The 55,335-nt window shown below is 70.5% G+C and carries 43 protein-coding genes (1 of these 43 cut by a window edge); 35 read left to right on the plus strand and 8 right to left on the minus strand.

Annotated features, from left to right (window positions below):
- Positions 1 to 235 carry the 5' end (the start) of an LmeA family phospholipid-binding protein gene (locus IEW13_RS14640; RefSeq protein ID WP_188551667.1) on the minus strand. Its footprint begins 506 nt before the window's first position, so 235 of the gene's 741 nt are visible here — the first part of the coding sequence; it begins with the start codon at positions 233 to 235; its stop codon lies off the left edge, out of view.
- A 155-nt stretch (positions 236 to 390) separates the two neighbouring features.
- A complete protein-coding gene (locus IEW13_RS14645) occupies positions 391 to 1,317 on the minus strand; it encodes a bifunctional helix-turn-helix transcriptional regulator/GNAT family N-acetyltransferase (protein WP_188551668.1) in 927 nt (308 codons plus the stop codon).
- A 278-nt stretch (positions 1,318 to 1,595) separates the two neighbouring features.
- Between IEW13_RS14645 and IEW13_RS14650 the strand changes: the two genes are divergently transcribed.
- The 13 genes from IEW13_RS14650 (at position 1,596) to IEW13_RS14710 (ending at position 23,432) form a co-directional block, all read left to right on the plus strand.
- A complete protein-coding gene (locus IEW13_RS14650) occupies positions 1,596 to 2,435 on the plus strand; it encodes an aldo/keto reductase (protein WP_188551669.1) in 840 nt (279 codons plus the stop codon).
- Between the two features lie 278 nt (positions 2,436 to 2,713).
- Complete coding sequence (locus IEW13_RS14655) at positions 2,714 to 3,754, plus strand: 2-keto-3-deoxygluconate permease (RefSeq protein ID WP_188551670.1); 1,041 nt, start codon at positions 2,714 to 2,716, stop codon at positions 3,752 to 3,754.
- A complete protein-coding gene (locus IEW13_RS14660; RefSeq protein WP_188551671.1) occupies positions 3,751 to 5,160 on the plus strand; it encodes a four-carbon acid sugar kinase family protein in 1,410 nt (469 codons plus the stop codon). The genes IEW13_RS14655 and IEW13_RS14660 overlap by 4 nt, the downstream gene beginning before the upstream one ends.
- Entirely contained in the window at positions 5,157 to 6,197 is a 1,041-nt protein-coding gene (gene pdxA / locus IEW13_RS14665) for a 4-hydroxythreonine-4-phosphate dehydrogenase PdxA (protein WP_188551672.1), read from the plus strand. The genes IEW13_RS14660 and pdxA overlap by 4 nt, the downstream gene beginning before the upstream one ends.
- 21 nt (positions 6,198 to 6,218) lie before the next feature.
- On the plus strand, positions 6,219 to 7,337 hold the full coding sequence (locus IEW13_RS14670; RefSeq protein ID WP_188551673.1) for a GntR family transcriptional regulator: 1,119 nt from the start codon (positions 6,219 to 6,221) through the stop codon (positions 7,335 to 7,337).
- A 388-nt stretch (positions 7,338 to 7,725) separates the two neighbouring features.
- Positions 7,726 to 9,720: a GAF domain-containing protein gene (locus IEW13_RS14675; protein WP_188551674.1), complete on the plus strand. Its 1,995-nt coding sequence runs from the start codon at positions 7,726 to 7,728 to the stop codon at positions 9,718 to 9,720.
- Positions 9,721 to 10,212: 492 nt separating this feature from the next.
- Positions 10,213 to 11,496, plus strand: a complete 1,284-nt coding sequence (locus IEW13_RS14680; protein ID WP_188551675.1) for a hydroxymethylglutaryl-CoA reductase, degradative — start codon at positions 10,213 to 10,215, stop codon at positions 11,494 to 11,496.
- Positions 11,493 to 12,446 carry a hydroxymethylglutaryl-CoA lyase gene (locus IEW13_RS14685; protein ID WP_188551676.1) on the plus strand — a complete coding sequence of 318 codons (954 nt, stop codon included), beginning with the start codon at positions 11,493 to 11,495 and terminating at the stop codon, positions 12,444 to 12,446. The genes IEW13_RS14680 and IEW13_RS14685 overlap by 4 nt, the downstream gene beginning before the upstream one ends.
- A gap of 70 nt (positions 12,447 to 12,516) precedes the next feature.
- The gene (locus IEW13_RS14690; RefSeq protein ID WP_188551677.1) at positions 12,517 to 13,011 is read left to right on the plus strand and encodes a hypothetical protein; all 495 of its coding nucleotides are present in this window, start codon (positions 12,517 to 12,519) and stop codon (positions 13,009 to 13,011) included.
- Positions 13,011 to 14,402, plus strand: coding sequence for a tripartite tricarboxylate transporter permease (locus tag IEW13_RS14695; protein WP_188551678.1), 1,392 nt, complete (start codon positions 13,011 to 13,013; stop codon positions 14,400 to 14,402). Before IEW13_RS14690 ends, IEW13_RS14695 begins: the two co-directional genes overlap by 1 nt.
- A gap of 131 nt (positions 14,403 to 14,533) precedes the next feature.
- The gene (locus tag IEW13_RS14700; protein ID WP_229745207.1) at positions 14,534 to 15,640 is read left to right on the plus strand and encodes a pirin family protein; all 1,107 of its coding nucleotides are present in this window, start codon (positions 14,534 to 14,536) and stop codon (positions 15,638 to 15,640) included.
- 353 nt (positions 15,641 to 15,993) lie between these two features.
- A complete protein-coding gene (gene rpoB, locus IEW13_RS14705; RefSeq protein WP_188551679.1) occupies positions 15,994 to 19,473 on the plus strand; it encodes a DNA-directed RNA polymerase subunit beta in 3,480 nt (1,159 codons plus the stop codon).
- A gap of 83 nt (positions 19,474 to 19,556) precedes the next feature.
- Positions 19,557 to 23,432 carry a DNA-directed RNA polymerase subunit beta' gene (locus IEW13_RS14710; RefSeq protein WP_188551680.1) on the plus strand — a complete coding sequence of 1,292 codons (3,876 nt, stop codon included), beginning with the start codon at positions 19,557 to 19,559 and terminating at the stop codon, positions 23,430 to 23,432.
- Positions 23,433 to 23,921: 489 nt separating this feature from the next.
- On the opposite strand, the gene IEW13_RS14715 is transcribed toward IEW13_RS14710, so the two are convergent.
- The 4 genes from IEW13_RS14715 to IEW13_RS14730 form a co-directional block, all read right to left on the minus strand.
- Positions 23,922 to 24,947: a 6-phosphofructokinase gene (locus tag IEW13_RS14715; RefSeq protein WP_188551681.1), complete on the minus strand. Its 1,026-nt coding sequence runs from the start codon at positions 24,945 to 24,947 to the stop codon at positions 23,922 to 23,924.
- An 89-nt stretch (positions 24,948 to 25,036) separates the two neighbouring features.
- A complete protein-coding gene (locus IEW13_RS14720) occupies positions 25,037 to 25,792 on the minus strand; it encodes a DUF1707 SHOCT-like domain-containing protein (RefSeq protein ID WP_188551682.1) in 756 nt (251 codons plus the stop codon).
- Between the two features lie 120 nt (positions 25,793 to 25,912).
- Entirely contained in the window at positions 25,913 to 27,379 is a 1,467-nt protein-coding gene (locus IEW13_RS14725; protein ID WP_188551683.1) for a catalase, read from the minus strand.
- Positions 27,380 to 27,436: 57 nt separating this feature from the next.
- Positions 27,437 to 27,898 carry a Fur family transcriptional regulator gene (locus tag IEW13_RS14730; protein WP_188551684.1) on the minus strand — a complete coding sequence of 154 codons (462 nt, stop codon included), beginning with the start codon at positions 27,896 to 27,898 and terminating at the stop codon, positions 27,437 to 27,439.
- Positions 27,899 to 28,241: 343 nt separating this feature from the next.
- Between IEW13_RS14730 and IEW13_RS14735 the strand changes: the two genes are divergently transcribed.
- Positions 28,242 to 29,501, plus strand: a complete 1,260-nt coding sequence (locus IEW13_RS14735; RefSeq protein ID WP_188551716.1) for a M20 family metallopeptidase — start codon at positions 28,242 to 28,244, stop codon at positions 29,499 to 29,501.
- A 79-nt stretch (positions 29,502 to 29,580) separates the two neighbouring features.
- A complete protein-coding gene (locus IEW13_RS14740; RefSeq protein WP_188551685.1) occupies positions 29,581 to 31,188 on the plus strand; it encodes an AbgT family transporter in 1,608 nt (535 codons plus the stop codon).
- 85 nt (positions 31,189 to 31,273) lie between these two features.
- Here IEW13_RS14740 and IEW13_RS14745 read toward each other — a convergent pair whose 3' ends face one another.
- Entirely contained in the window at positions 31,274 to 31,732 is a 459-nt protein-coding gene (locus IEW13_RS14745) for a DUF1844 domain-containing protein (RefSeq protein ID WP_229745209.1), read from the minus strand.
- 338 nt (positions 31,733 to 32,070) lie between these two features.
- On the opposite strand from IEW13_RS14745, the gene infC reads away from it, so the two are divergent.
- The 11 genes from infC to IEW13_RS14800 all read left to right on the plus strand — a co-directional run bounded on the left by infC (position 32,071) and on the right by IEW13_RS14800 (position 43,266).
- Positions 32,071 to 32,595: a translation initiation factor IF-3 gene (gene infC / locus IEW13_RS14750; protein WP_229745210.1), complete on the plus strand. Its 525-nt coding sequence runs from the start codon at positions 32,071 to 32,073 to the stop codon at positions 32,593 to 32,595.
- 113 nt (positions 32,596 to 32,708) lie between these two features.
- On the plus strand, positions 32,709 to 32,906 hold the full coding sequence (rpmI, locus tag IEW13_RS14755) for a 50S ribosomal protein L35 (protein ID WP_188551686.1): 198 nt from the start codon (positions 32,709 to 32,711) through the stop codon (positions 32,904 to 32,906).
- Between the two features lie 134 nt (positions 32,907 to 33,040).
- Positions 33,041 to 33,430 carry a 50S ribosomal protein L20 gene (rplT, locus tag IEW13_RS14760; protein ID WP_188551687.1) on the plus strand — a complete coding sequence of 130 codons (390 nt, stop codon included), beginning with the start codon at positions 33,041 to 33,043 and terminating at the stop codon, positions 33,428 to 33,430.
- Positions 33,431 to 33,437: 7 nt separating this feature from the next.
- On the plus strand, positions 33,438 to 34,295 hold the full coding sequence (locus tag IEW13_RS14765) for a TrmH family RNA methyltransferase (RefSeq protein WP_229745211.1): 858 nt from the start codon (positions 33,438 to 33,440) through the stop codon (positions 34,293 to 34,295).
- Between the two features lie 91 nt (positions 34,296 to 34,386).
- Entirely contained in the window at positions 34,387 to 35,451 is a 1,065-nt protein-coding gene (gene pheS / locus IEW13_RS14770) for a phenylalanine--tRNA ligase subunit alpha (RefSeq protein ID WP_188551688.1), read from the plus strand.
- A gap of 6 nt (positions 35,452 to 35,457) precedes the next feature.
- On the plus strand, positions 35,458 to 38,001 hold the full coding sequence (gene pheT, locus IEW13_RS14775; RefSeq protein ID WP_188551689.1) for a phenylalanine--tRNA ligase subunit beta: 2,544 nt from the start codon (positions 35,458 to 35,460) through the stop codon (positions 37,999 to 38,001).
- A 5-nt stretch (positions 38,002 to 38,006) separates the two neighbouring features.
- Positions 38,007 to 38,915: an SDR family NAD(P)-dependent oxidoreductase gene (locus tag IEW13_RS14780; protein ID WP_188551690.1), complete on the plus strand. Its 909-nt coding sequence runs from the start codon at positions 38,007 to 38,009 to the stop codon at positions 38,913 to 38,915.
- A gap of 563 nt (positions 38,916 to 39,478) precedes the next feature.
- On the plus strand, positions 39,479 to 40,417 hold the full coding sequence (locus tag IEW13_RS14785) for an ATP-grasp domain-containing protein (RefSeq protein WP_188551691.1): 939 nt from the start codon (positions 39,479 to 39,481) through the stop codon (positions 40,415 to 40,417).
- The gene (locus IEW13_RS14790) at positions 40,414 to 41,481 is read left to right on the plus strand and encodes an LLM class flavin-dependent oxidoreductase (RefSeq protein ID WP_188551692.1); all 1,068 of its coding nucleotides are present in this window, start codon (positions 40,414 to 40,416) and stop codon (positions 41,479 to 41,481) included. The genes IEW13_RS14785 and IEW13_RS14790 overlap by 4 nt, the downstream gene beginning before the upstream one ends.
- Before the next feature lie 37 nt (positions 41,482 to 41,518).
- Positions 41,519 to 41,863 (plus strand): carboxymuconolactone decarboxylase family protein, encoded by a 345-nt coding sequence (locus IEW13_RS14795; protein ID WP_188551693.1) that lies wholly within the window; start codon positions 41,519 to 41,521, stop codon positions 41,861 to 41,863.
- 8 nt (positions 41,864 to 41,871) lie between these two features.
- Entirely contained in the window at positions 41,872 to 43,266 is a 1,395-nt protein-coding gene (locus IEW13_RS14800; protein WP_229745212.1) for an O-acetylhomoserine aminocarboxypropyltransferase/cysteine synthase family protein, read from the plus strand.
- Positions 43,267 to 43,510: 244 nt separating this feature from the next.
- Here the strand turns inward: IEW13_RS14800 and IEW13_RS14805 are convergent, their stop codons facing one another.
- Entirely contained in the window at positions 43,511 to 44,485 is a 975-nt protein-coding gene (locus IEW13_RS14805; protein WP_188551694.1) for a quinone oxidoreductase family protein, read from the minus strand.
- 47 nt (positions 44,486 to 44,532) lie between these two features.
- Here IEW13_RS14805 and argC point away from each other — a divergent pair, with 47 nt between their 5' ends.
- The 9 genes from argC to tyrS all read left to right on the plus strand — a co-directional run bounded on the left by argC (position 44,533) and on the right by tyrS (position 54,747).
- Positions 44,533 to 45,618 carry an N-acetyl-gamma-glutamyl-phosphate reductase gene (gene argC, locus IEW13_RS14810; protein WP_188551695.1) on the plus strand — a complete coding sequence of 362 codons (1,086 nt, stop codon included), beginning with the start codon at positions 44,533 to 44,535 and terminating at the stop codon, positions 45,616 to 45,618.
- Positions 45,615 to 46,775, plus strand: coding sequence for a bifunctional glutamate N-acetyltransferase/amino-acid acetyltransferase ArgJ (gene argJ, locus IEW13_RS14815; RefSeq protein WP_188551696.1), 1,161 nt, complete (start codon positions 45,615 to 45,617; stop codon positions 46,773 to 46,775). Before argC ends, argJ begins: the two co-directional genes overlap by 4 nt.
- A complete protein-coding gene (argB, locus tag IEW13_RS14820; RefSeq protein ID WP_188551697.1) occupies positions 46,772 to 47,800 on the plus strand; it encodes an acetylglutamate kinase in 1,029 nt (342 codons plus the stop codon). Before argJ ends, argB begins: the two co-directional genes overlap by 4 nt.
- Positions 47,797 to 49,071 carry an acetylornithine transaminase gene (locus IEW13_RS14825; RefSeq protein ID WP_188551698.1) on the plus strand — a complete coding sequence of 425 codons (1,275 nt, stop codon included), beginning with the start codon at positions 47,797 to 47,799 and terminating at the stop codon, positions 49,069 to 49,071. Before argB ends, IEW13_RS14825 begins: the two co-directional genes overlap by 4 nt.
- Positions 49,068 to 50,036 (plus strand): ornithine carbamoyltransferase, encoded by a 969-nt coding sequence (argF, locus tag IEW13_RS14830; protein ID WP_188551699.1) that lies wholly within the window; start codon positions 49,068 to 49,070, stop codon positions 50,034 to 50,036. Before IEW13_RS14825 ends, argF begins: the two co-directional genes overlap by 4 nt.
- Entirely contained in the window at positions 50,029 to 50,586 is a 558-nt protein-coding gene (locus tag IEW13_RS14835) for an arginine repressor (protein ID WP_188551700.1), read from the plus strand. The genes argF and IEW13_RS14835 overlap by 8 nt, the downstream gene beginning before the upstream one ends.
- 96 nt (positions 50,587 to 50,682) lie before the next feature.
- Positions 50,683 to 51,888, plus strand: a complete 1,206-nt coding sequence (locus IEW13_RS14840; protein ID WP_188551701.1) for an argininosuccinate synthase — start codon at positions 50,683 to 50,685, stop codon at positions 51,886 to 51,888.
- A 4-nt stretch (positions 51,889 to 51,892) separates the two neighbouring features.
- Positions 51,893 to 53,332, plus strand: a complete 1,440-nt coding sequence (argH, locus tag IEW13_RS14845) for an argininosuccinate lyase (protein WP_188551702.1) — start codon at positions 51,893 to 51,895, stop codon at positions 53,330 to 53,332.
- Positions 53,333 to 53,469: 137 nt separating this feature from the next.
- Positions 53,470 to 54,747 carry a tyrosine--tRNA ligase gene (tyrS, locus tag IEW13_RS14850; RefSeq protein WP_188551703.1) on the plus strand — a complete coding sequence of 426 codons (1,278 nt, stop codon included), beginning with the start codon at positions 53,470 to 53,472 and terminating at the stop codon, positions 54,745 to 54,747.
- Positions 54,748 to 55,335 lie beyond the last annotated feature (588 nt).

Raw genomic sequence — 55,335 nt, forward strand, 5'->3', positions numbered from 1 at the left:
CGTACTGCAGCAGGAAAGGGAAGCCGGCGACGTCGACGCTCAGGCCGGAGACATCGTCGGCCGCGTCGATCAGGGCGCCGCCGATCCGGCGCTCGGCTTCCGCGTGCGCCCAGCGATCCGCCGCCAGCGCGGCACCCAGGAGAACGGCGACGACGAGCACCGCCGAGAGCGCCAGGCCGATGCGCCGGGCGGGGGAGCGGTAGGGAGCGTCGAGGCGGCGAGTGGGGGCGCTCATCACCCTCACTCTATCGACTCCCGGCCCAGGGCGGGACGGCGCGGTTCCCGCTGAAGGCGACCCGATTGCTCCAGTGGTCGCGGGGCGTGCGCAGAACTTCGCGGCGCCCTGTCTCAGGTGCGCCCTGTCAGGTGCGCCCTGTCAGGGGCGCGCTGTCAGGCCAGGGGCTTCTCGTAGAAGTGAGTGGCGTGAGGGTTGTCGTTGTAGCGCTCGATCCTCCGGTAGCCGGCCCGCTCGTACAGGGCGATGGCCTCGGTGAGCGCGGCGTTCGTATCGAGCCGGGCGAGCCGGTATCCCTGTGCGCGGGCGAGTCCCTCCAGGTGCTCCAGGAGCCTGCGGCCCATGCCTGCGCCGCGCCAGCCGGCGTCCACCCACATGCGCTTGATCTCTGCGGCCCCGTCGTGGTCCCGCCATCCTCCGCCGGCGACGGCGCTGCCGTCGCTGATCGCGAGGACGAAAGCCCCGGCTGGCGGGCGGAAGGCGTTCTCGTCCTGGGGCGTCGGCATCGGGGGAGCGTCGTGCTCGGGGAAGCGCGCATCGAGTTCGTCGAGGTACGTCCGCACCGCCGCTCGGGCCGCCGGTGAGGCCGGATCGACGGTCTCCAGGCGTACCGTGGCGGCGCGGATCAACAGCTCGGCAGTGTCCAGGGCCTCTGCCAGCCTGGTGCGCTGACGGCCGGTCAGGGGCTCCAGGAGAACGCCGGCGCGCTCTTCGGAGCGGTTCTCCAGATCCTGCCAGGCGCGACGGCCGGCCGCGGTCAGGCGGATGCGTCGCCGTCGCCGGTCCTCAGAATCCGGTGCGAGGTCCAGCAGCCCGTCGGCCGTGAGCGCGCGGAGCAGCCGGCTCAGATACCCGGAGTCCAGGCCGAGGCGCTCACGGAGGTCCTGGGCCAGGACCCCGTCTACGCCCGCCTCATCCTGTGCGGCTCCCTTCCCGCCCCGCTCCCGGCTGCCGATCTCGTGCAGGAGCCGGGCCTGCCCCAGCGGGCGGCCCGTCCCCAGGAAGGACTCGTCCAGGGCGCCGATGCGCTGGGTGTAGCTGAGATTGAACCGCCGCACGGCCGCGACGTGGGTATCTGTCATATATCTGACTTTAGTCAGGTATATGGGTTTCGGCAATGCCTGGGCCTGCTGGGACCGCTGCGGCCGGAGTCCATGTTCTCCCTCGCGCGCCCGGGCCTGAACTGAACGTCCGCTGCCCGCCAGCTCCGGCGCCCATCCGCCGCCGGGCCCGGGCGACGGATGTATACGATTGCAGTGTCACGCGACCGTGAGGAATAACCCGGCGCGGTCCCGAGTTGGGGGACGGATGCCGGGGCATCTCCGCCTACGGCGCTACACCCTGAACGAAGGAGTCCTACGTGACTGCAGTTCCCAGCATCACCCTCAACAACGGTGTGACCATCCCCCAGCTCGGCTTCGGCGTCTACCAGGTGCCGCCCGAGCAGACCAAGGACGCCGTGCTCACCGCCTTCGAGGTCGGCTACCGCCACATCGACACCGCCGAGATGTACCGCAACGAGGCTGGCGTCGGCGAGGCCCTCAAGGAATCCGGGCTCTCGCGTGAGGACGTGTTCATCACCAGCAAGCTCAACAACGGCTATCACCGTCGTGACGACGCGCTTCGCGCCGCCGACGAGAGCCTGGCCGCGCTGGGCGTCGAGCAGATGGACCTGTTCCTGATCCACTGGCCGCTGCCGACCATCGACGTGGACTACGTCGAGACCTGGAAGGCCATGATCGAGATCCATCGTGCCGGCAAGGCGCGCGCCATCGGCGTCTCCAACTTCCAGGTGCCGCATCTGCGGCGGCTGCTGGACGAGACCGAGGTGGTGCCGGCGGTGAACCAGATCGAGGTGCATCCCTACCTGACCAACGAGCAGGTCCGCGCCTTCGGCGCCGAGCACGGCATCGCCACCGAGGCGTGGTCTCCCATCGCCCAGGGCGCCGTCCTCGGCGATCCCGTCCTGCAGCGAATCGCCGAGCGTCTTGGCCGCACCACCGCCCAGGTGACCCTGCGCTGGCACATCCAGCGCGGCGACATCGTGTTCCCGAAGTCCGTCACCCGCTCGCGCGTGGAGGAGAACTTCGCGCTGTTCGACTTCGAGCTCAGCGATGAGGACATGGACGCCATTACCGGGCTCAACCGCGATCAGCGCACCGGCCCGGACCCGGACGTGTTCGACTACATCCCGTCCTGAGCGAACCTGCGCCCGCGCGCTGACGCGGGCGTGCCCCGCGAGGCCCCGGCAGGCCCACCTGAGTCGGTGATTCCCGGCCCGTGCACTAATTCCGCGTGAGCTCACCGGGAAATAGTGCACCACCCCGGACGCAAGACTCATGCCCTGCCGGGGCCTCGTTGTGCCCGGCTTGGTGTCCGGCTGGCTTGCGCCGGGGCGGACGCTCTGCAAAAGTACTGCCATGTTGTCCGTACCATTACGGGCGCGCTGATCCGGCTTCAACGAAGAAGGGCACCACCATGGCCACCGACGTCCACGGCACATCCCGCCGTTTCCAAGTCCCGCTGTTCGACGGCATGAATCGCATTCCCGGCGGGCTCATGCTCATCCCCCTGATCCTCGGCTCCATCGTCGGGACGTTCTTCGGTCCCGCCCTCGAGGTCGGCAGCTTCACCACCGCGCTGTTCAAGGACAGCGCCATGCCCCTCATCGCGCTCCTGATCTTCGCCACCGGCACCCAGGTCAGCGCCAAGGCCACCGGCCCGGTCCTGGCGCACGCCGGCACCGTGCTGCTCACCAAGTCCCTCATCCCGGCCAGCCTGGTGATCCTGCTGGGCCTGTGGGTCGGCCTCGACGGCATCCTCGGCGTCTCCATCCTGGCGCTGCTGGTGATCGTGGACAACAGCAACGGCGGTCTGTGGCTGGCCTTCACCGGCAAGTACGGCGACTACCGCGACCGCGGCGCCTATATGGCCTCCGCCGTCAACGACGGTCCCTTCCTGAGCATGCTCTTCCTGGGCGTCTCCGGGCTGGCCGAGATTCCCGTGCTCGCCCTCGTCGGCGCCATCATCCCCTTCCTGCTCGGCATGCTCGTGGGCAATCTGGACGAGAAGTGGAAGAACATCCTCATCCCGGTGCCCAATATCGTCATCCCGTTCTTCGCCTTCGCCCTGGGCACCGGCATCGACCTCGGCGCCGTCGTCTCCGGCGGCGCGCAGGGTCTCGTGGTCGGTCTCATCGCGGCACCGGTGACCGGTTTCCTGGTCTACCTCGGCTACCGCTTCATGCTGCGCCGCGGGAAGAAGAGCGGCATCGGCTTCGCGGCCGGCACCACCGCCGGCAATGCCATCGCGACTCCGGCCATCATCGGCGGCATCGATCCCGCCTTCGAGCCGTATGTCGAAGCCGCCACGGCACAGGTCGCAGCGTCAGCGCTCATCACCGCGATCCTCGCGCCGCTCATCGCCTCGCTCGTCCTCAAGCGTGCCGGGGCGCTGGATTCGCCCGATGACCAGGTGCTCCACGAAGCCGCGACCGCCCACGAGGGGCCGCGGCTATGAGCCAGCCCGCGAGCCCCGGCGGCGCAGGACCCTCCGGGCAGCCGGTCGCCCCCGTCGTCGCCCTGGTCGCCGATGACCTCACCGGCTCCACCGACACAGCAGTCCAGTTCGCCGCTGCCGGCTGGGACGCGCGGCTGCTGCTGGACCCCGCCGCCAGCTCAGATGCCGGACCCGGCGTGCGCACGCAGAGCTCCGGCGTGCTGTTCGCGGCCACCACGGACGCCCGCGCGCTCGGGCACGATGAGGCCCGGCTGGCGACCGGCCAGATGGTGCAGCGCCTGAACGCCCTCGGCGCCGACCGTCTCTATCTGAAGATCGACTCCACCGTCCGTGGCAGCGTCGCCGGTCAGATCGACGGCGCCCTCGAAGCACTGGGCTCGGGACACCTGGCACTGCTGTGCCCGGCCTATCCGCTGATGGGACGCACGGTCGACGGCGCCGCCCTCCTGGTGGACGGGGTACCGGTGGCCGAGACCGGGCTGCGCGACGATCCAGCGACCCCCGTCACGCAGAGCGACCTCCGCGCGCTCGTCCCCGGCTCGGTGCCGCTCGATGCGGTTCCCGGCGACATGGCCGCGCTCACCGCGGCGCTGGAGCGAGCGCTCCAGGCCGCCCGGTCCGGCGGCCCGAGAGTCGTGATCGCCGATGCCACCGCTGAACATGACCTGGACGATCTCGCCCGCGCGGTGGCGCACCTCGGTCGGACCGCACCCGCCGGCACCGGGATCGTCCCGGTCGGCTCCGCCGGGCTGGCCGCCGCGCTCGCCCGCGCCTGGGCTGCGGGGGACCATGGCGGGGGAGAGCCAGACGCGAGGGCGGATGGCACGGTCATGGGAAGCACCGTCCCGGCCGGCCCGGATAGGCTCCTCGTCCAGGTCAGCTCTCTCAACGCCGTCTCACGCCGGCAGCTCGCCGTGCTGCAGGACGCCTGGTCCGGCCGGGCGCTGGTCCTGACGCCCGAGGCGGAAACCCTGATCCGCGGAGAGGCGGAGGCCGCCGCCTGGCTGGAGGACCAGCTGAGCCGGTGGACCCGGGACGGCGACGGCTGGCACACTCTGCCCGAGCTCGTGCTGCTCAGCGCCCCGGAAGAGCGGGCCGCCACCGCCGATGCCGCCCGCACCGTCGCCGCAGGCTTGGGCGGCCTTACCGCCCGGCTGCTGAGTTCCGGCGTATTCGGGGGCGCGGGCCTCGTCGGCGGGGACGGGGCACGGGCCGCTCTGGCCGCGCTGGGCACCAGCACCGTCCGCGTGCTCGACCAGCTGGAGGAGGGCACGCCGCTGAGCGTGACCCTGGACGGGAAAGCCCGCCACCTGCCGCTCTTCACGAAGGCCGGCGGCTTCGGGAAGCCCGAATCGCTCACGACCACCGTCGCGCGGATGCGCGCGCTGTTGCAGGAGGATGCATGACCAAGCCGACACTCGCCGTGACCCTCGGCGACGCCGCCGGGATCGGACCGGAGATCGCCGCGAAGACCCTGCTGCGCCACCCTGGCCTCCGGGAACGAGCCGTGCCCGTCGTCATCGGCGACGCCGATGCGATGCGCCGCGGCGCCCGGTTCGCCGGCCTGGACCCGGAGGCGGTGCGGGTGATCGAATCCCCGCGGCAGGCCAGCAACGACCCGGAACTGATCGAACTCGTCCAGACCGGCCCCTCCCTGGGCGACGTCCCGGTCGGGGAACTCTCCGCCGCCGCCGGCGACGGCGCCTACCGGTTCGTGGTCGAGTCCTGCCGCCTGGCCCGGGAAGGCGAGGTGGACGGCATCGTCACACCGCCGCTGAACAAGGCTGCCATGCATGCCGGCGGCCACAAGTTCCCCGGTCACACCGAGCTGCTGGCCCACGAGTTCGGCGTGCGCAACTACTCGCTGGTGCTCTCTGCCGGTGAGCTGTACGTCTTCCACCTCACCACGCACGTCTCCCTGCAGCAGGCCATCGAGGGCGTCACCGCCGAACGCGCCGACGCCGTCCTGCGGCTGGTGGGCGCCTTCGCCCGCTCCGCCGGGAAGCCCGAGGCCGCCATCGGTCTGTGCGGCCTGAACCCGCACGCCGGGGAGAACGGCCTGTTCGGGCACCAGGACGCGCAGATCCTCGCTCCGGCCGTGGAACGCGCACGGAAGGCCGGGATCAACGCGCACGGCCCAATCGCCGCCGATGCGCTCATCCCGCAGGCGGTCAAGGGCAGATGGGACTTCGTGATCGCCTGCTACCACGATCAGGGCCACGCCCCGTTCAAGGCGGTCTACGGCGACGACGGCGTGAACATCACCGTCGGGCTGCCCGTGGTGCGGGTCTCGGTGGACCACGGCACCGCCTTCGACATCGCCGGCAAGGGGATTGCCCGGGAGGCCAGCCTGGTGCTGGCCGTCGAGCGGGCCGCGGAACTTGCCCCGGACTGGAACCTGGTCTGGCAGGCGGCGCAGGAGAGCGAGCAGATGCTCGGCTGAGGGCCCTCTAGAATGCCCAGCATGACCGACCCGGAGATGAGCGGCACCGTCCTGGACCCCGCCGCGAAGACGCCGCTGCACGCCCAGCTGGCCGGTCTGCTGCGCGAGCGGATCAGCGACGGGCGCCTGCAGCCGGGCGACACGCTGCCCAGCGACGCCCAGCTGCAGGAGATCTTCGGCGTCTCCCGGTCGGTCGCGCGGCAGGCGATGACCACGCTCGTCGCCGAGGGCGTCGTGCAGCGGGCTCGCGGCCGGGGTTCGGTGGTGGCGCCACGGCGGGAGCACCACCGGCTGGCGCACCGGGCCGCCGGGCTGTCCAGCCAGGCGGCGCAGACCGGTTCGGTGGTGACCACGCGCGTCCTGGATCTCCGCCGGGAGACGCCACCGGCCCACGCCGCGGCGCTGCTGGGCGTGCCGGGGGACACGCAGGTCCTCAGGCTGGAGCGGTTGCGCGCCATCGACGGCACGCCCGCCGCCTTCATCCGCACCTGGTTGCCGGACCGGTTCGCCGAGGGCCTCACCGCCGACGGCCTCCGGAACGCCTCCCTGCACGAACAGCTCGCCGCGCGCCATCGCGTCAGGCTCACCGGAGGATCCCGCCAGGTGCGTGCCGTCGCCGCCGACGAGCACCTGGCCGCACTGCTGGACACCCGGACCGGCGCTCCGCTGCTGCTCCTGGAGGGGACCACCACGACGTCCTCGGGTGAGGCCATCGAGGCCTTCTCCACCTGGCACCGCGGGGACCTGATCACCTTCGACCTCGCCGTCGACGAACGAGGACGGGCCGAGGCGGCCGGGAGCGAGCCCGCCGGGAGTGCGCCGACGGCCGGGCCAGCCGGGAGTGAGCCGGCGGCCCATCCGGCCGGTAGTGAGCCGGCCGGGGGTGAGGTGGCGGCCCATCCGGCCGGTAGTGAGCCCGCGGCCGAGCCGGCCGGGCGCATGGCGGCTGGTGAGAAGACGAGCGCCGGACGGGAAACACGGTCAGGGGCGACCGCGGCCGAGCGGGGAGCCGACGTGTCCTCCGGTCGACGCCCCGCGGCTGCAGGCGACCAGAGGAACCCGGACACCGCGCGGCTCGCGGAGATCGAGCGGCTGGCCCGCACCCTGCTGGCAGAGGTCGAGCGTGCCCAGCGACGCTGAACCGCAGCGGCCCGCCGGCACGTCAGCGCGGGAACTCTCCTCTGAGGAGTCCCTCGTGCAGCCGCATCGTGACGCTGGAGCGGATGCGCAGCCGCGCTCTGACGTTCAGCCGGGTGCGCAGCCGGCCCCTGGACCGGAGGCGCAGCCGAGGCCTGACACCGGGCCGGAGGCACAGCCGAGGCCTGTGAGGGATCAGGCGCGTGATGGACGGGCCGGGAGCGCCGCGCACCCGGCTCCGGTTCCGGCGGAGAACCGCCCGGAAGCCGCCGAGGGCTTGTCTGAGGCGGTATCCGCCGCCGCGCCGGCTGCGGAGCCTGCCACTGCGGCGCCTGCTGCGGGATCGGCCGCTGGCCCGGCCGCATCGGCGCACGGCCTCGTCCGGGCAGTGGTGAGCACCGCGCCCGTCCCCGGCGCGGACCTTGAACGGCTGGCAGCGGGCCTGAACGTCGGGCCGGCCGAGTTGGCGCCGCTCCTCGACGCGGTGCGCTCCGCCCGCGAGGAGGTCGCCTCGCTGCGGGAGCGTCGCCGCGAACTGACCGCTCTGGCCGACAGCGCCCGCATCATGGCCAACGCCACCGATGTGGAGGAAACCCTGGCGCATGTGGTGCGGCTGGCGCACAACCTCGTCGTCTCCGATGTGACATACCTGTCGGAGTACTATCCGGAAACCGGGGATCTGCGGGTCCGCGCCACCCAGGGCGCCGCCACCAGGCTCTTCGCCACGCTTCCCGTGCCGCAGGGATACGGCCTGGCCTCCTATGTCGCCGAGACCCGCGCTCCGCATGCCGTCCACGACTACCTGGAAGCGGCGCATCTGCGGCATCACGGCCCGATCGACACCGCCGTCGCCGAGGAACGGCTGGTGTCCCTGGTCGGCGTGCCGCTGATCTCCGGGGGCACCGTCCTGGGCGTGCTGTTCGCCGGGACCCGTACGGCGCACCGCTACAGCCCCGAGGAGATCGCGATCCTCAGCGCCCTGGCCGACCACGCGGCGATCGCGCTGCTGCGCTCGTTCAAGCTCGGCGACCTGGAGCGCAGCGGCCAGGAGGCGGCCACCGAACTGGCCCGCTGGGAACGGCTCTTCGCCCACCACCGGCACGCCTCGGAGATCGTCGACGCGCTCTTCGCGCAGGTCCTGGACGGTGCCGATGTGCACCGCGTCGTGGCCCGGCTCGCCGCCGCACTCGACCGCTCACTGCTGCTGGTCGACGACGACGGCCGGATCCTGGCCGACTCCGCGCACCGGCCGGGGCACCGCTTCACCGAGACCACCCTGCTGGCCGCCCTCGGTGAAGGGGGCACCGCCGGAGGCACGCAGTACCGGCCGGCACCGGAATCCGCCACGGTCGAAGGCACCGTCGCGGTGCCCACCGGCGCCTCCGGGGCGCTGCACCTCATCATCGAGCGAACGCCTGTCCCAGGAGAGCAACTGCACCCCGAGACGGTGGCCCGCGGCGCGCAGACCTGCGCCTTCGCGTGGCTGCTGGGGGAAGCCGGACGCGTGCGCGAGGACCAGCGCCGGGATCACCTCCTGGCGGAACTCCTCGGCCAGACCTACGCGCCCGAGAGTCTGCTCGGCGCCGCCGCCGATGCCGGTCTCACCGCGGCCGGACCGCTGCGGCTCTGCATCGTGGACGGCCCGCCCGGGCGGCTGCGCGCGCTCCGCTCGCGGCTGACGGCGCAGATCTCCGCCGGCGTCCTGTGCGGGATGCACGCCGGGCACCTGGGCGTCCTGAGCGCGGAGGACTCCTCGGCCCCCGTGCTCCAGATCGTCCGGCAGGCGCTCGAGCCGGGCACCGGCCTGCTTGCGGCCACCGCCATCGCCGGTGAACCCGCCGGCGCTGAACCCGTACCCGCTTCTCGCTCCGGGACGTTCTCCGCGGGCGCGGCCGCGCCGGATCCAGGCGATGCCGCCGTTCCGGGCACCCTTCGGCATGACGGAGCCGCCGGCCCTCGCACGCGGCCGGACCCGTTCCGCCAGGTGCGCGCGCTCTGGGACGACTGCGTCCGTGCCGTGTCGGTCCAGCGGGCCCTCGGCTGGGGCGCCGAGGTCGTCGACGCCGGTTCCCTGCTGCCGTACGCCCTGCTGCAGGGCATGGACCGCGCCCGGTTCGATCAGTTCGTTGCCGCCACCATCGGCGCGGTGCTGGAATACGACGAACGGCGCGGTGCGAACCTGTTCGAGACATTGCGCGCCTACTACGATGCGGGCCGAAGCATCAGCGCCGCGGCGCAGGCCAGCCGGTTCCACGTCAACACCGTGTCTCAGCGCCTGTCCCGGGTCGATGAGCTCCTGGGCGCAGGCTGGCGGGATGCCCAGCGCAGCTTCCTGGTGGAGACCGCGGTCCGCCTGGTCCACCTGGACCAGCGGCTGCGCGGCTGAGCTCCCGAGGCTGGGCCCTCGCACGGAGCCCTGCGGGCAGGCTCCCGGCGTTGAACTCTCGCATCGAGCCCTGCCGACGGTTCCTGGTGCTGAGCTCTGTCGTTGAGTCTGGTGCTGGGTCTTGCCCGCAGCCCTGGCGCTGAACTCTCGCGTTAAGCCCTGCCAGTAGCTTCTGGCGCTCAACTCTGGCGTTGAATCCTGCCCGCAGTTGGCGGACATATCGGGTGCATGCCACATTCTCCGATCGTGATCGTGTGTGTGCCACACATACCTCGCCTGGCTCGCCATTCCTAGGTTGGTAGCAGCCATCGGCAGGTGCGCGTTGCTGCGCCGCCAAGCGGCGGGAAGTCCGTCGCGCCGCCTCCGAGCGGAAGCGAGTGAAGCGTCCGGGCCGCGCCCCGGCGCGGTCACGCACGGCGGCCGCCGCCCAGCCCGCCCGGTGGTCTGCCGCACGGCAAGCTCGTCACAGCGTCGTCACGAAGGAAGGTCGCCATGCCCCGTTCCCGATGGTCGGGAATCAAAGATCTGTCTCCCGCCGAGCGGCTCGCCGGACTGCGGGAGCGCACCGGACTGAGCGAAGTCGATCTGGCGGCGCTGGCGCCGGAGCAGGGCCTGAGCGTTGACGGCGCCGACCTGATGATCGAGAACGCCATCGGCGTCCTGGGCGTGCCCGTGGGCCTGGCGACCAACTTCATCGTCGACGGTGAGGGCGTCTTCGTGCCGATGGCCACCGAGGAGCCGTCCGTCGTGGCCGCGGCCAGCAACGCCGCCCGCCTGGCCCACGCCACGGGAGGCTTCCGCACCAGTTCCACCGGGCCGGTCATGCAGGCCCAGGTCCAGGTCACCGGCCTGCCCGATCCGCACGGCGCCCGCGCCGCGGTCCTGGAACACCGCGAGGAGCTCATGGCCGCCGCGAACGAGGTCGACCCGGTCCTGCGGAGACTCGGCGGCGGCTGCCTGGACGTCGTGGCCCGCATCGTGGAGACCCGGCGGGGCACCCACCTCGTCGTGCACCTGGTCGTCGATGTGCGTGACGCGATGGGCGCCAACGCCGTCAACACCATGGCCGAGACGCTCGCGCCCCGGATCGGCGAACTCACCGGCGGCTCGCCGCTGATGCGGATCCTGACCAACAAGGCCGACCGCCGGCTCGTCACCGCGCGGGCCGTGTTCCGCACGGCGGACATCGGCGGCGCAGAGGTCGCCGAACGCATCCTCGACGCCGCGGCCCTGGCCGAGGCCGATCCGTACCGCGCCGCGACCCACAACAAAGGCATCATGAACGGGGTCTCCGCCGTGGTCCTGGCCACCGGCAACGACACCCGCGCGGTCGAGGCCGGATGCCACGCGCATGCCGCCCGCGAGGGCGGTTACACCTCACTGAGCCGGTTCGAAGCCACCGCGGACGGCGACGTCGAAGCGACCGTGGAACTGCCGATGCCGGTGGGACTCGTCGGCGGTGCCACCCGCTCCAACCCCACCGCCCGCGCGGCCTTAGGCGTCGTCGCCCCGGACTCGGCTGACCGGCTCGGCCGGATCATCGCCGCCGTGGGCCTGGCACAGAACTTCGCCGCCGTGCGGGCACTGGCCGACGAGGGCATCCAGCGCGGGCACATGACCCTGCACTCCCGCACGGTGGCCATCGCCGCCGGTGCCCGTCCGGACGAGGCCGGGGAGGTCGCCCGCCGCCTGGTGGCCTCCGGTGTTGTCCGCAGCGACCGTGCCGAGGAGATCCTGGCGGAACTGCGCGCGGAGCGGGGAGCGCAGGGCGGATGACGCTGCACTCCTTCGACACGCCACCCGGCGCCCGCGTCAGCCCGCCGGCCGGCGCGCCCGCGCGGGCGAGGATCCACGAGGTCGGGCCCCGGGACGGACTGCAGGCCGAACCGCTCCCGCTGGACGCGGAGCTCAAAACCGGTTTCGCCCGCGGGCTGCTCGGCGCCGGCGTGTCCTCGCTGGAGGTAGCCGCGTTCGTCCACCCGGCCCGGGTCCCGCAGATGGCCGACGCCGAAGCCGTCGTGGCGGGCATTGGCCGCCCCGCGCCCGGCGTCCGGCTGACCAGCCTGGTGCCGAACGAACGCGGACTGGACCGCGCGCTCGCCGCCGGCGCCGACGCGGTCGCCGCCATCGCCAGCGTCACCGAGTCCTTCGCCCGGGAGAACATGGGCATGACGCGGGACGAGAGCCTCGCCGCGGCGGTCGGCGTGACCCGCGCCGCGAAGGACGCCGGGCGGCATGTGCGCGGCTATCTGTCGATGTGCTTCGGCGATCCCTGGGAGGGCCCGGTCGACGTATCCGAGGTGGTCGAGTCCGCCCTGGTGCTCGCCGAAGCCGGCAGCGACGTCGTCGTGCTCAGCGACACCATCGGCGTGGCGCACGCCGGGCAGGTCGAGACGGTGCTGGAGGCGCTCGCCGCGGCCGGCATCCCGGGGGAGCGGCTGGCCGCGCACTTCCACGACACCTACGGCCAGGCGCTGGCGAATGTGCGTGCGGCATTGCCGGCCGGCGTCGCGGAGTTCGACGCCTCCGCCAGCGGCCTCGGACGATGCCCGTTCGCACCCGGCGCTACGGGTAATCTCGCCACGGAAGATCTGGTCTGGATGCTGCACGGCCTGGGCTACGACACCGGCATCGATCTGCGGGCGCTGATGGGTGCCTCGGATCCGGTGGACCGGGCGCTCGGGCGGACCACGGCCTCGGCGGTGAAGAAAGCTCTGTCGGCCTGAGGCCGGCAGCGAGTACGACGCCCGGCACCACCGGTGCCGGGCACATCACGTGAGAAGGAAAGGGGACGCAATGTCGCGCTCACCCGAGCCGGGCACGCCCGGCGATCCCGGGACGGCTCCCGTTCCCGGCCCCTCCGGGGAGACGAAGGGGCAGTATCTCTTCGTCTGGAACGACACCGTCAGGGGAAACCGCCTCGTCATCGGCGTGGTCATCGGCATCGTCTGCGCGCTCGTCGGGCTGTACGGGGGCCGCGCACTCATCGGCCTGTTCATCAGCGAGGAGGAGCTCATCGACGTCTGGTCCCTGGTGACCGGCATCGTCGGCTGCGTCGTCGCGGGCTTCATCACCGCGATCGCCTTCCGGCCGGCCCGCGTGGTCAGCGAGGACGCGCACGAGTCGGGACGCATCGCCGCCGCCGTCGAGGAAATGGCCGCCGAACCGCAGGGGCTGGGCACCCTGGAGGAGGCCAGCGAGCTCTCGCGCCGCGAGATCGAGGAGGCCGGCCTGACCGAGGTCTTCCGTGAGGCTGAGGCGCGCGCCGCCCGCGAGGGGAGTGAGCGTTGATGGAGATCCTGCTCCAGGAACTGCCCATCGCGATCCTGATGGGCCTCATCGGCGCCATCGTCTTCGCCCTCATCGGCGTGGTCTCCGGCACCGACGAGACCGCCACGCTGGCGCCGCTGACCCTCGTGGTCATCCTGATCGGCGTGCCGCCGGCAGGCGTCTTCACGTTCTTCCTGGCGGGCGCGATCTCCAAGCACATGACGCATGCCATCCCGACGATGCTGATCGGCATACCCGGGGACACGATGGCGGTGCCGCTGCTGGACGACGCCGCCCGGATGCGGGCGCTGGGCGTGCCGCATATCGCCCTGCGCAAGGCCGTCTCCGGCGCGGTGATCTCGTCGTTCATCGCGGTGTGCGCCGCGGTGCTGTTCGCCTGGCTGCTCTCGCCATTCGGGGACTTCATCGGCGGCATCGCCCCGTGGCTGTTCCTGGTGGCTGCGGTCGGCATCGCGTACTCCTCGCCGGCCAAGCTGGCCGGCGTGCTGGCGCTGGTGCCGTTCGTGGCGCTCGTCCTGGGCCTCCAGGCATGGACCGGCACGCACGAGGTCGCGCTCACCATCAGTTACTTCCTGGGCATCGCGATCGGGCCGATGATCGTCGACCTGTTCGCGGTCCTGGCGCCGCTGGGCCGGGCCGAACTGCGCCGGGACGAACCCTCCCAGGTGTACCTCGCCCCGGACACCGGGTTCCGCAAGGGCGGTTCGCGCAGCTTCCCGAACCCCTTCCGGATCCTCGACCGGCGCCAGGTCACGGCGGTGGCCGCCACCTCAACGATCTCCTCCGCCACCTTCGTGTTCTCGCCGGTCGCCATGACCGTGCTGATGGGCGAGCTGGTGCGCGCGCGGATCAAGCAGGGTTACCAGCGGCTCAGCAGCACCCTCACCGCCAAGAACGGCACCACCGAGTCGACGTACATCGCCGAGGCGCTCATCCCGCTGATCGCCTTCGGCCTGCCGCTCAGCCCCGTGGCCGCCGGTCCTGCCGCGCCGCTGTTCAACGCGCCGCCGGTGTTCGAGACGAACCCGGAGACCGGGACCATCGACAATCTCTCCACGGCCCTGTCGACCTCGCAGTTCTTCGCCTACGGCCTGCTGGCCGCGGTGCTGGCGACGATCATCGCCTACCCCTTCGCCATGCGGTACGCGCACGCCGCGGCCCGGTTCGTGGTCACCAAAGTCAGCCACGAGGCGATCATCGCCGCGTTCGTCGGGCTCGTGGTCGTGGTGAGCCTGTGGGAGGGCGGGATCTTCGGCCTGCTGGTCTCGCTCACGGTGGGCCTGGTGGGCGGCATGCTCATCCGCATCGTCAAGGTCCACGCCGGCGTGCTGTTCATGGGCTTCTACGTCGCGGTGCTCAGCGTCCCAGGCATCCTGGCGGTCTTCTCCTAGCGGTCTTCTCCTCGCGGCGGAGCCCGTGGTAGGCGCGGGTCACGGTCCGTGGCGTGGACGGGTCACGGCGCGTGGTAGGCGCGGGTCACGGCCGGTAGAATGGCGAGCGCCGCGACCGGTGAGGAGACGCCGTGACGAATCCCGAAGCCCGCCCCGCCGAGGTAGAGTGCGCGCCCGCCTCCTGCGCCGAGTCGATCGAGGTCCTCACTCCCCGGGACGTCCCGCTCGGCGGGCCGCGCGCCATGACGGTCCGGCGGACCCTGCCCCAGCGGCAGCGCTCGCTGATCGGTCCCTGGTGCTTCATCGACCATTTCGGTCCCGACGACGTCGCCGCGACCGGCGGCATGCAGGTGCCGCGGCACCCGCACACCGGCCTGGCCACCGTCACCCTCCTGGTGGAGGGGAACATCGAGCACATCGATTCGACCGGTTTCGCGAATGTGGTCCGCCCGGGCGAGGTCAATCTGATGATCGCCGGACGGGGCATCTCGCACTCGGAGTTCTCCGCCGACGGGACGCGCACGCTGCACGGCGTGCAGCTGTGGTACGCGCTGCCGGACGCGTTGCGCCACGGGATGCCGCAGTCGCAGCATTTCATCGCCGAGCCGGTGGGCGTGCCCGGTGGAACGGTGCTGACCTACCTGGGCTCGTTCGCCGGGCGTGCCGCGCCGATCGACACACGGGTACCGGCTCTGGCGGCGGAAGTGCGGATCGACGCCGGCGCCGAGCTGGCTCTGGACCTCGACCCGGAGTACGAGCACGGGCTGCTGCTGGACTCCGGGACGCTGGAACTGAGCGCCGCCGATGCCGTGCGGCAGCTCGGCCGCGATGAGCTCGGCTATCTGCCCGCGGGTCCGTCCCGGCTGCTGCTCCGTGCCGGCGACGCCCCCGCGCGGGCGATCCTCATCGGCGGCAGGCCCTTCGGCGAGCGCATCGTCATGTGGTGGAACTTCATCGGCCGCTCGCATGAGGAGATCGTCGCCTACCGGCGTGCCTGGCAATCCGAGATCGGCAAGGACGATGCCGGCGCCGGCGCGGCGACGGGCTCCGGCGGCGATGACGGGAAGGCCCCTCCGGCTCAGGGCTCTGGTGCAGCCGCGGGCGGGGAGGACGCCGGTGGCGTGAGCGCGGTGGAGGACGCCGGCTCCGGCCGGCGCTTCGGCACGTTCCCGCCCGGGACGCCGGCGCCTTTGCCCGCCCCGGTCCTTCCAGAGGTCCGGCTGAGGCCGCGCGACTGACCCCGTGGCAGGACGACCGCCGCCGCTCAGACCGTCCTGGCCCGTCCTAGCCGCGATATGGCCGAAACAGTCGCGTCGACCGTGAATATCTGGGCAACGCGGCCTGGTCAGATCAACCAGCCGCCGAACGGGGCGGCAAGGCCCGTGGGACTGCGGTCCACGGTTCCTGGTGCTGGTGCTGGCGCGGGCCGGGGGAGCGCGGCATCCCGGCGTGCCTTGCGGGGAGAGCCGGGGCGCGCTAGACTGTATCTTTGCGTTGTAATGTGCCTGTTCGTGCCTTCATATGGCGGTGGGTCGAATAATTCCGAGGCCAGCAACGATCGAATCGAAGCAGAATCATCGGAAGGATCCCATTGGCTGCCGCGAGCCCAAACGAGAAGTCCTCTCACCTGCCCGAGCGAATTTCCTTCGCCAAGATCCATGAACCGCTTGAAGTACCGAACCTGCTGGGCCTCCAGACCGACAGCTTCGACTGGCTGATCGGCAACGAACGCTGGCAGGACCGCGTCATCGAGGCCACCGAGCGTGGCGACGACTCCGTTCCCACCACCTCCGGCCTGGAGGACATCTTCGAGGAGATCTCCCCGATCGAGGATTTCTCCGGCGCGATGTCCCTCTCGTTCCGCGAGCATCGCTTCGAGGCGCCCAAGTACTCGATCGACGAGTGCAAGGAGCGTGACATCACCTACTCGGCTCCGCTGTACGTCACGGCCGAGTTCATGAACAACAACACCGGCGAGATCAAGTCGCAGACGGTGTTCATGGGTGAGTTCCCGCTGATGACGGACAAGGGCACGTTCATCATCAACGGCACCGAGCGCGTCGTCGTGTCCCAGCTGGTCCGCTCTCCGGGCGCCTACTTCGAGCGCACCCCGGACAAGACGTCCGACAAGGACATCTACACCGCCAAGATCATCCCCTCCCGCGGTGCCTGGCTGGAGCTGGAGATCGACAAGCGCGACTTCGTCGGCGTGCGCCTGGACCGCAAGCGCAAGCAGTCCGTGACCGTGCTGCTCAAGGCGCTCGGCTGGACCGGCGAGCAGATCCTGGAGGAGTTCGGCGAGTTCGAGTCCGTCCGCGAGACCATGGAGAAGGACTCGGCCCACACCCAGGAGGAGGCGCTGCTCGACATCTACCGCAAGCTGCGCCCGGGCGAGCCGCCGACGGTCGATGCCGCCAAGAACCTGCTGGACAACCTGTACTTCAACCCGAAGCGCTACGACCTGGCGAAGGTGGGCCGCTACAAGGTCAACCGGAAGCTCGGCATCGACGTGCCGCTCAGCGACTCCGTGCTCTCCACCGAGGACATCGTCGCCGCGATCCGCTACATCGTGCACCTGCACGCCGGCCGGGAGACCGTCGCCGGGGTGCGTGAGGGCGAGCCGGCGGAGATCCGCGTGGCCGTGGACGACATCGACCACTTCGGCAACCGCCGCATCCGCGCGGTCGGCGAGCTGATCGAGAACCAGATCCGCACCGGCCTGTCCCGCATGGAGCGGGTCGTCCGCGAGCGGATGACCACGCAGGACGTCGAGGCGATCACGCCGCAGACCCTGATCAACATCCGTCCCGTCGTGGCGGCGATCAAGGAGTTCTTCGGCACCTCGCAGCTGTCGCAGTTCATGGATCAGAACAACCCGCTCGCGGGCCTGACCCACAAGCGGCGCCTGTCCGCGCTGGGCCCCGGCGGCCTGTCCCGCGACCGCGCGGGCATGGAAGTCCGCGACGTGCACCCCTCCCACTACGGCCGGATGTGCCCCATCGAGACCCCCGAAGGCCCGAACATCGGCCTGATCGGCTCGCTGGCGTCGTTCGCGCGGATCAACTCCTTCGGCTTCATCGAGACGCCGTACCGCAAGGTCGTGAACGGCAAGGTCACCGATGAGACCCAGTACCTCACCGCCGATGAGGAGCTGGAGTTCAACATCGCCCAGGCCAACGCGCCGCTCACCGACGACCAGGTGTTCGAGGAGGACCTGGTGCTGGCCCGCCCCAAGGGCGGCGGCGGCGAGGCCGAGCTGATCCACGCCAGCGAGATCGACTTCATGGACGTCTCCGCCCGGCAGATGGTGTCGGTGGCCACCGCGCTGATCCCGTTCCTGGAGCACGACGACGCCAACCGCGCGCTGATGGGCGCGAACATGCAGCGGCAGGCCGTGCCGCTGGTGAAGTCCGAGTCGCCCTACGTCGGCACCGGCATGGAATACCGTGCCGCCGTCGATGCCGGCGATGTGGTCATCGCGCAGAAGTCCGGCGTGGTCACCCAGGTCTCCGCGGATCAGGTCACCGTGCAGAACGACGACGGGACCTACACCGCCTACAAGGTGGCGAAGTTCCACCGGTCGAACCACGGCACCTCCTACAACCAGCGCGTGCTGGTCAACGAGGGCGACCGCCTGGAGGCCGGCTGGGTGATCGCCGACGGTCCCGCCACCGAGAACGGCGAGATGGCGCTCGGCAAGAACCTGCTCGTGGCGTTCATGTCCTGGGAGGGCTACAACTTCGAGGACGCCATCATCCTGTCCCAGCGCCTGGTGCAGGACGACGTGCTCTCGTCGATCCACATCGAGGAGCACGAGGTCGACGCCCGTGACACCAAGCTGGGCGCCGAGGAGATCACCCGGGACATCCCGAACATCTCCCCGGACGCGCTGGCGGACCTGGACGAGCGCGGCATCATCCGCATCGGCGCCGAGGTCTCCGACGGCGACATCCTGGTCGGTAAGGTCACACCGAAGGGCGAGACCGAGCTGACCCCGGAGGAGCGCCTGCTGCGCGCGATCTTCGGCGAGAAGTCCCGCGAGGTCCGCGACACCTCCCTGAAAGTGCCGCACGGCGAGCGCGGCACCGTCATCGGCGTCCGGGTCTTCGACCGCGAGGACGACGACGAGCTGGCGCCCGGCGTGAACCAGCTGGTGCGGGTCTACGTGGCACAGAAGCGCAAGATCACGGTGGGCGACAAGATGGCCGGCCGCCACGGCAACAAGGGCGTCATCTCGAAGATCCTCCCGGTGGAGGACATGCCGTTCCTGGAGGACGGCACCCCCGTCGACGTGATCCTGAACCCGCACGGCGTGCCCCGGCGGATGAACATCGGCCAGGTCTTCGAGCTGCACCTGGGCTGGATCGCCAAGCAGGGCTGGAAGATCGAGGGCAATCCGGAGTGGGCGGCCGAGCTGCCCGAGGCCGCCCGCGAGGCGGAGCCGGGCTCCAAGGTGGCCACGCCGGTGTTCGACGGCGCCCACGAGGAAGAACTGCGCGGTCTGCTCGACTCCACGCTGCCGAACCGTGACGGCGACCGGCTGATCGACTCCACCGGCAAGGCGCGGCTGTTCGACGGACGCTCCGGCGAGCCGTTCCCGTACCCGATCTCGGTCGGCTACATGTACATGCTCAAGCTGCACCACCTGGTCGACGACAAGATCCACGCACGGTCCACCGGTCCGTACTCGATGATCACGCAGCAGCCGCTGGGCGGTAAGGCCCAGTTCGGCGGCCAGCGCTTCGGCGAGATGGAGGTGTGGGCGCTGGAGGCGTACGGCGCCGCCTACACCCTGCAGGAGCTGCTGACCATCAAGTCCGACGACATCCCGGGCCGCGTGAAGGTCTACGAGGCGATCGTCAAGGGCGAGAACGTGCCGGATCCGGGCATTCCGGAGTCCTTCAAGGTGCTGATCAAGGAGATGCAGTCCCTCTGCCTGAACGTGGAGGTGCTCTCCTCGGACGGCTCCAACATCGAGATGCGCGATGCGGACGAGGAAGTGTTCCGGGCCGCTGAAGAGCTCGGCATCGATCTGTCCCGCCGCGAGGCGAACACCGTCGAAGAGGTCTGACGAGGAGCGCACGCTTTTCGTTTCAGACCCCTACCACTACCGATCACTGACGAGACTGACAGTCAGGAAAGAGAAGGATCTACGTGCTCGACGTTAATTTCTTTGACGAGCTGCGCATCGGCCTCGCGAACGCCGACGACATCCGCCGCTGGTCCCACGGCGAGGTGAAGAAGCCCGAGACGATCAACTACCGCACGCTCAAGCCGGAGAAGGACGGCCTGTTCTGCGAGAAGATCTTCGGCCCCACCAGGGACTGGGAGTGCTACTGCGGCAAGTACAAGCGGGTCCGCTTCAAGGGCATCATCTGTGAGCGCTGCGGCGTGGAGGTCACCCGCGCCAAGGTGCGCCGTGAGCGGATGGGCCACATCGAGCTGGCCGCGCCCGTGACGCACATCTGGTACTTCAAGGGCGTGCCGTCCCGGCTGGGCTACTTGCTGGATCTGGCGCCGAAGGACCTGGAGAAGGTCATCTACTTCGCCGCCTACATGATCACCTCGGTGGACGAGGATTCCCGCCACCGCGATCTGCCGACGCTGCAGAACCAGATCGATCTGGAGAAGAAGCAGCTGATCGATCGCCGGGACGTGGACCTCGACCGGCGCGCCAAGAAGCTCGAGGAGGACCTGTCCGCGCTCGAGAAGGACGGCGCCACGGCAGCGGCGAAGAAGAAGCTCAAGGACACCGCCGAGCGGGAGATGGCGAATCTGCGCAAGCGCGCGGACGCCGACATCGACCGCCTGGAGACCGTCTGGGACCGGTTCAAGAACCTCAAGGTCTCCGATCTCGAAGGCGATGAGACCCTCTACCGCGAACTGGTGGAGCGGTTCGGCATCTACTTCGAGGGCTCGATGGGTGCCGAGGCGATTCAGAAGCGCCTGGCGAACTTCGACCTGGAGGCCGAGGCGGAGAAGCTGCGTGAGCTCATCCGCACCGGCAAGGGCCAGCGGAAGACCCGTGCGCTCAAGCGCCTGAAGGTCGTCAACGCGTTCCTGACCACGAGCAACTCCCCGCAGGGCATGGTGCTCGACGCGGTTCCGGTGATCCCGCCGGAGCTGCGCCCGATGGTGCAGCTGGACGGCGGCCGCTTCGCGACCTCCGATCTGAACGACCTCTACCGCCGGGTGATCAACCGGAACAACCGCCTCAAGCGGCTGCTCGACCTGGGGGCCCCGGAGATCATCGTCAACAACGAGAAGCGGATGCTCCAGGAGGCCGTGGACTCGCTGTTCGACAACGGCCGCCGCGGCCGCCCGGTCACGGGTCCCGGCAACCGCCCGCTGAAGTCGCTCTCCGACATGCTCAAGGGCAAGCAGGGCCGGTTCCGCCAGAACCTGCTGGGCAAGCGCGTCGACTACTCCGGCCGTTCGGTCATCGTGGTCGGCCCGCAGCTGAAGCTGCACCAGTGCGGTCTGCCCAAGGACATGGCGCTGGAGCTGTTCAAGCCCTTCGTGATGAAGCGGCTCGTGGACCTCAACCATGCCCAGAACATCAAGTCCGCCAAGCGGATGGTCGAGCGCAAGCACGCCCAGGTGTGGGACGTCCTCGAAGAGGTCATCACCGAGCACCCGGTGCTGCTGAACCGCGCGCCCACCCTGCACCGCCTGGGCATCCAGGCCTTCGAGCCGCAGCTCGTCGAGGGTAAGGCCGTGCAGATCCACCCGCTGGTGTGCTCCGCGTTCAACGCGGACTTCGACGGTGACCAGATGGCGGTGCACCTGCCGCTGTCGGCGGAGGCCCAGGCCGAGGCGCGCATCCTGATGCTGTCCTCGAACAACATCCTCAAGCCCTCCGACGGCCGCCCCGTGACCATGCCCAGCCAGGACATGATCATCGGCCTGTACCACCTGACCTCCATCCGTGAGGGCTCCGCGGGCGAGGGCGAGTCGTTCTCCTCCGTGGCCGAGGCCATCATGGCCTTCGATCGCGGGCAGCTGGACCTCGGCGCGCGGATCACCCTGCGCGTGGACGACATCGTCCCGGGTCCGGACCACGAGGTGCCCGAGGACTGGGAGCCGGGTCAGCCGCTGCTGATCCAGACCACCCTCGGCCGGGCGCTGTTCAACGAGACGCTGCCGGAGGATTACCCGTACGTCGAGGTCACGATGGACAAGAAGCAGCTCTCGTCCATCGTGAACGACCTCGCCGAGCGGTACCCGAAGGTCATCGTGGCGAACACCCTGGACAACTTCAAGGAGCACGGCTTCCACTGGGCCACCCGATCGGGTGTCACGGTCGCGATGTCCGACATCGTCTCCCCGGCCAGCAAGCACGAGATGCTGCAAGCCGCGGAGAAGGAGACCGCCAGCATCCAGGAGCAGTTCGACCTGGGTGCGCTCACCGACGAGGAGCGCCGTTCCGAGCTGATCAAGCTCTGGACCCAGACCACCGACGACGTCGCCGAGGCGATGCAGGGGAACTTCCCGACCGAGAACTCGGTTCTGCGGCTGGTCAACTCGGGTGCGTCCGGTAACTGGATGCAGGTGCGTCAGCTGGCCGGTATGCGCGGTCTGGTGACCAACCCGAAGGGCGAGATCATCCCGCGGCCGATCAAGTCGAACTACCGTGAGGGCCTCTCCGTCCTGGAGTACTTCATCGCCTCGCACGGCGCCCGTAAGGGCCTGGCGGACACCGCGCTGAGGACCGCGGACTCCGGCTACCTGACTCGTCGTCTGGTGGACGTGTCCCAGGACGTCATCGTGCGCAACGCCTCGACCGACTCCAATAAGGGCATCGTGCTGCCGGTCGCCCAGGAGCTGCCGGACGGCACCCTGGTCCCGCACGAGCACGTCGAGACCAGCGTCCACGGCCGCCTGACGGTGTCCGATGTGGTGGACGCCGACGGCGAGGTGATCGTCCCGGCCAAGAGCGACGTCAACACCGAGGTCGTGGCCAAGCTGATCGCCGCCGGCATCAAGGAGATCAAGGTCCACTCGGTCCTGACCGCCGACACCGACGCGGAGATCTCCGCCGTGCACTACGGCCGCTCCCTGGCCACCGGCAATCTGGTGGACATCGGCGAGGCCGTTGGCACCGTCGCGGCGCAGTCCATCGGCGAGCCGGGCACGCAGCTGACCATGCGGACCTTCCACGCCGGTGGCGTGGCCTCCGCCGGCGGTGACATCACCCAGGGTCTGCCGCGTGTCACGGAGCTCTTCGAGGCGCGTACCCCCAAGGGCTTCGCGCCGATCGCGGAGGCCTCCGGCAAGATCAAGATCGACGACTCCCGCAAGTCCCGCTACGTGATCGTCGTTCCCGACGACGGCTCCGAGGAGATCGAGCACCCGGTCGCACGCCGCGCCCGGCTGCTGGTCGAGGAGGGGCAGCACGTGGAAGCCGGCGACCAGCTGGTGCAGGGCGCCGTCGATCCGAAGCAGGTCCTGCGGATCAAGGGCCGCCGCGCCGTGGAGCGCTTCCTGGTGGACGAGGTGCAGAACGTGTACCGCAGCCAGGGCGTGGCCATCCACGACAAGCACATCGAGGTCATCGTGCGGCAGATGCTGCGCCGGGTCACCGTCATCGAGGCGGGCGACACGGATCTGCTGCCCGGTGAGCTGGTCAACCGCTCCCGCTACTTCGCCGAGAACAAGCGGGTGCTGGCCGAGGGCGGCCGTCCGGCCCAGGGCCGCGACGAGCTGATGGGTATCACCAAGGCGTCGCTGGCCACGGAGTCCTGGCTGTCCGCGGCCTCCTTCCAGGAGACCACCCGCGTCCTGACGGAGGCGGCGATGGAGGGCAAGTCGGATCCGCTCAACGGTCTCAAGGAGAACGTGATCCTCGGTAAGCTCATCCCCGCCGGCACCGGCCTGCAGCGGTTCCGCGATCTGATCGTGGAGCCGACCGAGGAGGCCAAGGCGGAGATGTTCAACGCCACCTACGGCGATCTGGGCTACGGCGTCGGCAGCGACGTCGGGACCGCGATCCCGCTGGAGGAGTACGACTTCGGCGATTTCCGCGCCTGAGCGCTCCTGCGATGCCGCCGGTGCTGCCCCTTCACGGGCGCGGCACCGGCGGCATCGCCGTTTTACGCCCTGGCCGGCGCAGGTGCGCTTTGACCGGCCTGGACATCATGCCCCGGGGCGGTCACGCCACAGGCAGAGACGAAAGACAGCACGAAGGGCCGGTACCCGGTGACGGGTACCGGCCCTTCGTGCTGTCTAGCCGTGGTCCATCGAGGTCCCGGGCTGGCCGGTGCGGCCCTGACCGGCAAGCGCCGTCCTGAGCGATACGAGGCGAGAGCTGTGAAGACCCCGCCCCGCGGAAGCCCGCTGGCGACCATTCGTCAAAGCCCGTCGGCGCGCGTCGTCCAGGGAGCCCGAAGCAGGAAGGGACGTCAGACCAGGAGATCTCAGGTACTGCGGATCACCGCACCGGAGGCCGAGGTCCCGGACCCGGCCGCATGAAAAGGCGCGGGGTGCCCGGGGGATTTCAGCCGGAGGGAACCCGGCCGCTCAGCCGAGCAGGATCTGCGCTTCCTCCCAGCGCTCCAGCGGGACCTTCTTCAGGCCCTCGGTGGCGGCGGAGAGCTCGACCAGTTCGATGCGGGTCCCGCGGAGGGAGACCATCTTGCCGTATTCGCCGGTGAGCGCGGCATCGGCGGCGGCCATGCCCAGCCGGGTGGAGAGCACCCGGTCGTAGGCGGTGGGGGAGCCGCCGCGCTGCAGGTGGCCCAGCGTGGTGGCGCGGGTCTCGATGCCGGTGCGCTCCTCGATCACCGGTGCGAGCATCTCGCCGATGCCGCCCAGGCGGGCCCGCCCGTGCTTGTCCAGGCCGCGGTCGGCCACGGGGGTGTCGTCCTCGCCGGCGACGGTGAAGCCCTCGGCCACCACGACGATGGGCGCGCGGCCGCGGTCCGCAGCGGAGGTGACCCAGGCGCAGATCTGCTCGTAGCTCTGCGGGAACTCGGGGATGAGGATGGCGTGCGCACCGCCGGCCATGCCGGAGTGCAGCGCGATCCAGCCGACGTGCCGCCCCATCACCTCCACCACCATGCAGCGGTGGTGTGACTCCGCGGTGGTGCGCAGCCGGTCGATCGCCTCGGTGGCGATGGCGGCGGCGGTGTCGAAGCCGAACGTGTAGTCGGTGCCGTCCAGGTCGTTGTCGATCGTCTTGGGCACGCCGACGATGTTGATGCCCTCGCCCGCCAGGCGGGCGGCGCCGGCCAGGGTCCCCTCGCCGCCGATGGCGACCAGGGCGTCGATGCCGCGGCGTTCCATCACCTCGCGCATCCGGGCGGGCCCGCCGCCGGAATAGGGATGGGTCCGCGAGGTGCCCAGGATCGTGCCACCCCGCCCGGAGAGGCCCCGGACATCGGTGACGTGCAGCGGATGGACATCGTCTTCAAGGAGGCCGCGCCAGCCGTCGCGGACCCCGGTGAACGACGCGCCATAGGCACGGATGCCCTTGCGCACGACGCCGCGGATCACGGCGTTCAGGCCGGGGCAGTCACCGCCGGAGGTGAGGATTCCGATGTTCACGCTTCGCTCCTGTCGGTTCGCACGTCTTCAATGGGGTGGGTAAGTCCGTTCCTCACCCGGCCGGGCGGGCGCAGGCGACGCCGCCCGCCTCAGCGGGGCTGTACGGAGATGGTGTGCCCGGCCATGAGGGAGAACCCCTTCAAGACTAGTCTGCCCTGCTCGCCCGGCTGCGTCTCGTCTTCGGTGGACCGGCGGCTGATGTCGTTGCCGGCCATGAGATTCACCGACTGGTCGTCCACCCGCACCGAATCGGTGATCTTGAACTCATTCCCGGCCATCATATTGACCGTCTTGTCCACGATCTCCACGCCGGGCGGCACGATGATCTCGTTGCCGGCCCACATCGCGAAGCAGAGCACCTCGAACTCGACGCCCGGGCCCAGGACGGAGCGCAGATCAAGCGTGTCCCCGCCCATCAGCGCGAGCGAGTTCACCGCGGGCGTGCCCGGTGCGACGACGACCTCGGAGCCGCTGAGCACGGCCACCCGGAGCCGCGCGTCCCCGTCCTGCCGGACCGGCGGCTGCACTGGAGGACGCGGCACCAGGGCCTGGCCGTCCTTGCCGGCGGCCCGGCCGCCCCTGCGTCCTGGTGCAATGCCGGAGAGGCGCTCGAGTTCGGGCACCAGGGCCGCGCCCTCGGGCAGATCGTCGATCAGCGCGGGCAGCTCGGCCACGTACCGGGCGGCCAGCGCGGCGCTCTGGCGCTCATCAAGCTCTTCCGGGGTGAGCCGTCCCGCTGCATGGGCGTCGGAGAGCACCGTGAGCACCTTCTCACGTTCGGTGTCCCCGGCGCGCAGCCCCCGCGGCCGGGGGGCCGGGGGCTGGTCGGCGTCGTCTTCGCGCATGCCCACGAGTCTAACCGTTCGGACTTCGCCGGCAGGCCGGTCCCGGACAACGCGAAGGGCCGCCCGGAGCGTTCCCTCCGGGCGGCCCTCGGTGCGGGCCACCGTGAAGACCCCGGCGGCTTAGGCGGCCTGCGCCTGCGCCCCGCGGACGACGTTCTCCACGCGGGCGCCGAGATCGGCGTCCACGTTCTTCCAGTACTCGAACGCCTTCACCAGGATCGGTTCCGTGACGCCGCCGAGCAGGTGGCCGGCGATGTTGCCCACCAGCCGGTCGCGTGCGGCGTCGTCCAGGACCTCCCGGACGAGGGTGCCGGCCTGGCCGAAATCGTCATCGGCGGCGCGCAGGGTGTACGCCTGCCGGACGAACTCGCTGTCGGTGGTCCAGGCATCCGTCTCGGTGACCCGGGAGGCATCGGCGTGCGGGCCGCCGTAGCTGTTGGGCGCGTAGACCGGGCGGTCCTTGGGGTAGTTCTGGTACCGCATGGGACCGGCCTGGCTGTAGGAGTGCACGTCCACCTTCGGGGCGTTGACCGGAAGCTGCGCGTAGTTCGGCCCGATCCGGTACCGGTGGGTGTCCGCGTAGGCGAAGACGCGGCCCAGGAGCATCTTGTCCGGGGACAGCCCGATGCCCGGCACCAGCGTGGACGGGGAGAACGCGGCCTGCTCGATCTCGGCGAAGAAGTCTTGCGGGTTCCGGTTCAGCTCCAGGGTGCCGACCTCGATCAGGGGGTAGTCCCGCTGCGACCAGACCTTGGTCAGGTCGAAGGGGTTGAAGCGGTACTCACGCGCCTCGTCGTACGGCATGATCTGCACCTTCAGGGTCCACCGGGGGAAGTTCCCGCCCTCGATGGCCTCCCAGAGGTCCTTGCGGTGGTAGTCCGCGTCGATGCCGGCCATCGCATCGGCGTCCTCCTGGGTGAAGAAGTCGATGCCCTGCTCCGTCTTGAAGTGGTACTTCACCCAGAAACGCTCGCCGGCGGCGTTGATCCACTGGTACGTGTGGGAGCCGAAGCCGTCCATGTGCCGGTAGGTCTTCGGGATGCCCCGGTCGCCCATCAGCCAGGTCACCTGGTGCGCCGACGCCGGCACCTGGGTCCAGAAGTCCCATTGGATGTTGTGGTCACGCAGGCCGTTGTCGCTGCGTCGCTTCTGCGAGTGGATGAAGTCCGGGAACTGGATGGGGTCCCGGATGAAGAACACCGGGGTGTTGTTGCCCACCAGGTCGTAGTTGCCCTCTTCGGTGTAGAACTTACACGCGAAACCGCGGGGATCGCGCCAGGTGTCTGGGGAGCCCTGCTCGCCCGCCACGGTGGAGAACCGCAGCAGCGTCTCGGTGGTGGCGCCGGGCTGGAACACCGCGGCCCGGGTGTACTTGCTCACGTCCTGAGTGACCGTGAAGGTGCCGAACGCTCCGGAGCCCTTGGCGTGCACCACCCGCTCGGGCACGCGCTCGCGGTTGAAATGGGCGAGCTTCTCGATCAGGTAGTGGTCCTGCAGCAGGATCGGGCCATTGGGACCGACGGTCAGCGAATGCTGGTCGCTGCCGGCCGGGGCGCCGAAGTCGTTCGTCGTGTATGGCTGTGCCATGGTGACTCCTTCGTGCTTGCTGTGCGGATGTGGTGCCGCCGGCGCGCGGGACGGGCCTTAAGCGACCTGCCCCGCCTGCCGGCATTCCGGGCACACGCCCTGGAAGACGACGATCGCCTCCTCGATCAGGAAGCCGTGCAGAGCTTCCGCGGGGGCACCGAGGGAGACGTCGAGGCAGTGCGCGGGGCCCTCGACGTGCGCAACGTCGATGACCTTGCGACACGAGGTGCAGCTGAGGTGATGGTGGCCGTCGTGACGGTGCAGCTCGAAGCACGCCGCGGGCTCTCCGGGGATGTCGAGCCGGCGGACCAGCCCGGCTTCCTGGAGGGCGTGCAGCACGTCGTACACCGTCTGCGTCGACACCGTGCCCAGGCGGGACCGGACGGCGGCGGCGATCGCCTCGGCGCCGGGGTGGTCCGGCAGGCCCGCGAGGGCCTCCAGCACCGCGATGCGCGGGGCGGTCACCCGGAGTCCGGCTTGCCGCAGTGCGGCGACGGGTTCGGTCACCATCGTGCTCATGACCCCATCATCGCAAGTTTTCTGGAATCATTCAAGTTCTGTAACGCACCCAGGTTGCGGGACGTGCGACCGGTCGCGAGATGCGCGTTCCCGGGATATGTGACGTCCGTTACACGATCGTGATGCAGGGTGCCTTGCCGCCGCGTAGGCTCCTGCCATGTCCATCGACGCACCCTCGCATCCAGTTCCCGACCCGGACCCCGACCGCGGCGCCGCAGCGGATCCCAGCCGGGAGGTCGACGCTGGCCTGGGCGCCGACCTTCCCCACGGTCCGCCTCAAAACCCACCGGCTCCCGACGACGCGTACCTGCGTGAGATCGCCCGCGCCACCGAGACGCGCGCCATGGCCGCGACGCCGCTGGAATCGCCGTTCCGGGGCGCTCCCGCCGCGCACCTGGACGCCGTCGCGGCTGAAGTGGAGGGTCTCCGGGACGAGCTCGCCGCGCTGTCGCAGCAGATTCACGCTTATGCCGAGACGGCGTTCGAGGAGCGCCGCTCCGCCGCCGCGATCGTCGCACTGCTGCGCGCGCACGGCGTCGATGCCGAACTGGGCGCCGGCGGCGTGGACACCGCGATCCGCGCGGAGACCGGGGGAGAGCAGGGCGGCAGGACGATCGGGATCCTCGGCGAGTACGACGCCCTGCCAGGGATCGGCCACGCCTGCGGCCACAACGTGATCGCCGCCGGCGGCGTCGGCGCGTTCCTCGCGCTCGTGGAACTCGGCCGCGGCGGGCTCGACCTGCCCGGCCGCGTGGTCTTCTACGGCACCCCCGCCGAGGAGGGGCACACCGGCAAGGAGGTGATGGCCCGGGCCGGTGCCTTCGCGGAGCTGGACGCCGCCATCATGCTGCACGGTTACGGCTACGACTGCGCCGATCAGGTGTGGCTGGGCCGCAGGCTGCTCGACGTCACGTTCACTGGGGTGCCGGCGCACGCCTCGGCGCAGCCGTTCATGGGCCGCAACGCCCTCGACGCCGCCAGCCTGATGTACCAGGGCATCGGGCTGCTGCGGCAGCAGATGCCGCCCGTCGACCGGATCCACGCCGTCATCGCCGAAGGCGGGACCAGGCCCTCCATCATCACCGAGCGCTCCCGGCTCGAGCTCTATCTGCGCTCGGCGCACCCCCGGACGTTGCGCGACCTCTCCGCGCGCGTCGCCGAGATCGCCCGCGGCGCCGCCCTCATGACCGGCACGCAGGTGCGGCTGGAATGGGACCGGCATCCGGCCAGCCTGCCCGTGCGGACGAATCAGCCGCTCGCCGCCCGCTGGTCCGGTCATCAGCGCCGCCGCGGCCGGACGCCTCTGCCAGGCGGCGTGCTGGATCCGTCGATCGCGGCCTCGACGGATTTCGGCAATATCAGCTACCGCATCCCCGGGATTCACCCGCTGCTGAAGATCGCCGGCCCCGATGTCGCACTGCACACGCGCGAGTTCGCCGAGGCAGCCGCCTCCCCGGCGGCCGTGCAGGGCGTCCTCGACGGTGCCTATGGGCTGGCCGGCACCGCATTGGACTACCTTAGCGACGACGCTCTCGCCGAAGCCGTGCACGACGAGTTCGCCGCCGCGGGAGGCGCCGTCGACGTCGCCGGCTACTTCGGCTGACACCCGCGCTCGCATACCCCGGGCACGCGTCCCCTTCGACCCCCGAGAACGCGCCCCTTCGACCCCGCAGGAGGAACACATGTCCACCAGCACCCCCGCCGGTTCCCGCCAGCCCGGATCGGGTGGCGACCCGGCAGGCCGGCCGGGCATCGGCGCCCGCATGCTCGACGCCGTCGAACGCGTCGGGAACAAGCTCCCGGAGCCGTTCACGCTCTTCCTGGGCCTCTTCCTGATCACCGGTCTGCTGTCCACCGGGCTGGCGCTCGGCGGCGTCCAGGTCGCCATCCCCGGCGGCGAGGGCGAGATCGTGGAGATCAAGGGACTGTTCACCGGCGAAGGGCTGGCCTGGCTGACCACCAGCATGGGGGACAACTACCTGGGCTTCCCGCCGCTGGCCACCGTGCTCCCGATCCTGCTGGCGGTGGGCGTGGCGGAGAAGACCGGAATGCTCGCCGCGCTCGTGCGATCGGCCTTCGGGCGGGCGCCGCGCTGGCTGCTTCCCTATGTCGTCGCGTTCGTGGGCGTCATCGGTTCCGTGATGGCCGACTCCGCCTTCGTCCTGATCCCGCCGCTGGCCGCGCTGGTGTTCAAGGCGGCTGGGCGGCATCCCGTCGCGGGCCTGCTCGGCGGCTTCGGCGCGGCCGGCGCCGGGTACTCCACCTCGGTCGTCCCGACCTCCCTCGACGCGCTCTTCGCCGGCATCACCACTGCGGTCATGGAGACCCTGCCCGGATACGAGTACTCCGCCGTGAACCCCGTCTCGAACTACTTCTTCAACGTCGTGGCGGCCCTGGTGCTGACCGTCATCGCGGGATTCATCATCGACCGTGTCCTCGAGCCGCAGCTGCTGCGCGCCGGGACGCCCCGTGACCAGACGACCGCCGAGGGCGAGCAGGTGCATCAAGAGCTCAGCCCGACGCTGGAGCCGGGGGAGAAACGGGGACTGTGGCTTTCCCTGGGCGCCGCGGCGGCGCTGGCCGCGGTGTTCGTCGCCGCGGTGCTCGTCCCGGGATCGCCGTGGCGCAACGAGGACGGCGGGTTCCTGCCCAGTTCACCGCTGCTGTCCTCCATCGTCTTCCTGGTCTTCGCCTTCTTCATGACGATGGGGGTCGTCTACGGCCTGGCGGTGGGGACCATCCGTTCCATGAACGACGTGGTGCGGATGATGGGCGAGGCCATCACGGACATGCTCAGCTTCCTGGTCCTGGCGTTCATCCTGGGGCAGTTCATCGCGCTGTTCAACTGGTCCGGGATCGGTTCCTGGATCGCGGTGAACGGCGCGGCCGGCCTGGAGTCGATGGAGCTGACCGGCTTCGGCGTCGTGCTGGGATTCATCGTCCTGGCCAGCGTGCTCAATCTGTTCATCATCTCGGGCTCCTCGCTGTGGACCATCATGGCGGCGGTGTTCGTGCCGCTGTTCGCGCTGCTCGGCTATGAACCCGCCTTCATCCAGGCCGCGTTCCGCGTCGGCGACTCGGCGACCCAGGTCATCACCCCGCTGAACCCCTACATGATCGTCATCCTGGGACTGCTGCGCCGCTACGAGCCGCAGGCCGGCGTGGGGACGGTCGCCGCCCGTATGCTGCCGTTCGTGATCCCGTTCTGGCTGGCCTGGGCGGGTCTGCTGGCGCTGTGGTTCTTCCTGGATCTGCCGCTGGGACCGGGCAACGGGATCTTCTTGGAGTGAGGCGGGTGGTGCGCCGCTCAGCGACGCGGCTCCCACCGGAACAGCCGCACGGGCCGGCCTTTTCGGGGAAGCGCTGGCGGGTGGCTCAGGCGACAGGACCGGTGAACTTCTCGCCCGGCCCCTTGCCGGGAGCATCCGGGTGGGAGGACGCCTCGCGGAACGCCAGCTGCAGGCTCCGCAGGCCATCGCGCAGCGGACGGGCGTGATGGTCGCCGACTTCCGTGGCGGCCGCCGTCACGAGCCCGGCGAGCGCGTGGATGAGCTTGCGCGCCTCGTCCAGGTCGATGTGGGCGGCGGCCTGTTCCGGGGTGTCCTCCTCGGCCAGGCCGCATTTGACCGCCGCGGCGCTCATCAGGTGCACGGCGGCGGCGCCGATGATCTCCACGGCGGGCACCTCGCTGATATCCCGTGCCGCCTGGGCGGTAAAGCCGTCGCCGGCCTGGGCCGGGTGCTCTGCGGGCGAGCCCGCCGGGGAATTCGCCGCCGCAGCGGCGGGCTGTGCGGGGCTGGCGGCGTCGTGGTGATTGGCGTTGTCGTCGGTCATGGCTTAAGCTTGGCACAGAACCGGCAGTGGGCCGATTTGACGTTTCGCCGAATCGCCCGCCAGCCGTGCGCAAGAGGACTCTGTGAGGAATCCCACCTTGGTCGCTTATGGCGATCGGGTCGAAGCGCAGCACGAGACCAGCGGTCGTGCCCCGGCGTATCCATCGTACGGGACCCCGCTGTTTTAGGCTGCGTCCTCATGGGGCCTTCTTGCACCGCGGTGCGAGTGGCCCCTTTTTTCGTGTGCCGATCGCATTGCGGGAAACGCCGATGACGTCATTGTGAAGGAGAGAGCACATCAGCGAGCCGCGCATTAACGGCCAGATCCGCGTCCCCGAGGTGCGCCTGGTCGGGCCCAACGGGGAGCAGGTCGGAATCGTCGCGATGAAGAAGGCCCTCGATCTCGCCCAAGAGGCAGATCTGGACCTGGTCGAAGTCGCGCCGCAGGCCAAGCCCCCCGTGGCGAAGCTCATGGACTACGGCAAGTTCAAGTACGAGTCGGCGCAGAAGGCGCGAGAGGCCCGGAAGAACCAGACCAACACGGTCCTGAAGGAGATCCGCTTCCGGCTCAAGATCGACGACCACGATTACGAGACCAAGAAGGGTCACGTGACGCGGTTCCTCTCCGCCGGTGACAAGGTGAAGGTCATGATCATGTTCCGCGGGCGCGAGCAGTCTCGCCCCGAGGCCGGCATCCGCCTGCTGCAGAGGCTGGCGGAGGACGTCCAGGAGCTCGGCTCGATCGAGTCGTCGCCCCGGGTGGACGGCAGGAACATGGTGATGGTCATCGCCCCGCATCGCAGCAAGGCGGACGCGAAGGCGGATGCCCGCCGCGCGGCCAAGAAGAACGACGACCGCGGCTGAAGACGCCCGCCTGTTACGACCAGAGTTCGACACCAGTCGACGGACCGGGACTCGCGGTTCAGTGCGCCACGCGCCTGAGCCACCGGTCCCGAGTAAAGGAGACAAGGCTTACCATGCCCAAGCAGAAGACCCACAGCGGTATGAAGAAGCGTGCCCGCCTCACCGGCTCCGGCAAGGTGATGCGCGAGCAGGTGAACAACCGCCACCTGGCCGAGCACAAGTCCTCGCGGCGCAAGCGCCGCCTGCAGATGGACAAGGTCCTCGGCAAGGGCGACGGCGCCAAGGCGCTGAAGCTGCTCGGCAAGCGCTGAGCCAGCTCCCTCGTTCACCACGGCGCTTGAGCACAACAGCGCCGGCACGCATCGGCGGGTCACGGCGAGCGGCATGAGAGCCGCCGCCGGCCGCGCCCTTCAACCAGCACGCAAGAGTCAAAAGGAGTACACACGTGGCACGTGTGAAGAGGGCGGTCAACGCCCAGAAGAAGCGCCGGGTCATCCTGGATCGCGCCAGCGGCTACCGCGGACAGCGTTCGCGGCTGTACCGCAAGGCCAAGGAACAGGTCATCCACTCGCTCGTCTACAGCTACCGGGACCGCCGCGCCCGTAAGGGCGACTTCCGCCGTCTGTGGATCCAGCGCATCAACGCCGGCGCCCGCGCCAACGGCATGACCTACAACCGCTTCATCCAGGGCCTCAAGGCCGCTGGCGTGGAAGTGGACCGCCGCATGCTCGCCGAGCTCGCGGTGAACGACGAGGCCACTTTCGCCACGCTGGTGAAGGTCGCCAAGGACGCTCTGCCCAAGGACGTCAACGCGGCCAAGACCTCCGCCGCCTGACGCTGCCTTGGCAGCACAGACCCCGCACGAGCGCCTGCCCGGGCCGGTCGTCGCGAATCCGCGCAATCAGCGGATCCGCGAGTACGCCGGCCTCAGCAGGCGCTCGGCGCGTTCGAAGGCCCGCCGCTTCCTGGCCGAGGGCCCGCAGACGGTGCGGGAGGCGCTGCGCGGCGATGATGCGGCCGGGCTGGTCACCGACCTGCTGGTGACGCCGGAGGCGGCGGACCGCCACCAGGACATCCTCGACGCCGCCGCGGAGCACGGCCTCGTTCCGCGGGCGGTGACGCCGGAGGTCCTCGCCGCGCTCACGGACACGGTCACCAGCCAGGGACTGGTCGCGGTGTGCCGCTTCCTGGACGTCCCGCTGCAGCAGGCGGTCGACGCCGGCCGCGACGGCTTCGTCGTGATGCTGGCCCAGGTCCGCGACCCCGGCAACGCCGGCACAGTCATCCGGGCCGCCGATGCCGCCGGAGCCGCCGCCGTGATCCTCAGCTCCGGAAGCGTCGATCTGTACAACGCCAAGACAGTGCGCGCCTCCGCCGGAAGCCACTTCCACCTGCCGTTGTCCATCGGCGCGGGCCTCGCCGAGACGACCGAGGCGCTCAGAGGCGCCGGCTACCGGATCTGGGCCGCCGACGTCCACCCCCCGGCGGCTGATCTGCACGCACTCGACCCGGACGCGCTCACCCCCGGGCACGCTTGGCTCTTCGGCAACGAGGCCTGGGGCCTGCCCGCCGAGGACCGCGCGCTGGCCGACGGCGCGATCGCCGTCCCCATCTACGGCGCCGCCGAGAGCCTCAACCTGGGAACCGCCGCGGCCGTGTGCCTGTACGAGTCCGCCAGGGCCCTGCGCTCCGGGAAGTAGGCGCCGGCGGGCAGTAGACTGGGCCTCGCGCTCCTTGCGCCATCTGTGCTGCTTGCGCCGTACGTGCTGTCTTCTCGTGCAAAGGAAACCCATGACCACGGGTCACACCGCCCAGGACACCCCGCTCGATCCCCGCGACGAGACCGGCGTGGACGCCGCCGTCCGCGAGGCGGAGCAGGCCTTCGCCGCCGCCCGCACCCTGGATGAGCTGAAGTCCGCCCGCATCGCCCACACCGGCGACCGTTCGCCGCTCGCCCTGGCCAACCGCGCCATCGGCAGCCTGGACAAGACCGAGAAGGCCGCCGCGGGCAAACTGCTGGGCCAGGCCCGCGGCCGGGTGAAGAAGGCGCACGACTCGCGCCTGACCGAGCTGGAGGCCGAAGCCGAGGCCGCGGTCCTGGCCGAGGAGACCATCGATGTCACCCTGCCGGCCGACCGCAGGCCGCTGGGCGCCAGGCACCCGCTGCAGCTGCTCCAGGAACAGGTGGCCGACTACTTCGTCGGTCAGGGCTGGGAGGTCGCCGAGGGACCCGAGGTGGAAGCCGCCTGGCTGAACTTCGACAGCCTGAACTTCGGGCCGGACCACCCTGCCCGGCAGATGCAGGACACCTTCTTCGTCGACCCGCCGGAGTCCAATCTGGTGCTGCGCACCCACACCTCCCCGGTGCAGTCCCGCTCGCTGCTCGAGCGCGGCGCCCCGGTGTACGTCGTGTGCCCGGGCAAGACCTTCCGGACCGACGAGCTCGACGCGACCCACACCCCCGTGTTCCACCAGATCGAAGGCATCGCGATCGACCGGCACCTGTCCATGGCCCACCTGAAGGGCACCCTGGAGGCATTCGCCAAGGCGATGTTCGGCCCGGAGTCCGCCATCCGCCTGCGCCCGAGCTTCTTCCCGTTCACCGAGCCCAGCGCCGAGCTGGACTTCTGGTTCCCGCAGAAGGTCGGCGGCCCGGGCTGGATCGAATGGGGCGGCTGCGGCATGGTGCACCCGAACGTCATCCGCGCCGCCGGACTGGACCCGGATGAGTTCCGCGGCTTCGCCTTCGGCATGGGCATCGAGCGCACGCTCATGCTCCGCGAGGGCATCAACGACATGCACGACATGGTCGAGGGCGATCTCCGCTTCTCCGCCCGCTTCGGAAGGAAGGCCTGAACCCCGATGCGCTTCCCGCTCACCTGGCTCGCCGAGCTCACCGACCTGCCCGCGGACCGCACCGGCGAGGACATCGCCGCCGATCTGGCCGGCATCGGCCTTGAGGAGGAAGGGCTCTTCGGTCCCGAGGTCACCGGCCCGGTCGTCGCCGGCCGCGTGCTCTCGGCCGAACCCGAGAAGCACTCCAACGGCAAGACCGTCAACTGGTGCCAGGTGGACACCGGCGACGGCGAACCCCGCGGCATCGTCTGCGGCGCCCACAACTTCTCCGCCGGGGACATGGTGGTCGTGGCACTGCCGGGCGCGGTGCTGCCCGGCGGCTTCGCCATCTCCGCCCGGAAGACCTACGGTCACGTCTCCGACGGGATGATCTGCTCGGCGAAGGAGCTGGGCCTGGGGGAGGACCACTCCGGGATCATCGTCCTGGCCGAGCTGGGCCTGGACGCCGATGACCTCCAGCCGGGGCAGGACGCCATCGCCCTGCTCGGCCTGGACCAGGTCGCGCTCGACGTGAACGTCACCCCCGACCGCGGCTACCAGCTGAGCCTGCGCGGCCTGGCCCGTGAGGCCGCCGCCCTGTACCGCCGCCCCTTCACCGACCCGGTCGCCCGGCTGGCCCCGCCGGCGGCAGGCGAGAACGGCTTCCCGGTCGTGCTGCGCGACGAGGCGCCCATCCACGGCGCCGCCGGCTGCGACGCCTTCGCCGCCCTGGAGGTCACCGGCTTCGACCCGGCCGCCCGCACCCCCTACTGGATGCGCCGCCGCCTCCAGCAGGCCGGGATGCGGCCCATCAGCCTGGCCGTCGACGTGACCAACTACGTGATGCTCGAACTCGGCCAGCCCCTGCACGCCTACGACCGCGCGCTGCTGGGCGAGCGGATCGTGGTCCGCCGCGCGCGTCAGGGCGAAACGCTCGTGACGCTCGACGACGTCCCCCGGAGGCTCCACCCCGAGGACCTGCTCATCACCGACGAGACGGACGGGACCTCCCGCATCATCGGCCTGGCCGGCGTGATGGGCGGTGCCGAGCTGGAGGTCGGCGACTCCACCTCCTCCGTGCTGATCGAGGCCGCCCACTTCGATCCCATCAGCATCGCCCGCACGGCGCGGCGGCACAAGCTCTCCACCGAGGCCTCCCGCCGGTTCGAGCGCGGCGTCGACCCGCTGCTGGGCGCAGCGGCGGCCCAGCGCTGCGCGGAGCTCCTCACCGAGTACGGCGGCGGCACGATCGAACCGGCCGCCACCGTGATCAGCCGGGTGCAGGCGCCCGCGCCGCTGCGCATCTCCGCGGCCGCGGCCAGCCGCTACATCGGCGTCGACTACGAGCCAGAGCGGGCCGCCGAGCTGCTCGAACGCATCGGCGCGGGAGTCTCCGCCGAAGGCGACTCGCTCACCGTGACCCCGCCCAGCTGGCGTCCCGATCTGAACGCCGAGGTCGACCTGTACGAGGAGATCGCCCGCATCGGCGGCTACGCCGAGATCCCCTCCGTGATCCCGGCGGCGCCCGGCGGACGCGGCCTGACCGACGAGCAGCGGGCCCGCCGGCGGGTCGCCAATCTCCTCGCGGCGGACGGCTACACCGAGGTCCTGACCTACCCGTTCACCTCCGCGGCACGTTTCGAGGAGCTGGGCATCGGCGAGGACGACCCGCGCCGTGCCGCGCTCCGCCTGGCCAATCCGATGTCGGAGGACCAGCCGCTGCTGCGCACCGAGCTGCTGCTGACCCTGGTGGACGCCGCGGTGCGCAACCTCGGACGCGGTTTCAAGGAAGTCCGGCTGTTCGAAGCCGGTCTCGTCGCCTGCACCGGCAGCGCAACCGGTGGCGCCGCGCCCGGTCGCGGGCCGAGCTTCCCGCCCGGCTACCACCCCAGCGACGAGGAGCTGGCCGCTATCCTCGGTTCCGTCCCCGCGCAGCCATACCATGTCGCCGGCATCATCGCCGGCGGGCCTGGCACGGGTGAGCGCGCCGGCGTCTGGGGGCGGGGCCGCCCCGCCGAGGCGGGCGATGTGATCGACACCGTGCGCCGGATCGCCGGCATCCAGGCGGCCGGGGTCCGCACCCGTGCCGCGCAGCGCGCCCCGTTCCATCCCGGCCGCACCGCCGAGTTCGTCCTCGCCGACGGGAGCGTGCTCGGCCATGCCGGCGAACTGCACCCGAAGGTGTGCCAGCGGCTGGGCCTGCCGGCGCGTTCGGTCGCCTTCGAGATCGAGTTCGACGCCCTGCTGCGCCAGCCCGACGAGCGCTCCTGGCCCGGCGTGCTGTCCACCTACCCGGTCAGCCGCCAGGACGCCGCGCTCATCGTCGACGATGCCGTTCCGGCCGAAGACCTGGCCGAGACGCTCCGCGAGGGCGCCGGCGCGCTGCTGGAAGACCTGGAGCTGTTCGACGTCTACACCGGCGACCAAGCCGGTGAAGGCCGTAAATCGCTCGCCTTCCGCTTCACGTTCCGGGCCCCGGACCGCACGCTGACCGCCGATGAGGCCTCGGCGCTGCGCCAGGCCGCCGTCGAGCTGGCCGCCGAACGTCACTCCGCCCAGCTGAGGGGATGAATCCGATGAGCGATCTGTCCACCACCACCCGGCGCGCCCCGGCCGCTGGCACCCTCGTGCTCGTCACCGGCGGCACCCGGGGCATCGGGCGCATCCTCGCCTCAGCCTTCGCCGGGGCCGGCTACGCCGTGGCCCTGACCGGGCGCGACGCCGCCCGCGCCGAGCAGGCCGCCACCGAGATCGCCGCCGAGCTCGCCACTGGGGTCGCCGGTGAGGCCGATGCGCGGACCGGCGAGACGGTCGCCCAGGTCCCGGCGGGATCCGCCGCGCGCGTGCGCGGGCTAGCCCTCGACGTCGCCGATGCGGCAGCAGTGCAGGCGCTGCCGGAGACCCTTGCCGGGATCGAAGAGGGAACCGGCACCCGCCTTGGCGTGGTGGTGAACAACGCCGGACTGGTCGGGCGTACCGAGGGACCGCCCTGGGAGGCGGACTACGATGACATCGAAGCGGTCATCCGCACCAACGTGCTCGGACCGTTCTTCGTCGCCAAGGCGCTGGCCCCCGTGCTCATGGCACATTCGGCCGCCGATGGCACCGCCCGCACCCTGATCGACCTCAACTCCGGTTCCGGCGCCAAGGGCACGCCGGCGTACGCGGCGTACTCCGCCTCCAAGGCGGCGCTGTTCCGGCTTGCCGACGCGGTGGACCACTACGGCCGCGCACACGGGCTGCGGATCTTCGAGATGTCTCCCGGCGTGATCCGGTCCGATATGACCGCGGGCATGCCCATGCACGCGCACCGCGGCGAAGGCGACTGGACCGACCCGGCAGACCTCACGGGCCTGGCCCTGGCGCTCGCCTCCGGCCGGCTCGACGACTACACCGGACGCTACGTGCGCGCCGGCGCCGATGACCTGGCTGCGCTGGAGAGCGCGCGCCCGGCTGAGGGCGAACGCCGCCTCGGACTGGGCTGAGGCCGCCTGGGCTGAGATCGCCGCCGCGCCCCGTCGATACTTCCGGAACCGGTAGTTCGGGGAGTCGACAGTTCCGGGGTCGTGCACTGATTCCGCGTGAGCTCACCCCGGGAGACAGCGCACAACCCCGGGGGTAACTTCCCTGTAGCAGGGGAGTGGCGCCGGCAGCGCGGCAAGACCGTCGTACTCGCCGGTATCGTCCCTGTACCAGGGGAGTCGCTGCCCATCACCAGGGTGCGCGCGGCCCCTCGCACGTGACGTCCCTGTACCAGGGGGCGTCGCGCTTCACGGCGACAGGCAAGCAGGTCCGGGAGGTGACGTCTCTGTATCAGGGGAGTCGCCAAGGCTGATATGACGTCTGCCGGACTGGCGGTGCTGCCCGCCGCGGCGGGCTGCCACCGCTCACGGAATGCGACACCGAGTGTGACATCCTGTGACACCGCCGGGAATCATCGGCGGCGGCAGCGACTTGAATGGGAAGAGCGTTGCCGCGCCGTACCGCGATGGCGGGCGGGTCGCGCTCACACCTCGTCAGTATCGCCGCTTCCGAAGGGAAGAGAGTCATGGCCTCACATCCGCGGGTCTACATCCTGCACGACAACCCCGAATGGATCCCGCCGCTGCTGGCGGCCTTCGAGGCCGAAGGCGTCCCCGCCGAGGAGTGGCTGCTGGACGGCGGCTCCATCGACCTGTCCTCGCCGCCGCCGGAGGGCGTGTTCTGGTCCCGGCTGAGCGCCTCCGCGCACACCCGCGGGCGCGGGCACGCCAAGGAGTACGCCCGCAGCATCCTCTCCTGGCTGGAGGGCCACGGACGCACCGTGGTGAACGGCAGGAACGTCATCGAGCTGGAGGTCAGCAAGGTCGCCCAGCACGCCGCGCTGTCCGCCGCCGGCATCGAGGTGCCCCGCACCGCGGCCGTGTTCGGGACCGCTGACCTGAAGAGCCGCGCGCGCGAGTTTCCCGCGCCGTTCATCACCAAGCACAACCAGGGCGGCAAGGGACTGGGCGTCCGTCGTTTCGACAGCCACGAGGAGTTCGACGCCTACGTCGACTCGGCCGGGTTCGAGGAGCCCGCGGACGGCATCACCCTGCTGCAGGAACTGCTGGTCGCGGCCGAGCCCTTCGTCACCCGCGCCGAGTTCGTCGGCGGCGAGTTCGTCTACGCCGTTCGCGTCGACACCTCCGCCGGCAGCTTCGAGCTGTGCCCCGCGGAGGCCTGCGCGCTCCCGGAGCCGGGCAAGGAGCCCGCCCCGCTGTTCCAGCTGCGGCCCGAGGCCGCCGAGCTGCCGGTGATCGCGAAGTACCGGGAGTTCCTGGCGGCCAACGACATCGCCATCGCCGGCATCGAGTTCATCGAGACCGCCGACGGGCGCCTGGTCACCTACGACGTCAATACCAACACCAACTACAACCCCGATGTGGAAGCCGCCTCGCCCGTGTCCGGTCCGCGCCGGATCGCGCGCTACACGGGTCAGCTGCTGGAATCAGGAGCACGTCTGTGAGTCTTCGCCTCGGCCTCTGGGCCCCGACCTTCGGCGGCTGGCTGCGCAATATCCCCGCCGAGGAGGAGCGGACCCCGGCGACCTTCGCTCATCTGGCGGAGGTCATCACCACCGCCGAGCGCGTCGGCTACGATCTGACCCTCATCCCCGAGCTCAACCTCAACGATCTGCGCGGACCGCGCGGTCCGGTGCTCGACGCCTGGACCGCCGCAGCCGGGCTGGCCGCGGTCACCAGCCGGATCGAGCTGCTGACGGCGGTCCGCCCGGGCTTCCATCACCCGGCGCAGGCGGCGAAGAAGGCCGCCACCATCGACGACATCTCCGGCGGCCGGTTCACGCTCAACGTCGTCTCCGCCTGGTGGGAGAGCGAGGCCAAGCAGTACGGCGGCATCTTCACCGCGCACGACGAGCGGTACGCCCGCACCGAGGAATGGGTCGAGGTCGTGCGCGGGCTGTGGCAGGAGACCCCGTACTCGCACGAGGGCCGGTTCTACCAGCTTCAGGACACGCATCTGGAGCCCAAACCCCAGGTGAAGCCCCTGATCTACGCCGGCGGGGAGTCCCCGGCGGGACGAGCGGCCATCAGCCGCTTCGCCGATGCCTACCTCACCCACGGGGGGACCCTGGAGGAGGTCTCGGCGAAGGTCCAGGACATGCGTCAGCGCCGCGAGGAAGCCGGCCTGGAACCCTTCCAGCGCTTCGGCATGGCGGCGTATGTGATCGTCCGGGACACCGAGGCCGAGGCCCAGGCGGAGCTGGAACGCATCACCGACGTCCGCAGCGGCGACGCGTACGCCTCGTACCAGGAGTTCGTCACCAAGTCGAAGCTGGACACGGCCGTCGACTTGAAGGACTACTCGGTGTCCAACCGCGGGCTGCGTCCCAATCTGATCGGCACCCCGGAACAGGTGGCCGAGCGGATCGCCGCCTATCACGAGGCCGGCGTCGAGGTCCTGCTGCTGCAGTCCTCGCCCCAGCTGGAGGAACTGCAGCGGTTCGCCTCCCAGGTGTTCCCGCTGCTGGAATCCCTGCGCGTCCCCGGCGTGGTGCCGGCCGGCGCCTGAAAAAGCCGTACCCCATCTACGCAACGAGGAGCTCGCCATGACCGACGCCAACCACTACCACTCGCCCGAGGACGCCTCCTACGGCAAGGTCTACAAGAAGGAGACCCCGGAGATCCTGGAGGCCTTCGGCGCGTTCAACAGCGCCGTGTTCGCCGCTGAGGGCCGCGAGCTGGACCTGAAGACCCGCGAGCTGATCGCCATCGGCGTGGCCACCGCCACCAAGTGCGTCTACTGCATCGAAGCGCACGCCACGAACGCCGTCAAGGCCGGCGCCACCGACGCGGAGATCGCAGAGGCCGCCTGGGTCTCCACCGCGATCCAGGCCGGCGGTGGCCTCACCCACGGGCGGCTGGCGTTCAAGTTCGCCGAGCACGCGCACTGACGCCGCCGATGAGCCAGCAGTCCGGATCCGCCCCGGCGCCAGGAGATCGCGTTCCCGGGTCTCCTGGCGTTCCCGGGACTCCTGCGGCCGCCGGGGCGATGCTCGGGACGAAGGGGTTCGAGACCCGGCAGATCCACGTCGGGGACATTTCCGCGGAGGACCCCTTCGGCGCCCGCATCCCGCCCATCTACGCCTCGAACGCCTTCCGGTTCGACTCGCTGGAGCATGCCCGCAGGCGCTTCGCCAACGAGGAGGAGGGGCAGCTCTACTCCCGGCACCTGAACCCGACCACGCAGGTGGCCGAGCGGCGCATCGCCTCGCTCGAAGGCGGGTCCGAGGCGATCGTCGTGGCCTCCGGGCAGGCCGCGGTGTCCTCGGTGCTGCTGACCCTCGCCGAGGCCGGAGACCACATCGTCTCCGCGCCGAGCATCTACTCGGGCACGCAGATCCAGTTCAACCGTGCCCTGCGCAGGACCGGTATCGAAGTGGAGTACGTCTCCGACCCGCATGACCCGCAGCAGTACCGCGCCCTCATCCGGCCGCAGACGAAGGCGCTGTTCGTGGAGACCATCCCGAACCCCAAGAACGACGTCGTCGACATCGCCGCGGTCGGGGAGATCGCGCGCGAGCACGGGCTGCCGCTCGTGGTGGACAACACCATCGCCACCCCGGTCTTCGTCCGGCCCCTGGAACACGGCGCGCATATCGTCGTGCACTCGGCCTCGAAGTACCTCGCCGGTCACGGGGCCGTCATCGCCGGGGCCATCGTCGACGGCGGAACGTTCGACTGGGCCGGCGCATCCCGGCGGTACCCGCTCGTCACCGATCGTCCCGGCCCCGACAGCCCCTCGCATCTGGAGCGCGTCGGCGCCCGGCGCGCTTTCGCCGCCGCGGCCAGGTTCACCTCGGTCAACGACTTCGGCCCCGCGGTATCGTCGTTCAACGCCTTCCTGCTGCAGCAGGGCATGGAGACGCTGTCCCTGCGAATGGAGCGCCACGCCGCCAATGCCGCCGCCATCGCGCGGTGGCTCACCGGGCGCGCGGAGGTGGAGTCGGTGGACTACGCGGCACTGCCGGGGAACCCGAACCACGGGATCGCGCAACGGTACTTCGACGGGCACTCCGGGGCGGTGTTCTCCTTCACCCTGAAGGGCGGCCGCCCGGCCGCGGAGGCGTTCTTCGACAGCCTCCAGCTCATCTCGAAGATGACGAACATCGGCGATGTCCGGTCCATGGCGCTGCATCCGGCCACGACCACCCACGGCGGATTCACCGAGGAGCACCGGCAACGCCTGGGCATCGGGCAGGGCCTGATCCGGCTCTCGATCGGCATCGAGACCCTGGACGATCTGCTGGCGGACCTGGACCAGGCGCTCGGCAAGGCGACGGCTGCGACCAGCTGAGGCTCGCGCGTATGGTGCGACCACCCGGCGATGATGGGCTCCGCCCGGCATTGAAACAGCGATGCGGCTGACCCCGGGGTTCACCGGGACCAACCGCATCGGGGCCCAGCGCGTATGGGGGTCTAGTTCCGGGGTGGTGCACTAATTCCCGGTGAGCTCACGCGGAATTAGTGCACTGCCCCGGAACTACCGTGCGCCCGCCGGTCCGTGCGCCGGGCGGTCCGGGTGGCGGGCGGTCAGTGCCTTAGGGGACCAGGACGACCTTGCCCGTGGTCTTCCTGCCCTGCAGATCGCGGTGGGCCTGCTCGGCCTGCGCCAGGGGATAGGTCGCGCCCACCCGGAAGGACAGCCAGCCCTCCCGAAGGCCCGCGAAGATGAACGCCGCGCGCTCCTCGAGCTCTTCGCGGGTGCGGGTGAACCAGACCAGGGACGGCCGGGAGAGGAACACGCCCCCGGCGGAATTGAGCCGCTGGATGTCGAAGGGCGGCACCTGTCCCGAGGCGCCGCCGTAGAGCACGAGGGAACCGCGGACGGCCGTGGAGGCCAGTGAGGCGTCGAAGGTGTCCTTGCCCACGCCGTCGTAGACGACATCGGCGCCCTTGCCGTCGGTCAGCGAGGCGACGGTCGCGGCGATGTCCACGCCCTCCCCGTACAGGAACACCTCGTCGGCCCCGGCCTGGCGGGCCAGCTCGGCCTTCTCCTCCGTGCCGACGGTGCCGATGACCCGGGCGCCCAGGTGCTTGAGGATCTGCGTCAGCAGCAGGCCGACGCCCCCGGCGGCGGCATGCACCAGGGCGGTCTGCCCGGCCTGCACCTGATGCGAGTCGGTGGCCAGATACTGTGCCGTGAGACCCTGCAGCGGGATGGCCGCCGCGGTGACGTCGTCGACGTCCTCGGGCACATGCAGCGCATGCGCGACCGGCACCCGGACGAGCGTGGCGTAGGAGTGCAGGGCCTCGTGCCAGGCCACCCGGTCGCCCACCTCGAAACCCTCCACGCCGGGACCCAGCGCGACGACGGTGCCGGCGCCCTCCCGGCCGGGGATGTGCGGGAACTGCTCCGGATAGACACCGGACCGGCGGTAGGTGTCGATGAAGTTGACGCCGATCCCTCCCGTGCGCACCAGCAGCTCACCGTGCTGCGGCACCGGGTCTTCGATCTCGTGGAAGCCGAGAACCTCGGGTCCGCCTGCTTCCACCGCCACGATTGCGTGGGCCATGACTCCTCCTAGTGAATAATAACCGCCGACAGTGTATGGTTATTCATATGACGACCTTGTCCGTAGCCGTGTCGGGGGCTACCGGCTATGCCGGGGGAGAAGTCCTCCGGCTGCTCGCCGGCTCGCCTGTGTTCCACGTTACAACGGTGACCGGTGCCAGCAGCGCGGGATCGACGCTTGGCGCCCATCAGCCGCATCTGGTCCGCTATGCGGACATGACCGTCCAGCCCACCACCGCGGAGGTCCTGGCCGGGCACGACGTCGTCTTCCTCGCTCTGCCGCACGGGCACTCCGGGCGCGTCGCCGCCGAACTGACCGCCGCGCACCCGGACACCCTCGTAGTGGACCTGGCCGCGGACCACCGCCTCGTCTCCGCCGAGAGCTGGCAGGCGTACTACGCCTCCGAGCACCAGGGCACCTGGCCTTACGGCCTTCCGGAGATGCTCATCGCCGGCGGCGGCAAGCAGCGCGAACGGCTGCGCGGAGCGCAGCGGATCGCCGTGCCCGGCTGCAATGTCACCGCCGTGACCCTCGCGGCGGCACCGCTGCTGCAGGCCGGGGTGATCCGGCCGGAGGCACTGACCGCCGTCCTCGCCAACGGCCCCTCCGGCGCCGGCAGAGCCCTCAAATCCCATCTGCTGGCAGCGGAGATCCTCGGCTCGGCCTCGCCCTACGCCGTCGGCGGCAGTCACCGGCACATCCCCGAGATCGAGCAGAACCTGAACCAGGCGCTCGGCGCCGATCCGGTCACCGGCCCGGTCCGCATCACCTTCACCCCCACGCTCGTGCCGATGGCCCGCGGCATCCTGGCCACGGTCTCGGCGCCGCTCGCTCCCGGCCTGGACGCGGGGCAGGCCCGCCGGAAAGCGCAGCAGGCCTTCACCGCGGCCTACGGCGACGAGCCCTTCGTCCGGGTGCTGCCGGACGGCCAATGGCCGGCCACCGCCAGCACTGCCGGGAGCAATGTCGCCCAGCTGCAATGGGCACTCGACGAGCGGGCCGGCAGCGTCGTCGTCGTGATCGCCCTGGACAACCTCAGCCGGGGGACCGCCGGGCAGGCCATCCAATCCGCGCAGATCGCCCTCGGCCTTGACGAGGGCGCAGGACTTCCGCTCGAAGGAGTCGCACCATGAGCACCACGTTCCCGCGCGGTTTCCGTGCCGCCGGGGTCACCGCCGGCCTGAAGCCCAGCGGCAAGCCCGATCTGGCGCTCGTCGTCAATGACGGCCCCGCCCGCACCGCCGCCGCTGTCTACACCTCCAATCGCTGCCGCGCGCATCCGGTCATCTGGAGCGAACAGGCCAGCGCCGACGGCAGGGTCGCCGCCGTCGTGCTCAATTCCGGGGGCGCCAACTGCTTCACCGGCCCGGCCGGGATGACCACCGTGGAACGGACCGCGGAAGCGGTCGCCGACGGGCTGAACGTCGCGCCGGGCGATGTCGTGGTGTGCTCGACCGGGCTCATCGGCGTCTGGGAACAGCAGTGGGAGGACGCCCTGCTGGGCGGGATCCCGCCGCTGCTGGACTCGCTCGCCGCGGCCGGCGGCCAGGCGGCCGCCGAGGCCATCATGACCACCGACACCGTGCCCAAGACGGCGCAGCTCGAGCTGGACGGCTACCGCATCGGCGGCATGGCCAAGGGCGCGGGCATGCTGGCGCCGGGGCTGGCCACCATGCTCGTGGTGCTGACCACCGACGCGGACCTCGGCGCCGATGCGGGTGCCACCGACGCCGCCCTGCGGCACGCCACCGCCCGCACCTTCGACCGGCTCGACACCGACGGCTGCATGTCCACCAATGACACGGTCGTCCTGATGGCCTCCGGTGCCTCCGGCGTCACACCTGAGCTCGAGGCCTTCGCCGCTGCGGTGGAGCAGGTCTGCGCCGATCTGGCCGCGCAGCTGCACGCCGACGCCGAGGGCGCCAAGCACGACATCGTCATCACCACCCGGGGCGCCGCCAGCGAGGAAGAGGCGGTGACCGTCTCGCGTGCCATCGCGCGCTCGGCCCTGTTCAAGACCGCCATCTTCGGCGAGGATCCCAACTGGGGCCGCGTGCTGGCGCAGATCGGGACGACCGACGCCACGTTCTCCCCGGATGCGATCGACATCGCCATCAACGGCGTCCAGCTGTGCCGCGGCGGGGTGCCGGACGAACCACCCGAGCTGGTGCGGTTCGGCCGCCGCGTCGAGGTGCTGGTGGACCTGCATGCCGGCGAGGGGGAGGGCACGGTGCTCACCTCCGATCTGACCCACGACTACGTCGAAGAGAACAGCGTGTACTCCACATGAGCGAGCACCCCCACACCAGCGGACAGGCCCCCGCCGGCGGGGTCGCGGGCGCTCATGCCCCCGCCCCCAGCGAGCGGTCCACGATCCAGCACGCGCGGCTGGCCGCCGCGCAGGCCAAGGCCGAGGTCCTGATCGAGACGCTGCCCTGGATCAAGCGCTTCGCCGGCGCCGTCATCGTGGTCAAGTACGGCGGCAACGCCATGGTCAACGAGGACCTGCAGCAGGCCTTCGCCGACGACATCGCCTTCCTCCGGTTCGCCGGGCTGCGCCCCATCGTGGTGCACGGCGGCGGCCCGCAGATCACGGCGATGCTCGACCGCCTGGGCATCGCCAGCGAGTTCCGCGCCGGCCGGCGGGTCACCAGCGAGGAGGCCGCCGAGGTCATCCGCATGGTCCTCGCCGGGCAGGTCAACCGCGACGTCGTCGCCCGGATCAACCAGAACGGGGAGGCCGCCGTCGGGCTCTCCGGCGAGGACGGCGATCTGCTGCTGGCGGAGGTCGCCCGCGTCGAGGTGGACGGTGAGCCGGTCGATCTGGGCCGGGTCGGGGAGATCGTCTCCGTCAACACCCGCTTCCTCCACCAGCTGCTGGACGCCGGCCGGGTCCCGGTGATCTGCTCCATCGCCGCCGAACGCGGCGGCGAGCCGGGCAAACCGCTCAACGTCAACGCCGACACCGCCGCGGCCGCCGTGGCCGCCGCGATGCGCGCCGACAAGCTCGCCGTGCTCACCGATGTGGAAGGGCTGTACCGCGACTGGCCCGACCGGGACTCGCTCATCAGCGAGATCGACACGGAGGAACTGCGGCAGATGCTGCCAGGCCTCTCCGCCGGGATGCTGCCGAAGATGGCGGCGGCGCTGCACGCGGTGGACTCCGGAGTCCGGCAGGCGCATATCGTCGACGGCCGCTTCGCCCACTCGCTGCTGCTGGAGATCTTCACCACGGCCGGCTTCGGCACGATGGTCGTGCCCGCGGCCGCCGGCCCAGTCAGCCCCTACGCACCCGATGAGGAGAACCGCCCATGAGCAGCAGCCTGCAGGACCGCTACGCGAACGCGCTGCTGGGCGTCTTCGGTACCCCGCAGCGGGTCCTGGAACGCGGCAAGGGCGCGCACGTCTGGGACACCGAGGGACGGGAATACCTGGACCTGCTGGCCGGCATCGCGGTCAATGCGCTCGGGCACGCACATCCGGCCGTCGTCGACGCCGTGTCCCGCCAGTGGAACACCCTCGCCCACGTCTCCAACTTCTTCGCCACCGAGCCGCAGATCCGGCTCGCGGAGAAGCTCCTGGCGCTCAGCGGCGCCCCGGCCGGATCCGGCGTCTACTTCGGAAATTCCGGCGCGGAGGCGAACGAGACGGCGTTCAAGATCGCGCGCCGCCACGGCGGCCCGCAGCGGGACCGGATCCTCGCCCTGGAGGGAGCCTTCCACGGCCGCACCATGGGCGCGCTGGCCCTCACGGCCAAGACCACCTACCGCGAGCCCTTCGAACCGCTGCCCTCCGGCGTGACGCATCTGCCGTTCGGCGATCTCGCCGCACTGGAGGAGGCTCTGGACGAGCGCACCGCCGCCCTGGTGCTCGAGCCGGTGCAGGGAGAAGCCGGCGTGCGCCCGCTGCCGGAGGGCTATCTGGCCGCGGCACGGCGGCTGACCCGTGAGCACGGCGCCCTGCTGATCGTGGACGAGGTGCAGACCGGAATCGGCCGGACGGGGGAGTGGTTCGCTTTCCAGCGCCAGCTGCAGGGACCGGACGCATCCGGCGATCTGCCCGATGTGATCACGCTCGCCAAGGGCCTCGGCGCCGGCTACCCCATCGGCGCCGTCATCACCGTCGGCGCGGCGGTCTCCGGCCTGCTCACCGCCGGTTCGCACGGGACCACCTTCGGCGGCAACCCCGCGGCGGCCGCCGCGGCCCTGGCGACCCTGCAGGAGATCGAGGACGCCGGCCTCCTGGCGCATGTGCGCACGGTCTCGGAGGCGATCACCGATGGACTGGCCGCGCTCGGCGACGAGCGGATCACGGCCGTGCGGGCCGCCGGGCTGCTCATCGCGATCGATCTGGCCCCAGACGAGACCGCCGCGCCGGGCGCGCCGGTCGCCAAGCGGGCGGTGGAGGCCGCGCTGGAGCAGGGCTTCATCGTCAACGCCGTCGCCCCCGGCACCCTGCGGCTGGCGCCGCCGCTCATCCTCACCGCCGAGGAGGCAGCCGGATTCGTCGCGGCACTCCCGGCCATCCTGGACGCCGCCGGGCAGGCGGCCACCCCCGCCGGACCACGTGAAGGAGAGCAGTCATGACCGCCACCACCCCTGCCGGCGCAGTCCGGCACTTCCTGCGCGACGACGATCTCACGCCCGAAGAGCAGCGCGACGTCCTCGACCTGGCCGACGAGCTCAAGGCGGCACGCTTCTCCCGGCGGCCCCTGGAGGGGCCGGAGACCGTCGCGGTGATCTTCGACAAGACCTCCACCCGTACCCGGGTGTCCTTCGCCGCGGGAATCGCGGAACTGGGCGGCTCGGCGCTCATCGTCGACCCGGGTGCCGCGCAGCTGGGCCATAAGGAGTCGGTCGCGGACACCTCGCGGGTGCTCAGCCGGATGGTGGCGGCCGTGGTCTGGCGCACCTTCGCCCAGTCGGGTCTGGAGGAGATGGCCGAGTACGGCACCGTCCCGGTGATCAACGCGCTGTCCGACGACTTCCACCCCTGTCAGCTGTTGGCCGACTTGCAGACGGTACGCGAGCACCGCGGCACCGGGACCGGGAACGGCCTGACCGGCCTGACGATGGCCTACTTCGGCGACGGCGCCAACAATATGGCGCACTCCTATCTGCTGGCCGGCGCCACCGCGGGCATGCACGTGCGGATCGCCACACCGGCCTCGCACCAGCCCGCACCTGCGGTCCTTCGCCGGGCCGGGGAGATCGCCCGGTCCACGGGAGGCAGCGTCTCCGTCACGGAGCACGCCCGGGAAGCGGCCGCCGGAGCGGACGTCCTGGCCACCGACACCTGGGTCTCGATGGGCCAGGACACCGCCGGCCGCGACGGCGAGGCCTCGCCGTTCCGGCCATACCAGGTGGACGCCGAACTCCTGGCGGCCTCCAACGACGCGATCGTGCTGCACTGCCTGCCGGCGTACCGGGGCAAGGAGATCACCGCCGAGGTGCTCGACGGCCCCAGCTCAGTGATCTGGGACGAGGCAGAGAACCGCGTGCATGCCCAGAAGGCCGTCCTGACCTGGCTGCTGGAGCGCAGCCGTGGCTGAAGAACGTCCGCCACGGCCGCCCGGCCCGCCCGGCCCGCAGGCGGGCGCCAGCACGGTGCAGACCAAAACGGCCCGTCAGGCGCTCATCATCGAACTGGTCACCACCCACACCGTGCCGTCCCAGTCGGCGCTCGCCGCGCTCCTGGAGGAACGCGGCATCGCGGTCACCCAGGCGACTCTCTCACGGGACCTGGAGGAGATCGGCGCGGTGAAGATCCGCGGCGAGAAGGGCCTGGTCTACGCCGTCCCGGGTGAGGGCGGGGACCGGCGACCGGAGGGCGGCATCGGGCAGGAGGTCCTGGACGCCAAGCTGCAGCGGCTGTGCGAGGAACTGCTGGTCTCCGCGCAGGCCTCCGCGAACCTGGTGGTGCTGCGCACGCCACCGGGAGCCGCGCAGTACCTCGCCTCCGCGATCGACCGGTCGATCCTGCCGCAGGTGCTCGGCTGCATCGGCGGGGACGACACGGTCATGGTCATCGCCGCCGATCCCGACGGCGGCGCCGCACTGGCCGAGCGGTTCCGCGCCCTGACATCGCCGGCCGGCGCCTAAGGCCGCATCGGCGCCTGAGGCGCATCGACGACAATGAAACCCATGAAGAACACCAAGAAGAATTCCCTGTGAAGAATTCCCTGTGAAGGAGATCCCGTGACTGATCGCGTAGTGCTCGCCTACTCCGGCGGGCTGGACACCTCGGTGGCCATCGGCTGGATCAAGGAGGCCACCGGCGCCGATGTCGTCGCGATGGCCGTCGACGTCGGCCAGGGCGGCGAGGACCTGGAGACCATCCGCCAGCGCGCCCTGGACTGCGGCGCGGTGGAGGCCTACGTCGCCGACGCCCGGGACGAGTTCGCCGCCGAGTACTGCATGCCCGGCCTGAAGGCGAACACCCTGTACATGGACGCCTACCCGAACGTCTCGGCGCTCTCCCGGCCCGTCATCGTCAAGCACCTTGTCACCGCCGCCCGCCAGTTCGGCGCCACCACCGTGGCCCACGGCTGCACCGGCAAGGGCAACGACCAGGTCCGGTTCGAGGTGGGCATCACCTCCCTGGCCCCGGACCTGAAGTGCATCGCCCCCGTCCGGGACCTGGCGCTGACCCGCGAGAAGGCGATCGAGTACGCCGAACGCAACGACTTGCCCATCGTCACCACCAAGTCGAACCCGTTCTCCATCGACCAGAACGTCTGGGGTCGCGCCGTGGAGACCGGCTTCCTGGAGGACATCTGGAACGAGCCCACCAAGGACGTCTACGACTACACCGACGACCCGGCCTTCCCGCCGCCGGCCGACGAGGTCACGATCACCTTCGCCCAGGGCATCCCGGTGAAGGTCGACGGTCGCGACGTCACCCCGTTGCAGGCGATCGAGGAGCTCAATACCCGCGCCGGCGCCCAGGGAATCGGCCGGATCGACCTGGTGGAGGACCGCCTGGTGGGCATCAAGAGCCGTGAGGTCTACGAGGCGCCGGGCGCCATGACGCTCATCGCCGCGCACCGTGAGCTGGAGAACGTCACCCTGGAGCGCGAGCAGGCCCGGTTCAAGAAGCTGGTGGACCAGCGCTGGACCGAAGTCGTGTACGACGGCCAGTGGTTCTCCGAGCTGAAGCGCTCGCTGGACGCGTTCATCGACGACACCCAGACGTACGTCTCCGGGGACATCCGCATGGTGCTGCACGGTGGCCGGGCCACTGTGACCGGGCGCCGCTCGGAGACCTCGCTGTACGACTTCAACCTCGCCACCTACGACGAGGGCGACAGCTTCGACCAGGGCTCCGCGCGCGGGTTCATCGACATCTACGGTCTGTCCTCCAAGCAGGCAGCGGCCCGCCAGGCCAAGCTGAACGGGGCCTGAACCGATGGCCGGCGAGACAGACCAGACAGCGGGGACCGGCGAGCGGCTGAGCCTGTGGGGCGGACGGTTCGCCGGCGGTCCCGCCGAGGCGATGGCGCGGCTGAGCAAGTCGACGCACTTCGACTGGCGCCTGGCCGGGTACGACATCGCCGGTTCCAAGGCGCACGCCCGCGTGCTGCACCGCGCCGGGCTGCTCGACGAGGAGGAACTGGCGGGCATGCTGTCCGCGCTCGATGAGCTCCTGGCCGATGTCGAGTCCGGCGCGTTCACCGCCGCCGAGTCCGATGAGGACGTGCACTCGGCGCTGGAGCGCGGCCTGCTGGAGCGGGCCGGCGCGCAACTGGGCGGCAAGCTGCGCGCGGGCCGTTCGCGGAACGATCAGATCGCGACGATGGGCCGGATGTACATCCGGGACGCCGCGCGGCGCCTGGCCGGCGGACTGCTGGAGATCGTCACGGCGCTGCGGGACCAGGCGGAGGCGCACTTCGGCGCGCCGATGCCCGGCCGCACCCACCTGCAGCACGCCCAGCCGGTGCTGCTCAGCCACCACCTGCTGGCGCACGCCTGGCCGCTGCTGCGCGATATCGAGCGGCTGCGAGATCTGGACGCCCGGGCCGGGGTGTCCGCCTACGGCTCCGGCGCCCTGGCCGGTTCCTCGCTGGGACTGGACCCGCAGGCCGTGGCCGAGGAGTTGGGCTTCGCCTCCTCGGTGGAGAACTCCATCGACGGCACCGCCTCCCGCGATGTGTTCGCCGAGTTCCTCTTCGTGACGGCGATGATCGGCGTGGACCTGTCCAGGCTGAGCGAGGAGGTCATCCTCTGGGCGACGAAGGAGTTCGGCTTCGTGGTGCTCGACGACGCCTATTCGACCGGCTCGTCGATCATGCCGCAGAAGAAGAACCCCGACATCGCCGAGCTCGCCCGCGGCAAGGCGGGCAGGATCATCGGCGACCTGACCGGTCTCCTGGCCACGCTCAAGGGCATCCCGCTGGCGTACAACCGGGACCTTCAGGAGGACAAGGAGCCGGTCTTCGACGCGGTCGACTCCCTTGATCTGCTGCTGCCGGCGTTCTCCGGGATGATCGCCACCCTGCGCTTCGACACCGAGCGGATGGCGAAGCTCGCACCGGAGGGCTTCGCCCTCGCCACGGACCTCGCCGAGTGGCTGGTCCGCCGCGGAGTGCCGTTCCGGGAGGCGCATGAGCTCTCCGGGGCCGCCGTGAAGCTCGCGGAGTCCCGCGGCCAGGAACTCTGGGACTTGAGCGACGAGGATTACGCTGGGCTCTCGGAGCAGTTCACCGCCGAGGTGCGTGAGGTGCTCACCACCCTCGGCTCGATCGATTCCCGGTCCGCGCGCGGCGGCACGGCGCGGCAGGCAGTGCGCGCCCAGCTGGAGGAACTGGCGACGGCGATGTCCCGCGCGAGCGAGTTCGCCGCCCCCTGAGCGGGGCACTAGAATTCCGGGTGAACGGCGGGCTGTCTCCCGCCGCGCCCCGGAAGGACCGATCCGGACGCCGGCCGCGCTGGTGAGCTGGCGTCGTCGCCGGGGGTTTCCCATCGAGACAAGGACGGAAGAGTCACGTGACCGATGTGCTAGGTGAGCTGAAGGCCCGGGGACTGCTGGCGCAGTCCACTGACGAGGAGGCCCTGTCGCAGGCCCTCGCCGAGGGGCCGGTCACCTTCTATATCGGTTTTGACCCGACCGCGCCGAGCCTGCACATGGGCAATCTGGTGCAGCTCATCATCGCCCGCCATCTGCAGCGCGCCGGCCACCGGCCCCTGGCCCTCGTCGGAGGCGCCACCGGGCTGATCGGCGATCCGCGGATGTCGGGGGAACGGACGCTCAACCCGCAGGAGGTCGTCGAGGGCTGGGTGGAGAAGATCCGCAGCCAGATCCAGCGGTTCCTGGACTTCGAGGGACCGAACGGCGCGACGCTGGTGAACAACTACGACTGGACCAGTGAGCTTTCCGCGATCGACTTCCTCCGGGACGTCGGCAAGCACTTCAATGTGAACACGATGCTCGCCAAGGAGGCGGTCGCGGCCCGGCTGCAGAGCGAGAGCGGCATCAGCTTCACGGAGTTCGCCTACCAGATCCTGCAGGGGAACGACTACCTGGAGCTCTACCGCCGTCACGGCTGCACCCTCCAGACCGGCGGCAGCGACCAGTGGGGCAACCTCACCGCCGGGGTGAGCCTGGTCCGTAAGGTGGAGCAGGCCCAGGTGCACGCGCTGGCCTCTCCGCTGGTGACGAAGGCGGACGGCACCAAGTTCGGCAAGACGGAGTCCGGGACGGTCTGGCTGGACCCGTCGATGACCAGCCCTTACGCCTTCCTGCAGTTCTGGCTCAATGCGGCCGACGCCGATGCGGTCAAGTACCTGAAGATCTTCTCGCCGCGGCCGGTGGCGGAGATCGAGCAGATCGCCGAGGAGTTCGCCGCCAAACCGCATGAGCGGCTGGCGCAGCGCATCCTCGCCGAGGACGTGACCACGCTGGTGCACGGCGCTGAGCCGACTGCCCAGGCGCAGGCCGCCGCAGCGGCGCTGTTCGGCAGAGGCGAACTGCGGGAGCTGGATGCCGCGACCGTCGATGCGGCCGCCGCGGAACTGCCGCACGTCGTCGTCCCGAGGGCACGGCTGACGGAGGGCATGGGCCTGGTCGAGGCGCTGCTGGAAACCGGCATCGTCAAAAGCAAGGGCGACGCCCGGCGGGCGATCCGGGAAGGCGGCGCCTACGTCAACAACACGAAGGAGACCGAGGAGGAGCGGACCCTCGGCGAAAACGACCTCCTGGCCGGTACGGCGGTACTGCTACGCCGCGGCAAGAAGACGCTCGGCGCGCTGCGCCTGACCGACTGATCCGCGGCAGAACGGGGGAGAGGGCGTGGCCGGACTCAATTCGGTCACGCCCTCTCGCGTGTGGCAGAGGGCTTCGTTTGGCGGGCCCGCCGAGGGCCGCCCGGTACTGTGAGGGAGCACACCCCGGCTCCGAGTTGCGCGTGCGTGTGGATCTGGGTAAGTTATTACCTGTTGCCCGCGCCGATGAGGCGCCGGACCGGCCAGGTCGGATGCCGATCGCCGAGTACGAGAAGGCAGCCACCCACCTCTTCACGAAGACACGGAAGTGTCGCGTGGATGGGCGCGCCCTGGAAACGGGGAGCGGAAACGGGTGACGGGAAGCACGAAAAGCGGATTTGCAGCCAAGCGAGAATCTGCTAGAGTTCTTCTCCGGCGGGTTGATAAACGAATGAAGCGGCTAAACCAGATTCTCGCTGAGAATCGATTTCCGATTACTCGGAAATCGCGGTGAAAGCGTCGATTTGATTTCGTGAAGCGATCTGCTAAAGTAAATATAGAAAGCCCCACGGCTGGGTGGTTGAGTGTGACTGGCCTGGTTGTGGTGTGTGTCTGTTCTTTGAGAACTCAATAGCGTGTCTGACATTGTCA

The organism is Sediminivirga luteola, from assembly GCF_014639315.1.
In the GTDB taxonomy this organism is placed as follows: domain Bacteria; phylum Actinomycetota; class Actinomycetes; order Actinomycetales; family Brevibacteriaceae; genus Sediminivirga; species Sediminivirga luteola.

Bases quoted from the DNA above. Each gene is read 5' to 3' on its own strand.
- pheT (WP_188551689.1), top strand. From the start codon at position 35,458: ATGCGCTTCCCGCTCACCTGGCTCGCCGAGCTCACCGACCTGCCCGCG.
- IEW13_RS14740 (WP_188551685.1), top strand. From the start codon at position 29,581: ATGTCCACCAGCACCCCCGCCGGTTCCCGCCAGCCCGGATCGGGTGGC.
- argC (WP_188551695.1), top strand. From the start codon at position 44,533: ATGACGACCTTGTCCGTAGCCGTGTCGGGGGCTACCGGCTATGCCGGG.
- IEW13_RS14690 (WP_188551677.1), top strand. From the start codon at position 12,517: ATGTCGCGCTCACCCGAGCCGGGCACGCCCGGCGATCCCGGGACGGCT.
- IEW13_RS14805 (WP_188551694.1), bottom strand. From the start codon at position 44,485: ATGGCCCACGCAATCGTGGCGGTGGAAGCAGGCGGACCCGAGGTTCTC.
- IEW13_RS14685 (WP_188551676.1), top strand. From the start codon at position 11,493: ATGACGCTGCACTCCTTCGACACGCCACCCGGCGCCCGCGTCAGCCCG.
- argH (WP_188551702.1), top strand. From the start codon at position 51,893: ATGGCCGGCGAGACAGACCAGACAGCGGGGACCGGCGAGCGGCTGAGC.
- IEW13_RS14670 (WP_188551673.1), top strand. From the start codon at position 6,219: ATGACCGACCCGGAGATGAGCGGCACCGTCCTGGACCCCGCCGCGAAG.
- IEW13_RS14800 (WP_229745212.1), top strand. From the start codon at position 41,872: ATGAGCCAGCAGTCCGGATCCGCCCCGGCGCCAGGAGATCGCGTTCCC.
- pheS (WP_188551688.1), top strand. From the start codon at position 34,387: ATGACCACGGGTCACACCGCCCAGGACACCCCGCTCGATCCCCGCGAC.
- argB (WP_188551697.1), top strand. From the start codon at position 46,772: ATGAGCGAGCACCCCCACACCAGCGGACAGGCCCCCGCCGGCGGGGTC.
- argF (WP_188551699.1), top strand. From the start codon at position 49,068: ATGACCGCCACCACCCCTGCCGGCGCAGTCCGGCACTTCCTGCGCGAC.
- IEW13_RS14825 (WP_188551698.1), top strand. From the start codon at position 47,797: ATGAGCAGCAGCCTGCAGGACCGCTACGCGAACGCGCTGCTGGGCGTC.
- IEW13_RS14725 (WP_188551683.1), bottom strand. From the start codon at position 27,379: ATGGCACAGCCATACACGACGAACGACTTCGGCGCCCCGGCCGGCAGC.
- pdxA (WP_188551672.1), top strand. From the start codon at position 5,157: ATGACCAAGCCGACACTCGCCGTGACCCTCGGCGACGCCGCCGGGATC.
- IEW13_RS14735 (WP_188551716.1), top strand. From the start codon at position 28,242: ATGGCCGCGACGCCGCTGGAATCGCCGTTCCGGGGCGCTCCCGCCGCG.
- IEW13_RS14660 (WP_188551671.1), top strand. From the start codon at position 3,751: ATGAGCCAGCCCGCGAGCCCCGGCGGCGCAGGACCCTCCGGGCAGCCG.
- IEW13_RS14780 (WP_188551690.1), top strand. From the start codon at position 38,007: ATGAGCGATCTGTCCACCACCACCCGGCGCGCCCCGGCCGCTGGCACC.
- IEW13_RS14745 (WP_229745209.1), bottom strand. From the start codon at position 31,732: ATGACCGACGACAACGCCAATCACCACGACGCCGCCAGCCCCGCACAG.
- IEW13_RS14730 (WP_188551684.1), bottom strand. From the start codon at position 27,898: ATGAGCACGATGGTGACCGAACCCGTCGCCGCACTGCGGCAAGCCGGA.
- IEW13_RS14795 (WP_188551693.1), top strand. From the start codon at position 41,519: ATGACCGACGCCAACCACTACCACTCGCCCGAGGACGCCTCCTACGGC.
- IEW13_RS14785 (WP_188551691.1), top strand. From the start codon at position 39,479: ATGGCCTCACATCCGCGGGTCTACATCCTGCACGACAACCCCGAATGG.
- IEW13_RS14645 (WP_188551668.1), bottom strand. From the start codon at position 1,317: ATGACAGATACCCACGTCGCGGCCGTGCGGCGGTTCAATCTCAGCTAC.
- rpmI (WP_188551686.1), top strand. From the start codon at position 32,709: ATGCCCAAGCAGAAGACCCACAGCGGTATGAAGAAGCGTGCCCGCCTC.
- IEW13_RS14680 (WP_188551675.1), top strand. From the start codon at position 10,213: ATGCCCCGTTCCCGATGGTCGGGAATCAAAGATCTGTCTCCCGCCGAG.
- IEW13_RS14695 (WP_188551678.1), top strand. From the start codon at position 13,011: ATGGAGATCCTGCTCCAGGAACTGCCCATCGCGATCCTGATGGGCCTC.
- argJ (WP_188551696.1), top strand. From the start codon at position 45,615: ATGAGCACCACGTTCCCGCGCGGTTTCCGTGCCGCCGGGGTCACCGCC.
- IEW13_RS14720 (WP_188551682.1), bottom strand. From the start codon at position 25,792: ATGCGCGAAGACGACGCCGACCAGCCCCCGGCCCCCCGGCCGCGGGGG.
- IEW13_RS14655 (WP_188551670.1), top strand. From the start codon at position 2,714: ATGGCCACCGACGTCCACGGCACATCCCGCCGTTTCCAAGTCCCGCTG.